Origin of the sequence: Roseovarius sp. A-2 (genome assembly GCF_002072155.1) — a bacterium.
Taxonomy (GTDB): domain Bacteria; phylum Pseudomonadota; class Alphaproteobacteria; order Rhodobacterales; family Rhodobacteraceae; genus Roseovarius.
Genome location: NZ_BDIY01000002.1, coordinates 112,994 through 168,263 on the forward strand (window position 1 = coordinate 112,994; position 55,270 = coordinate 168,263).

The window sequence follows — 55,270 nt, forward strand, 5'->3', positions numbered from 1 at the left end:
GCGGCGGGGTCGCTCATCCGGACGACCGCATCGGCGAGATCGCGCAGCTCCTCCGCGTCAACCGCGCCGGGGCGCAGCCCGGCTTCGACATCCGGATGCGGCTTGTAGAGGATCACCGCGCCGGGGTTTCCGGCGCGCGCCTTTTGCAGCAGGGCGAGGTTGGTGTGGATCGCGCCCGCGCCCAGCCGGATCGAGGCATCGTCCTCGACCTGACCGGGCACCAGGATGCGATGGCCCGGCGGCAGGTCGGGGGCGGCGGCCCCCAGGTTGTATTTGCTTAGCCCGTGCCGGGTGAGCGCCGTGATCAGCGCCTCGGCGCGGCGCTGCTGATCGGGGCGCAGGCTGGCGCGCGTGGCGATCAGGCGTTCCAGGCGGCTTGCGCGGCTGGGATCGTAGTAAATCCCCAGATCGTCGAGCACCAGCGACAGGGGCGGCACCAGATCGGCCCCGAGCCCGCGTGAGCGCAGGAAGCCGTCCTCGACCCGCACCGCACCTTCGGGCCCCGCCTGCGACGCCCAGGCCATGGCCGGGCGGCGGGCCTTTGCTTTTGGCGCAAAGTCGAGCCTTTGGTAGCGCCCGAAAAACCGCTGCATCGGTGCGCGTTTCCACAGGCGCATGCCATGTGCGGACCAGCCGTGACGATCCTCGCGCCAGGCACGGGTCTCGGCGGCGAGCGCCTCGATTGCGGTCTCGGCCTCGCAGAGCCGGTCGCGATGCGGATCGTACCAGGTGGGATAGAGCAGTATCGCGCCCGCGAAAAGCTGCGCCTTGCTCAGCGGGCGGCCCCGGCGGGGCAGGGCCTGCGGGTGGCGATCCTCGGTCAGGCCCCAGCCGGCATAGAACGGCTGGCCGAAGACCTGCGGGCGATGGCCCGCATAGATCGCCTCGAACCCCAGTTGCGAGGTGACGCAATAGACTGCGATGGCCCCCTCCATCAGCGCCCAGGGGCTGACCGGATCTGAAAACAGCCGGATGCGGCCGTTCTCGTCGGCGGCTGAGAAATAGCCCGCGCGATGGCCCTGCGCCGTCTCGGGATGAGTCTTGATCAGGATCGGCGCGCCGGGGTTCTCCTCCTGCGCCCAGTAGAGCATTTCGCGAAACGTGTTGGCATCCGCCCCGCCATGGGTGACCGAGGCATCATTCCGGGTTTGGTCGATCACCAGCACATAACCGGGATCGGGGCAGGGGGTCTCTGGATCGAAGCCGGTATATTTCGACAGATGCGCCTCTTGCAGCCGCGCGATACAGCCGCGCGCGCGGTCCATCAGCGCGGTGTCGTCGAGCGGATGCGTGGCCAGCAGATGCTCCAGATCCGAGGGTGCGCCCGCGTCGAAATATATGCCGCGCCGGTCGATCACCAGACCGAGCGGCGGGCTGCCCGCGCGCCCGGGAAAGAGCGAGCGCAGGAAGGCGTCTTCGACCCGGACGAGCCCCGCGCCGGTGCGCGCCGCCATCGCTTCGCCACGCGTGGCATAGGGGCTGCGGCCCCAGACTGCGATCAGATCGTCCGCCGTCGGACGGCCAAGGCGCAGATCGAGCCCCGCCAGAGACAGGATGCGCCGCAGCCGCGCCTGCCGCAGAAACCCGGCGTTGAAATAGAAAACCCGCCGGGGGGGATCACCCTCCCCGGCGGGATCACGCGCCTGCATTGGCGTCAAAAGTCCCCGGACAGGGTGCTCGATGCGGTCGAGATCGAGCCGACCGCGCCCAGTGTGCCGGTGAGCGCCGCAATGACCTTGGACCATTGCGTGAAGGGGGCCTCGGTCACGTAGAGCGTGTCATCGTCGCGGATCGCGAAATCGCGCGCGAGGAACATGCCGTTGGGCTGGGTGAGGTCGAGTACGTAGACCAGTCGCTGCGCGCCCAGCAGATCGTCGCGGCCAAGCACCTGATTGGCGATGTCGGCGGGTTCGTTGCGCAGCACGAAAACGCCGGTCGGATCGGCGGCGGAGGTGGTCAGGCCGCCGACCTGTGCGAGCCCTTCGAGCGCGCTGAGGGTCTGGGTCTCGAAGGTCACGCGCGCCTGTGTGCCGGTGGCCCCGAGCGCGGTATAGGCGCGGGTGTCGGATTCCACGAGGATCCGGTCGCCGCCGCGCAGCGCGATGTCGAATTGCGGGTTCTTGAACAGGTCCTGGAACCAGACCTTGGCGCGGTGATCGCCGCGAATGACGGTGATCTGCGCCACTTCCGGCTCGATCGCTATGCCGCCCGCCGCCGCGATCATCGCCGAAAGCGTGCGCGTGGGCGCCTCGATCGGGTAGACGCCCTGCCCGGTGACCGCGCCGCTGATCGACACGGTCGAGCCGTCGCCCGCCACGCGGCGCACCTCGACCTGCGGGTCCGGGGTTTGCTGGTCGAGCTTTTCGGTGATCACCCGGCGCACGCCCTCGGGCGTATTGCCCGCGGCCTTGATGCGACCCGCGTAAGGCACGAAGATGAAGCCCGAGCCATCGACCTGAACCTCTTCGAGGATGGTCTGGTTGGTGGCCTCTCCGGCCAGCAGCCCGTCATCGACGTTCTCCCAGATGGTCAGGCCGAGCGTGTCGCCGGGGCTGATGATGTCGGATCCGAGAAGCCCGGCATTCTTGAAGTCTTCGGTAAAACCAAGCGCGGGTTGCACAGAGGTCACGCGCGTGACCCGGTCATTGACCGCTACGACAAAGGCATCGCCCTGTCGCTGCACTGAACCTGCGTAGATTTCGCTCTTGTTGGGGCCCACGCGGGGCAGGGCGCATCCGGCCAAGATCGACACGATCGCCAGAAGCGCGACGGGCTTCGCCCATCGGGTTTGTCGGGATATCACTGCTCGGTCTCCTCGACCTGTTTTTGTTCTGCCTCGGGTCTTTTTTTGTCAAGTTACCGGAGTTACATTCGAAAATCCAGCTTTTCCGTGCCGTTGCGTCACGGAACGAGGCGCAACTGTTGCCTTGGAGCCGCGGTGCCCCGGCTCAGCGCGTCATAGGGATCATCGGGCGACAGCATCATGTCGACCACCTGCCGCAGCACCTGACGACGCCCGCGCGCCGAATAGAACCCGCCCGCGATCTGGCTGGTTTCCAGCAGGAAGCGGCGGTAGTCGGCATAGGCGCGCCGGTCGGGCCGCTCGGCCCCGGCGAAGAAATCGCGCAGCGGCTTGGTCGAGACGAATTGCGGTTTGGCATAGACGGCCTGCCCGAAGGTGCGCAGCGGAATGCCGCGCCAGAGCACCTGTTGCGCGGCAGTGGAATTGACGGTGACCGCCGTGCGCGCCTCGTCGAGCAACCGCGCCAGCTTGCCGCCGCGCAGGTAATGCACCCGGCCTCGCAGCTCGTGTGTCGCGACCAGTCGCCGCAGCGTGGCGCGAATGGGCGCGCGCCCGTCCTCAAGCGGATGCGCCTTGATCACCAGGTGATGATGCGGCGGCGCGCCCTTGGCAAAGCCGTCGATCACCGTCTCCAGAAACTCGGTCATCGACGAGAACGGCGAATGCGCCTGAAACGAGGCGTCATGTTCCAGCTGCAAGAGCACCACGTGATAGGGAAAGCCGCCGGTGCGGATGCGTCGCGTGGCGATGCGCCGGTCGATGGCCTGCGCGGGCATCAGCAGCAGCCGCTTGAGATAGAGCGCGAATTCCTGCCCCACGCCGAGTGCGCGATGCGGGCGAAAGCCGCGATAGCCACGGTTCAGGAACAGCACCAACCCGTGATAGAGCGCGCCGTAAAAGATGTGCTGGCGCATGTCGCCCCAGCTTGCCGGGGGCATGGCGGTATCCATGTCGGATTGCGCCAGCGCCGCGCGCATCTCGGGGACGCTCATCTCCATCAGGCGGGAATTGCCGTTGGTGCCGCCGCGCTCGTAGGTCACCCAATAGGGGCGCATGTAGCCTTCCTCGAAAACATGCACCGTGAGCCCCGCCGCACGCGCGATCTCGACCGCCTGGGCATGGATCGGGCGGGTGTCGCCATAGAGCACGATATCGGTGATCACCTTGTCCCGGAGCAGCGCGCGAAACCGGTCGGGCCAATCCTCTGCCGGACCGCGATAGGGGATGTAATGAGCCGCGTCGCGCCAGAATGTGCTGTCGCCCGCGTTGAAGCCCACCCGCCAGACCTGTGCCCCCGTCCTGCGCAGCATCTCGCCCAGCCGGGAAAAGAACGGCCCATGTGGCCCTTGCAGGAACAGGAAGGCGCGATGCTCGCCGGTCGGCCCTGACATGGTCTACTCTTTCCTCACGTCGCTTTTGCATCCTGATAGCGTGAAATTCTGGCGAAAATAAGCCCCGTGTGTCGGGGTGGCTTGTCTTGGCCGCTGCGCGGGTCTAGGTCCGGGGCAGATCAAGGGAGTGCCGCACATGTTCACAGGGATCATCACCGATACCGGCCGCGTTCGGGCCGTCGAGCAACGCGGCGACATGCGCGCCCGCATCGGCACGGCCTATGACACCGCCCGGATCGAGATCGGGGCCTCGATCGCCTGCGACGGGGTGTGCCTGACGGTGGTCGGGCTGGGGCCGGACTGGTTCGATGTGGATATCTCCGCCGAGACGGTCTCGAAGACCAACCTGTCGACCTGGGCGGAGGGCAAGCGCGTCAATCTCGAACGCGCGCTGAAGGTGGGCGACGAGTTGGGCGGCCATATCGTGTCGGGCCATGTCGACGGTCTGGCCGAGGTGGTGGGCCTGCGCGACGAGGGCGACAGTACCCGTGTCACCCTGCGCGCGCCCGACGATCTGGCGCGGTTCATCGCGCCCAAGGGTTCGGTCGCGCTGAATGGCACCTCGCTCACCGTCAACGAGGTGACGGGACACGAGTTCGGGATCAACTTCATCCCCCACACCAAGCAGGTGACGACTTGGGGCGACGTTGGTATGGGCGACATGGTCAATCTCGAGATCGACACGCTGGCGCGCTACGTGGCGCGACTGGCCCAAGCGGGCTGAGACGCGCCACGGTGCCCGGCAGGCTCAGCCTAGCCGGGCCTTGACCTGCGGGCCGACCGCGCCGAAATCCATCTGACCGGCATGGCGCTCTTTCAGCTTGCCCATGATCTTGCCCATGTCACGGATCGAGCTGGCCCCGACATCGGCGATCGCCTTTTCGACGGCGGCGGCAACCTCATCCTCGTTCAACTGACGTGGCAGAAATTCCTCGATCACCTCGATTTCCGCGCGCTCGCGCTCGGCAAGGTCGAGACGGCCACCCTCTTCGTAGGCGCGCACGCTCTCGTTGCGCTGCTTGGTCATCTTGGCGAGGATGGCCATGATCTCGGCATCGCCCACGGTGGTCGCGCCATCGGCGCTGCGCCCGGCGATTTCCTGATCCTTGATCGCGGCGTTGATCAGGCGCAGGGTGGCCAGACGGCTGGCATCCTTGTCTCGCATCGCTTGCTTGAGGGCCTGATTGACCCGGTCGCGCAATTCCATTCGTTCCATCCCCATGGTCTCTACACAAGATGCCAAGGCTACTCAAAAGCCACGGCCATGGCAATCGTCAGACGGCTGCGGGGACAGGTGATCCGGCCCTTGACGCTACCCGGGCACAGCCGTAGGTATGCGCCAATTTGCTCAGACCGGAGATCTGCCCCGATGGCCCATGCGACACGCCCCCGCCCGACTGCCTGCCTGGCGCTTGCAGATGGCTCGCTGTTCTACGGTCAGGGCTTTGGCGCGGTGGGCGAGACGGTGGCGGAACTGTGTTTCAACACCGCGATGACCGGCTATCAGGAAATCATGACCGACCCGAGCTATGCCGGGCAGGTCGTGACCTTCACCTTCCCGCATATCGGCAATACCGGCGTGAACACCGAAGACGACGAGACCGTCGATCCGGTGGCCGCAGGCATGGTCGTCAAATGGGACCCGACCGATCCGTCGAACTGGCGCGCGCAGGAGCATCTGGCCGCCTGGCTCGCGCGGCGCGGGCGGATCGCCATCGGCGGGGTCGATACCCGCCGCCTGACCCGTGCGATCCGGCAGCAGGGCGCGCCGCATGTGGCGCTGGCGCATGATCCCGAGGGGAATTTCGACGCCGGGGCGCTGGTTGCCAAGGCGCGCGGCTTTGCCGGGCTGGAGGGCATGGATCTCGCGCGCGAGGTAACCTGCGCGCAGTCTTATCGCTGGGACGAGATGCGGTGGGCCTGGCCCGAGGGCTATACCCGTCAGACAGATGCGCGCCACAAGGTCGTGGCGGTGGATTACGGGGCCAAGCGCAATATCCTGCGCTGTCTGGCAAGTGCGGGCTGCGAGGTGACGGTGCTGCCCGCGACGGCCACTGCCGAGGATGTGCTGGCGCATTCGCCCGACGGTGTGTTTCTCTCGAATGGCCCGGGCGATCCGGCGGCGACCGGGGAATATGCGGTGCCGATGATCCGGGGCGTGCTTGATCGTGGTCTGCCACTCTTTGGCATCTGCCTCGGGCACCAGATGCTGGCGTTGGCGCTGGGGGGGCGCACCGTCAAGATGAACCACGGCCACCATGGTGCCAACCATCCGGTCAAGGATCTGGAAACCGGCAAGGTCGAGATCACCTCGATGAACCACGGCTTTGCGGTCGATGGCCAGAGCCTGCCCGACGGCGTGGCCGAGACCCATGTCTCGCTGTTCGACGGCTCCAATTGCGGCATCCGGATCAAGGACCGCCCGGTGTTTTCGGTGCAACACCACCCCGAGGCGAGCCCTGGGCCGCAGGACAGCTTTTATCTGTTCGAGCGGTTTGCGGCGTCGATGCGCGGCTGAGCCGAGAATCACGCCCTGTTAACGACTCGTTAAAACATTTTTAACCTTGCGTTCGCTAGCCTCCCTTCAACCTAGAAGGGAGGGACTCCTCATGGGGATTTCTGAACTGCGCCAGCTTGGGGCAGGGGCGGGCCTGTCGCGCAAGACGGGTGCGCTGGGGCGCGAGTTGATGCGCACCGGGCGTGTCAGCCGGTCGGATCTGGCGCTGGCCGAACTGATGCGGCGGCATTGCAACACGTCACTTGACAGCATTCTGCGCGCCGAAGGGCTGGCCAGCGACGACGATCTGCTGGCTGCCCATGCGCGAACGCTGGCGGCACGGCGGATCAGCCCCGAGGCGCTGGCCGACGCCACCGCCATCGAGACCGGGCTCGATCCGCGCCACTTGCTGAAACACGGGGTGATGGCGCTGCGCGACGGGAATGGCGCGGCGCGGATCGTCGCCGACGGCGCGGGCAGCCTTGCCGAGGTGCGCGGGTTTCTGCCCGGGTCCCTTGCGCAGGCGCGTGCGGTGATGGCACCGCGCGCCGCGATTCAGGCGCGCGTGGCCGAGGATCATCGCACGGTGCTGCGCGATCTGGCGATGGCGCGGGTGGCGGAGAGCGAAAGCTGCCGCACATGGGGCGGGCAGGCGGGGCAACGCCTGTGGCTGAGCCTTGCGGCGGTGGCGCTCGTCGTGGTGCTTTGCCTTGCCTTTCCGGTGTTTATCTTTGGGTTGGTCGCGGCCTGGGCCATGCTGACGCTGCTGGTGGCGGTAGGCTTGAAGACCGCCGCCTTCGTGACGCATCTGACGGGGGCGCGGCACGACCCGCCAAAGCGCGCAGGCGCGACCCCGCCCTTGCCGCGCGTCTCGGTCCTCGTGCCGCTCTTTCGTGAGACCGAGATCGCCCATGCGCTCATTGCCCGTCTCAGCCGGCTGACCTATCCCAAATGCCTGCTCGACGTGATTCTCGTGCTGGAGGAAGAGGACCACCTGACGCAGGAAACGCTTGCGGGCATCGATCTGCCGCCTTGGGTGCGCCCGGTGGTGGTGCCCGACGGCCAGCCGCGCACCAAGCCGCGCGCGATGAATTACGCGCTCGATTTCTGTCAGGGCGAGATCATCGGCATTTTCGACGCCGAGGATGCGCCCGACCCCGATCAGATCACCAAGGTCGCCCGCCGCTTTCAGCAGGTCCCGCGCGAGGTCGCCTGTCTTCAAGGCGTTCTCGACTATTACAACCCGGCGCAAAACTGGCTGGCGCGCTGTTTCACCATCGAATACGCCACCTGGTTCCGCACCATCCTGCCGGGCATGGCACGGCTTGGATTCGCGATCCCGCTCGGCGGCACCTCGCTCTATTTCCGGCGCGACGTGCTGGAGGAACTGGGCGGTTGGGACGCGCATAACGTGACCGAGGATGCCGACCTGGGGTTTCGTCTGGCGCGGCATGGCTACCGCACCGAGATGATCGAGACGGTCACCGAGGAGGAGGCCAATTGTCGCCTTTGGCCCTGGATCAAGCAGCGCTCGCGCTGGCTCAAGGGCTACATGACCACCTATCTGGTGCATATGCGCGCGCCGCGACATCTGTATGCGCAGCTTGGGGCGTGGAAATTCTGGGGGTTTCAGGCGCATTTCGTCTGCGCCGTGTCACAGGTGCTGCTCGTGCCTGTGCTGTGGTCGTTCTGGCTGGTGCTCTTCGGTCTGCCGCATCCGCTCGACCCGGTGCTGCCGCGCCCGCTCTTGACCCTGATCGGAAGCGTGTTTCTCGCGGTTGAGGTGCTCAATATCTGCATTCATGCGACATCTGTCGCGGGCCCCAGGCACCGCCACCTGATCGCCTGGGTGCCGACCATGCATTTCTATGGCCCGCTCGGCGCGCTGGCCGCCTACAAGGCGCTGTATGAGCTTGTTTTTAAACCGTTCTTCTGGGACAAGACGGCGCATGGCCTGTCGGTCGCGGCGCGCGGGCGGCAGCTGTCAGACGGACGACTGGACCTCGCCGGAATCAAGCTTGAGCCGGGTCACGAACGCCTTTGAGATGTGATCGCGCAGGGCCTGTGCCGCCGCCTCGCCGTCATGCGCCTCGATCGCGGTGACGATGGCGCCATGTTCCCGGAGCGCATCCTCGTCGCGGCCCACGGCGGCCAGCGATGTGGTCGCGAGCAGCGCCATGGAGCGATGCACCAGATCAAGCTGCTTGACCAGAAAGCGGTTATGCGAAGACAGGTGTATCTGCTTGTGAAAGCGCCGATTGGCGCGCGCCATGTCAGAGGGTTTGCCGAGTAACGCGCGATCATGCTCGACCATGTCGCGTAGCACGCGGACCTCTTCGGGCGTGGCGTGTCGCGCAGCCAATGATGCGGCCAGTCCTTCCAGTTCGGCGCGCACCACGTAAAGCTCTGCCAACTGGTTGTAATCGAGCGAGGCGACGATCAGGCTGCGCCCGTCGCGCGTCAGCATCGACTGCGTTTCCAACCGTTGCAGCGCCTCGCGGATCGGGGTGCGCGACACGCCGAAGCGCTCGGCCAGATCGCTTTCGACCAACCGGGCGCCCGGTTTGAATACGCCGATGTCGATCGCCTCCAGGATCAGGGAATAGGCATCGGTACTGGGCGGTTTCATGGGCGGTTCCGTTTCATTCCTGCGGTGAGACAGGACCTTACGCGGATTGCGCGCGGGATCAAGCCTTGGCCGATTGCACCCTTCGCCGCGCCCGTCTATGATCGCGCCATGCCGAAACAGGATTTCGCCCATGTCGAGACATGGGTTTTCGACCTCGACGACACGCTCTACCCGCCCTCGGCCCGGCTGTTCGACCAGATCGAGGCGCGGATGACGCAGTTCGTGATGGAGACACTGCGCGTGAGCCATGCCGAGGCCGACCGGCTGCGCCATGCCTATTGGCGCGACTACGGCACTACGCTGGCGGGGCTTATGCGGCTGCATGATCTCGATCCCGGCCCCTATCTGCACGCGGTGCACGACATCTCGCTCGATCGTCTGGAGCCCGATGCCGGTCTCGGCGCGGCCATTCGCGCGCTGCCGGGGCGGCGCATCGTCTACACCAATGGCTCCGCGCCCTATGCCGAGCGGGTGATCGACCGGCGCGGATTGTCAGGCGCGTTCGATGCGGTCTACGGCGTCGAACATGCGGAATATCGCCCCAAGCCCGAGGCGGAAGCGTTCGAGACGGTGCTGCGGCGCGACGGCAGCGCGGCGACGCGTGCGGCGATGTTTGAGGACGATCCGCGCAACCTCTCGGCGCCGCATGCCATGGGGATGCGCACCGTGCATGTGGCACCGAGCCGCATCGAGGCCGCGCATATCCACCACCATACCGATGATCTTGGCGGCTTTCTGGCGCGGCTTGTCTGAGAGATGCGGCGCTGCGGCGAAACGCCCCTTTGCGGTGCGGGCGCGCGGTCATAGCTACGTGAATGAAACAGTCACCTTTCCATAAAGAGGCCGCTCATGACCCTGACAGAGACCACCACTGCGCATGACGTGCAACACGCCCATCACGACGCGGACGCGGCTGCCGTTGGCCCGATCCTGCTGAGCCTTGCGGTTTTCATCGCCGGGTGGGGAACGAGCATTGCGCTCTGGGGCATTCCGGGTCTTTATATTCCCGCGCTGGCGCTGGTCCCGGTGATGTGGGTGGTGCTGCTGATCATTTCGCGCGGCTGAGGTCGGCCGCGCGCCGGGGGAGGCGGACATGCCGCAGGCAGAGTATGACATCGTGGTTTCGGGCGGGGGCGTGGCCGGGCTTGCTGCGGCTTGCGTCTTTGGCAGCGCGGGGTTTTCCGTGCTCTGCGTCGATCCCGCGCCGCCGATCACGGCGCGCGACGCCGAGGGCTCGGATCTGCGCACCACGGCATTTCTGCAACCGGCGCAGGCGCTCTTGGACCGGGCCGGGCTCTGGGCCCGGCTTGAACCTCATGCCGCCGATCTACAGGTGATGCGGATCGTCGATGCAGGCGGAGAGGTGCCGGAGCCTCGTGTGATGCGCGAGTTCGACGCCTCGGACATTTCCGACAGGCCGTTCGGCTGGAACCTGCCCAACTGGCTGTTGCGGCGCGAGATGGTGGCGCATCTGGAAAACCTGCCTTCGGTCACTTTCCGCCCCGGCACCGGCACGACCACGCTTTTCACGCGGGAAAGCGAGGCGCGCGTCGGGTTGAGCGATGGCAGCCGGGTGCGCTGTCGGCTGGTGATCGCCGCTGACGGTCGCAACTCGCCCATCCGCGAGGCGGCGGGCGTCGAGGTCAAGACCACGCGCTACGGGCAGAAGGCGCTGGCCTTCGCGGTGACCCATCCGATCCCGCATGAGAATGTCTCGACTGAAATCCACCGCTCAGGCGGGCCGTTCACGCTGGTGCCGTTGCCCGATCACGACGGGCGACCCTCGTCCGCCATCGTGTGGATGGAGGAAGGGCCGGAGGTGGCGCGGCTGGCCGCCCTGCCAGTGGCGGCGTTCGAGGCCGAGATGAATACCCGCTCCTGTCACCTCTTCGGGCCGCTGACGCTGGCCTCGCGCCGCACGGTCTGGCCGATCATCAGCCAGGTCGCAGAGCGCATGTCTGCCGAGCGTGTGGCGCTGGTGGCCGAGGCCGCGCATGTGGTGCCACCCATCGGGGCGCAGGGGCTGAACATGTCGCTTGGCGATATGCGGGTGCTGCTGGAACTGTCCGAGGCGACGCCGGAGCGTCTGGGCGACCGTGCGATGCTCGAGACCTATCATCGCCGTCGGCATCTGGAGGTGCGCGCGCGGGTCACGGGCATCGACCTGCTCAACCGCGCCTCGATGATGCGCGCGCAACCCTTGCGCGACGCGCGGGCGACGGCGCTCGACGCGATCTATTCAATGGCCCCGGTGCGTAAGACGCTGATGCAGATGGGGCTCGGCGCGCGCGGTTGACGTGGCGCGCGTCAGCGCGACGCAGGGCCGAAAAGCGCCCCGGCAACCACCGCCGCCGCCGCGTCCCAGCCGGGCAGGGCAGCGGCGGCCCGCCGCGCCCCGGCGGCATGGCGGTCACGCAGTGCCGCATCGCCCAGCATCTGCCGCAGCGCCCCGCCGAACGCCGTGGCCTCCACGGGCGGCACCAGCAACCCGGCCTCTGGCGGCACCGTATCGGGCACTGCCCCCGCGCGCGTGCTGACGATCGGCAGGCCGTGCCCCATCGCCTCGGCAAATACGATTCCGTAGCCCTCGTAGCGGGTGGCCAGCGCAAAGATAGTTGCGCCCGCATAGAGCGTGTCGAGCCTGTCCTGCGGCACCTCGCCCGCGATATGGACGCGGTCCACCAGACCCAGATCCGCCCGCAGATCGGTCAGTGCGCGCGCCGTGTCGGGCTCATGCACGCGGCCCACGATCTCGGCCCGCCAGTCAAGGTCGGCGATCTGTGCAAGCGCGCGCAACAGCACGTCATGACCTTTGCGACGTGCAAGAATCCCGACCGAGAGGATAAGCGGCGGCGTCTCGGGCTTTGGCTCCGCGTGACCGGAGGGGGTGGCCCCCGGTTGCGCTACGCTGATCCGCTCCGACGCCACGCCATAGTCGGACCCGAGCAGCCGCGCGATATGCGGGCTGGGGACCACGATATGACGGGCGAGCGCCAGATTGGCGGTTTCGCGCGCGGCCATTGTGCGCGCCTGCGCGGCCTCCAGCCCCGGTTCCAGCGCCAGCGGATGATGCACCAGCGCCACTAGTGGCGCGCGGACCTGCGCAAGCCGCGCGCTGTCGAGCGCGCCATAGGCCAGCCCGTCGACCAGCGCGGGGCACTCCGCAGGCAGCGCCGCGAGGCGGTCCAGCGCATCGGCCATGTCGGCACCGGTGGGATGGGGAAAGCTCGCGCCAAGCGGCATAGGCTGCACGTCGATCCCGCGCGCGTGCAGCGCCTCGGCCAGCCGCCGGGCATAGAGATAGCCGCCCGTCACCGTCGTGATATCGCCGGGCACCGCGAAGGCCATGGCGCGCGGCGCAGTCATGCGGGATCTCGCGCGGCACAGAGGCGCGGCGCCAGAGCCGGTGCCAGATCGGCATTCACCGCGAGGAAAGAGCCCGAGCCGAGCACGCTCTGCCCCGGACGGAGCGGCAGGACCTGCCCGCCCGCCTCGGTGACCAGCAGCATCCCCGCCGCCACGTCCCAGGGTCCGAGATTGCGCTCCCAATAGGCGTCGAGCCGTCCGGCGGCGACATAGGCCAGATCGAGCGCCGCCGCCCCCCAGCGTCGGATCCCGGCGCAGTCGGGCATTAGCGCCTCGACCTCGCGCATGCAGTCGGGCAGGGCGGTCACGCGCCCGCCCGCTGGTACGCCGGTGGCCAGCAAGGCATGCCGCAGCTCTATCCCCTCGGAGACGTGGATCGCGGTGCCGTTCAACCAGGCTCTCTGACCCACCTCGGCGCTGAAGGTCTCGTGTTTGACGGGATCGTGGATCACCCCCGCGATCACCCGGTCGCCCTGTGCCAGGGCAATGGACACCGCCCAATGCGGCAGCCCGTGCAGGAAATTCGTGGTGCCGTCGAGCGGATCGACGATCCAGTGCAGACCGCCCAGATCGCCCGATGCGCCGGTTTCCTCGCCCAGCCAGCCGATCCCGGGGTGAGCGCTCTGCAACCGGTCGCGGATCAGCCTTTCCGCCGTCAAATCCGCGTCGGAGACGAAATCGCCCGCGGTCTTTTCCCGGCGTGACAGCGATGCGACCGTCGCAAAACGGTCGCGCAGGAGCGCGCCCGCCTCTTGCGCCACGCGGGTCATCAGGCGCAGGTCGTCGCCGCCCGGATCAACCGTCATGGCGCACCCGGTGGCAGAGCGTACCCGGAGCCTCGAGGATCGTGCCATAGTCGCGCGGCAGGTCCACGAACGCGCTTTCCCCCGAAATCAGCGTATCGAGCACCGGATCGTCGAGCAGGTGCAGCGCCATCCCGAGCCGTCTGCGGTGGCTCCAGCGGGCGGCGCGCTGCGCCGGGATGCGCCCGACCTGCGACGCGATCAGGCGCAGGCGCCTTTGATGGAACGCCCCGCCCAGGTTGACCGTTGTGGCGCGCGCGCCATACCAGCTTGCCTCGATCACCGTGGCCTCCTGCCCGGCAAGGGCCAACGCGGTCGCGAGCCCTGCATCGCTCGCCGAGGCATGGATCACCACGTCCGCCTCACCGGGGGCGTCGCCGGGCAGGGCAAAGTCGCAACGCAGGGCGTGGGCCAGTGCGGCACGCTCGGGCGCCAGGTCGATCAGGCAGGTCTCGGTGCCGGGGATGCGCGCCGCCAGATAGCCCGCGAGTGCGCCCACCGTGCCTGCGCCCACCACCGCCACCCGGTCGCCGGGCTGCACCTGCGCATCCCACAGGATGTTGAGCGCGGTTTCCATGTTGGCCGCCAGAACAGCGCGCGCCGGTGGCACGGTTTCGGGGACCGGCACGGCCATCGCGGCGGGGCAGGCGAAACGCGCCTGATGCGGATGCAGGGCAAAGACAACCTGTCCCGCCTGCGGACCTTGGGCGATACGGCCCACGGCGCTGTAGCCGTATTTGACCGGAAACGGAAAATCGCCCTCCTGCAGCGGTGCGCGCATGGTCCGGTATTCGCTTTCGGGGATCTGCCCCTCATAGACCAGCCGCTCGGTGCCCCGGCTGATGCCGCTGTAAAGCGTGTCGATCACGCAGCCATCCAGCCCCGGCTGGACACGGGACGCCCTGATCTCGGCGCGGCGCGGCGCGGTGATCCAGAGTGCGCGGCTCTCCTCCACAGGGCGCATCAGCCGTGCAGTGCTGCGGGTTGCGGCGCGGCATGCGGCCAGGCGCAGGCTAGCGCGCGCGCGCCTACCAGACAGTCGAACACCACGTCAGAGCCCAGCCCGTAGACCTGCGTCTCGGGGCGGCGCGCCTGCGCCAGCCGTGCCACGGGCCGCGTCGTCAGCCCCTGCGGCCCGGCCCCGATCAGTAGCGGTGCGACGGCGACATGCAGCCGGGTCAGCAGATCGGCCTCGAGAAAGCGGGCGATGGTGATGGCACCGCCCTCGACCAGCAGATGGCTGAGGCCCTTGTCGCGTAGCGCCGCGATGATCTGCCCCGGCGCGATCCAGGTGTCGCGCGGCAGGCGGATCACCTCGACGCCCTCGGGGCGCGGCACATCGACCGTCTGGATCACGATCCGGCGCGCGCCATCCTCGGCGAAAAGCCGCGCATCGTTGGGCAGGCGGCCCGACGGGTCGATCACCACGCGCGCCGGATTGTCGCCCGGCACCAGCCGCACGGTCAGGCGCGGATTGTCGTGCAGCGCGGTCTTGACGCCGACGATCACCGCATCGACCAGTGCGCGCATCCGGTGCAGATGCGCCAGCCCGTCGGGCCCCGAAACATCCGCCGCATCGCCCGAGACGGTGGCCACGCGCCCGTCAAGCGACTGGCCGATCTGCGCGGCCACATGGCCGCTGCCGGGGGCCGCGATCATCGCCCCGTAAAGCTCAATCGCCGCACGCTCGCCCGCGCTCCACTCGCCGCAGCACAGGCAGGACCGGCCTGCGCGGGTTGCGAGAATCCTCTCCCAGACCTTGGGGGTTACATCGGCATTGTGCATTCCGTACTCCGTTCGATGACGCCCTGCGCCCTGTGCGTGGCCCGGTCCGGGCCTGCCAACTCTACCCGAGATAGAGGTGGTTGTGCAAAAGTCATCCCCTAGCGGCCGGTGGCAGGGCCAGCAGGTCGAGATGGCCGATTTCCGCCCGTCCCTGCGCCAGCATGTCGTGCCGCGCCATGCGCCAGCCTGCGGCATCGGCACACCCGATCTCTTGCGCCGCCCCGGCGATGCCGTCCAGAAGCGCCGTCTGGAGTTGGGTCTCCTGCGGACCGAGGCGCCAGGGGCTCGGCGCGAGCTGGACCTCGAAGCCCTGCGCGCGCAACATCGCCGCCGCGCGTGGCGCGGCCTCGGGGCCAAGTGCCGGGCCAAAGCCCTTGTCGCCGCGCTGATGCGTGTTGAACCGCGCGCGGATCCGGGCATCACGCGGATCCTCGGGCTGCCAGCGCATCACCCCGTCATAGCTCAGCGCCGCGTAAAAACCGGTGCCATGCCGGGCCAGGCGCTCCGCCAGTCGCGCCAGCCATGCCTCCGAGACCAGATCGAGCAGCGCCGAGGCGGCGACCATGCGCACGCCCTTGAGGGGTAGCCCGCCCACCTCGGCCAAATCGCCGCACAACAGCGCCGCCTGCGGATGGCGCGCCCCGGCATGAGACAGCAGCGCCGGGTCATTGTCGAGAAACCGCCAGTCGCAACCCGCCGCCCCCGCCGCCGCAAAGGCGCGCGCCGTGGCCCCGGTGCCGCATCCCAGATCGAGCACGGCTCCGCCCCCGGCCAGCTCGACCGCGCGGGTCAGGAGGCTCGCGTCGCGCGCCCGCAAATCCGCCGGTTCGCGCAAATCCAGCCAATGGGCGTCGAACCCCATCTCAGAGATCGGCCTCGTACCAGCCGCGCGCGACATGGCTTTCATGCAGCGTCACGCGTATCTTGCGCAGCCGCCCGCCATCGCCAAGCCCGTCGGACGTGGCGACGTTGCGCAACGCGCTCCAGATATGGTGGCAGAGAAATTCGGTGGTGGTGAACTTGCCCGCGAATTCCGGCTTGTCGTCGAGATTGCCGTAGCGCAGCGGGGCCAGAGCCGCCGAGAGCGCCTCGGTCGCCAACCCGATATCGACGACAAGCCCGTGATCATCCAGGTCTTCGGTGAAAAACGCGGCATCCACGACGAACGTGGCCCCGTGGACGCCCTGCGCCGGGCCAAAGACCGGCGAGGGCAGGGAATGTGCGATCATGATGTGATCACGGACTTCGACGGCAAACATGGGCGTTTCCTTCAATGACTGTCGCAAGATAGCTATCATGGCCCGCCAGAGGGTCAAGCCGCGCGACAGGACCCGCGGTTCCCGGCACATGCACGAAGAATTCATTGGACCAGGGCGGGCAAGACCTTACTTGATGGTGACCGAACGTGATCAGGCCGGTCAGACCGGCACATCTGGAGAGACAGTTGAGCAGACTCACGACCGATCAGGACCATCGAAGCACCGACCTGTCCGAAGGCCGGGCCATAGCCGCGCGACGGCGGCTGGTGCTTGGCCTGAACGCCACGACCGTGCTCGGGCTCTTTGCGGTTATGGTGTCGTTTTTTGCCCCCTCCGGCATCTCATGGTCCGAGGCGGCGCTGCTGATCAGCTTCTCACTCACCCTGCCGTGGCTGTCGATCGGGTTCTGGAACAGCGTGCTGGGCCTGCTGCTCGACCTGCGGTATGGCGCGCGGGCGGCAACGCATGTGACACCTGCGCTGTCGCGGGTGACCGGGGATGAGCCGCTGACCGCGCGGGTGGCCATCGTCATGCCCCTGCGCAACGAGGACCCGGACGCCTCCATCGACCGGCTGCGGCGGCTTGAGGCCGAGATCGCGCAAAGCCAATGGGCCGGGCGCTTTTCCTATCACGTGCTGAGCGACACCGACGCGCCGGGCATCGCGCTCAAGGAAGAGGCGCGCGTTGCCCAATGGCGCGCGGCGCGGCCCAATGCGCGGATCCAGTATCGCCGCCGGACCGAGAATACCGGCTATAAGGCGGGCAACATCGCCGAATTCCTGCACAGTGCCGGCGGCGAAAGCGATTTTTTCCTGCCGCTCGACGCCGATAGCGAGATGGGGGCCGATACGGTCTTTCGCCTGATCCGGGTGATGCAGGCCAGCCCCGGGATCGGGATGTTGCAAAGCCTCGTGACCGGGCTACCCTCGCGCACTCTTTTTACCCGCGCGTTTCAGTTCGGAATGCGCCACGGGATGCGCTCCTTCACCCTCGGCTCGGCCTGGTGGCAGGGCGATTGCGGGCCGAACTGGGGCCATAACGTGCTGATCCGCACAGCACCGTTCCGCAGCCATTGCATGCTGTGCGAATTGCCCGGACGCGGGCCGCTTTCGGGCCCGATCCTGAGCCACGACCAGCTAGAGGCGGTGCTGATCCGGCGTGCGGGCTATGAGGTGCGGGTGATGGCCGAGGAAAGCCAAAGCTTCGAGGAAAACCCGCCGAGCCTGGTGGATTTCATCCGCCGGGAATTGCGCTGGATGAACGGCAACCTGCAATATCTGCGCCTGCTTGGCATGTCGGGGTTGAAACCGGTGAGCCGGATCCAGCTGGTGCTGGCGATCCTGATGTATGTCAGCGCGCCCGCCTGGATGGCGTTCATCCTGATCGGGGCGGCGATGGTGGCCGTACCCGGCCAGTTGAACGCGGTGCCCCCCGCCCACGGGCTTGCGCTCTTTGCCACGATCATCACGCTCAGCCTCAGCCCCAAGATCATGGGGCTGGCGCAGGTGCTGGCCCGGCCAGAGCGCCGCGCCGCCTATGGCGGGGGTGCGAGGGTGGCCATCGGCGGGTTGATCGAGATGGCGTTTTCGATGCTGACCGCGCCGATCGTGGCGCTTGCACTGACACGTTTCGCCATCGGGCTCCTCTTTGGGCAGCGCATCGGTTGGAGCGCGCAGCAACGCAGCCGCGACCGGCTCGAATGGCAGGAGGCTGCCCGCGTGCTCTGGCCGCAGACGCTGATCGGGCTGGCGCTTGGCGGGTGGTTCGCGGTCTTTGCGCCCTGGGCGATGATCTTCGGGGCTCCCATTGTGCTGTCGCTTGCCTGCGCGATCCCGATTGCTGTAGGCTCGGCCATGCCGGGGGCGGGCCGCTGGTCGCGGCGCATCGGCCTTTTCGACATCCCCGAAGACCGCGCGCCCGCGCCACATCACGCTGTGCACGCCAACACCGCCTGACACGGGAGGACCGACCATGACCCGACAGACCCTGACCGCCGCCTGCGCCTTCGTCGCCCTGAGCCTGCCGCACAGCGTGCAAGCCGAACCCGCGACATGGGCGATCGACCCCGAACATGCCGTAGTCGCCTTCACCATCATGCATGCGGGCTATGCCAAGGTGCTGGGCCGATTTTCCGAGATCGAGGGGCAGTTCACCTATGACCCCGAGACGCAAGAACTGGGCGAGGTGAGCGCCACCATCGGCGCGCAAAGCGTCGATACCGACCACGAGAAGCGCGACAATCACGTCCGATCGCCCGATTTCCTCGATGCCGAGGCGAATCCGAAGATCACCTTTCTCGGCACCGGCAGCACGCCCGAAAACGAGACAACCGGCACCGTCACCGGCGATCTGACCATTCGCGGTGTGACCCGGCCCGTGACCCTCAACGTGACGCTCAACAAACGCGCCGATTATCCCTGCTGCCACGGCAAGGAGACGCTCGGCATCTCGGCCGGTGCCGAGATCCTGCGCTCCGAGTTCGGCAGCACCTATGCCTTGCCCGAATTCGTCGGCGACGCGGTGAGCATTATCCTTGAATTCGAGGCGATCCGCGCGGAATGATCGGATTTTCTGTCTTTGGTGCCGGATCCGAAATGTGGAAATTCAGGCATTTTTATAAATAATACCAAGCTATCCGGCGAATAATTTGACAAATACCGATCTTGGGTCGCTATGACCCGCTCGGCGTGCGCCGCCCGAAAACCCGGCGCAGCGCGCGCCATTGACTGATTGCCACACCGCCCAGAATGAGCGCCATCGCCGCCAGCAGGCTCGGAGGCAGCGGCTCGAACAGCACCACCGCGCCCAGAATGACCGACCACACCGGCACCATATAATTGACCAGCCCGAAAAAGCTCGGCCCGGCCTCGCGATTGACCTGAACAAGCAGCAACTGCGCCACGCCGGTGGGCAGGATACCGAGATAAAGCAGGGCAAGAAAGCTCTTGATACTCAGCGAATTTGGCAGCCCTTCCTGAACCAGCGCATAGGGCAGGATGATCACCGCCCCGATCAACAGCACCGTCGCTGACAGTGCCAGCCGGTCCACCTCGGGGCAGAGCCGCGCGGCGATGGTGCCCATGGCATAGCAGCCCGCGACCCCCAGGCAGGCCAGCCTTGCCAGGGATTCCATGTCCTTGCCGGTTGATGCGAATGCGTCAGGGCCAATGAGGACGACCACCCCGACGGTTCCCATGACAAAGCCCGCCAGCTTGCGCAGGCTCATCTGTTCTCCGGGCACCAGGACATGCGCCAGCGGCAGGATCAGGAGCGGTACCGCCGCCATGCAGACCCCGGCAAAGCCCGAGGCCACCGATTGCTGCGCCCAGGACAGCAGGGAAAATGGAACCACATTTGAAAACACCGCCATGAAGGCCGCAAAGGCCCAGATTTTGCGCCCCGTGCGTTGGCGTGGATCGGGCAGGGACCGGCCTTTCAACCGCATCAGTGCAAGCAGGAAAACCGCCCCCAAGGTGATCCGCGTCGCGGCGATGAGCAGCGGCCCGGTGTCGCGCAGCGCCACCGAGATGAACATGAACGACGCCCCCCAGATCAGCCCGAGCGCGCCGATCCGGAGGAAGTTTATGGGTGCGATTTCAATGATTTAAGAAACCTCAATCTACGGCCGATACCCCTGTGACCGGATGCTCCGGTTGACGGGACGGCGCAGCAAGCGCAAAAACCGAAGAGCGGCTTAAACCCGCACAGGCTCCCGGGAGCCCCGTAAACAAGACGTGATCCGGCCCATGCCCTGGGCCGGATCGGGCTTTATGAGCCGAGACTCAGTTCTTTTCGCGATCCACCATCTTGCCCGCGCTGATCCACGGCATCATGCCGCGCAGCTTTTCGCCGATTTCCTCGATCTGATGCGCATCGTTCATCCGGCGGGTGCCCTTGAAGAATGGCTGACCAACGGCATTTTCCGTCATGAAATCACGCACGAACTTGCCGGTTTGGATGTCGTGCAGGATCGCCTTCATCTCTTTCTTGGTCTGCTCATAGGGCAGAACGCGCGGCCCGCTGACATATTCGCCATACTCGGCCGTGTTCGAGATCGAGTAGTTCATGTTGGCAATGCCGCCCTCATAGATCAGGTCGACGATCAGCTTCACCTCGTGAAGGCATTCGAAATACGCCATTTCAGGCGCATAGCCGGCCTCGACCAGCGTCTCGAAGCCCATGCGGATGAGTTCCACCAGACCACCGCAAAGTACCGCCTGCTCGCCGAAAAGGTCGGTTTCGCATTCCTCGCGGAAGTTGGTTTCGATGATGCCAGAGCGCCCGCCGCCGATGGCCGAACAGTAGGAAAGGCCGATTTCCAGCGCCTTGCCGGAGGCATCGTTGTTAACTGCCACGAGGCAAGGCACGCCGCCGCCCTTGACGTACTCGCCGCGCACCGTGTGACCGGGGCCCTTGGGGGCCATCATGATCACGTCGACACCCTCTTTCGGCTCGATCAGGCCGAAATGGATGTTGAGGCCATGCGCAAATGCAATCGCCGCACCGGGCTTGATGTTGTCATGCACATATTTGCGATAGGTCTCGCCCTGCAGCTCATCCGGCATGGTGAACATCAGCAGGTCGCACCAGGCCGCCGCCTCGGCGATGCCCATAACCTTGAGCCCTTCGCCTTCGGCCTTCTTCGCCGAGGCCGAGCCTTCGCGCAGCGCGACGACAAGGTTCTTCGCGCCTGAATCCCGCAGGTTCAGCGCATGGGCATGGCCCTGGCTGCCATAGCCCAGAATGGCGACTTTCTTGTCCTTGATCAGGTTGATGTCGCAGTCACGATCATAATAGACGCGCATGGCGTTCTCCTCTTTGCTTGACTGGCGTCAGGATAGGCCGGTGTGGCAGATTAGGGGATCAAATGCGATTTATTTTCCTCCGTTGCCGTGATAATCATTCATCATAATGCGATATGGATAAAATTTCATGCTCGACGATACGGATCGGCGCATCCTGCGCCACTATCAACACGCTCCCCATCTTGGCCCGGCAGAACTGGCAGAACTTGCGGGCGTGACCCCCGCCACCTGTGCGCGTCGGCTTGACCGGATGTTTACGACCGGCGTGATCCGCGCCAATCGCGCGGTGATCGACTGGCGCGCGCTTGGCTACGAGGTTGAGGTGAGCTTGCGCGTCACCCTCGACAAGACGCAGGTCCGCGCCTTTGACGAGTTTCTGGAGGCTGCGAGAAACGTGCCGGAGGTCATTGAAATACAGACATTTCTTGGCCGTATCGATCTGCGCCTCTCGGTCATCGCGCGCGACATGGCGCATTATCAGGACCTTTACCGCCGTGCCATCCTGACCCTGCCGCATATCGCCGATGTTGAGGCGCTGATGCATGTGGCGCGGATCAAGTCTGACGAGGTGTTGCCGGTATGATCGAGATGGACACCACCGACCGGCTGATCCTGCGCGCGCTGACACAGGACGCCACCCAATCGGCAAGTGCCATTGGTCGCCGTCTTGGCCTGTCGCAGCCCGCCGCGTGGCGACGTATCCGCAAACTGCGCGACAGCGGCGTCATCAAGGCGCAACGCCTTGACCTCGATTACGAAAAACTGGGCTTCGGCGTCACGGTCTTTCTTGGCGTGAAGCTGGCCACCAAGGGCCGGGTCAGCCTGGAGGATTTCGAACGCGCGGTTTCGGCCATCCCCGAGGTGCAGACGGTCGAGCATATCCTTGGGCTTTACGACTACCGGCTGCGCGTCGTGGCGCGTGACATCTCGGATTTCGAGCGGGTGTTGCGTCGCCGGATTATGACCCTGCCGGGGATCGGCAATGTCGAGGCGAACGTGCTTTTGTCGGAGGAACGCCGCCCCGGACCGATCGGCTGAGCCGCGGGGCTGGACATCCCAGCAGGCTCGCGGCACTCTGCAAGCAACCCAATCGGAGACACCCCATGACTGCCCTTCTCGACCATGTCGATCCCGACGGCCTTTTGGAATATTCGGTCGTCTTCACCGACCGTTCACTCAACCATATGAGCCAATCATTCCAAGCGGTTATGCGCGATATTTCATCTATGCTGAAAGATGTTTATGCGGCTGATGCTGTGGCGCTGGTGCCCGGTGGCGGTTCTTACGCGATGGAATCCGTGGCGCGGCAATTCGGGCGCGGCGCGCATGCCCTGATCGTGCGCAACGGCTGGTTCTCGTTCCGTTGGAGCCAGATTTTCGATGCGGGCCAATTCACCTCCGACACCACTGTCTGCATGGCCCGTCAGACCGGCAATGGCGCGACCACGCCCTTTGCCCCAGCCCCCATCGAAGAGGTTGTGGCGAAAATCCGCGAAGCCAAGCCGGATGTGGTCTTTGCGCCGCATGTGGAAACCTCCGCCGGGTTGATCCTGCCCGACGACTACGTGACGGCCATGGCCGAGGCCGCGCATGAGGTGGGCGCGTTGATGGTGCTCGACTGTATCGCGAGCGGATGCGCCTGGGTGGACATGAGGGCCACCGGTGTCGATGTGCTGATTTCCGCGCCGCAGAAGGGCTGGTCGGCCTCGCCCTCGGCCGGTCTGGTGATGCTGTCGGCACGTGCCCTGGAGCGGCTGGGCGAGACTACCTCGGACAGTTTCGCGCTCGATCTCAAGAAATGGCGCGCGATCATGCAAACCTATGAGGACGGCGGCCATGCCTATCACGCCACCATGCCCACCGACGCGCTGCGCGCGTTCCGCGACACGATGATCGAAACGCGCGATTACGGGTTTGAAAAACTGCGGCAGGCGCAGTGGGAACTGGGCGACGGCGTGCGCGCGATGCTCAAGGCGCGCGGCGTAACCTCGGTTGCCGCCGAGGGTTTTGGCGCGCCGGGCGTCGTGGTCAGCTATACCGACGACCCGGATATCCAGAGCGGCAAGAAATTCGCCGCCCAAGGCATGCAGATCGCGGCGGGCGTGCCGTTGCAGGTAGGCGAGCCCGAGGGCTTTCGCACCTTCCGACTGGGGCTGTTCGGCTTGGACAAGCTCTATGACGTCAAGGGCGCGCTTGGGCGCCTCGAAACGGTGCTCGATCGGGTCTTGTAGGCCGCAGCCGCGTCACGGCATGGCGAGATCGACCCAGACCGGCCGGTGACGGCTGGCGGCGGGCGCGCTTTCCTCTGTCAGCGGCCAGTGGACGCCCGCATCGCTGACCCGCAGATCGCGCGACGGCAGGATATAGGAGACGCGCAGCGGCCCGGGGCCGGGGGGTGGCCAGTCGACGGTGTGCAGGCGCGGATCGCCGGACTTGCCTGGGGCGAGGGCGGCGGGGCCGCGGCGCATCGGGCGCGGGTCTTGCAGACGCGGATCGGCGAGCAGGGCGCGGATTGCCCCCCGCCGCCCGTCACTGTCGTTCGGATCGAGATTGGCATCGCCCATCAACACGAACCGCGCCTGCGGTGCTGGGCCGAACGCCCCGTCGAGAAAATGCTGCCAGAAGCGGAGTTCATCGTGATTGCGGCGCCCGTTGGCATCCTCCGGCCCGTCGAACACCGGCGGTGTGGCGTGAAAAACCATCAGGGTGAGCGGTCCGTCGGGCAGCATCAGCGGCACCACCCAATGCCCGGTATAGGACAGGCGTTGCGCTGATCGCGCCTCGGCGGAGGGGAAGGGCGTGCCGTCGTCCCGCACGGGCAGCAGTGCGCCGGGCAGGTCACGCCACAAAAGCGCGCTGAAATCCTGCACGGCGTCACGGTCGATGGGGTAACGCGACAAGAGCGCCATGCCGCCCTGACCGGAAAACGCGCCATACCCTTGGGCGTCGCGCGCGTCGCAGCAGCGCCCGTCGCCATCCATGTCACGCCCCGAATAGAGCCCGCTATTGGGGCGCAGCGCCAGGATATGCGGATAATGCGGCCCGTCCCGCGCCAGCCGGTCGCGCAGGGCGCGCATCGCGTGCAGGTCGCGGTCGTGATCGACCTCCTGCAAGAGCAGGATGTCGGGGGCGAGACGCGCCACCACCTCTGCGATGGTGGCAATCTGCGGATCGGTGTCGCGCAGGATGTCGCGCAGCAGCAGGCCCGGCCCCCGTCGCTCCAACTCGACATTCCAGGTGACGAGGCGCAGGGTCTCGGCGGTTGCGGGCAGGCAGAGGCAGGCAAGCGCGAGGCAGAACGCGATCAGGCGCGTTGCAGCCCCTTGGCCTCGGGGGCGTCGGCGGCATAGGCGCGTCGGCGCTTGTCCTCGATCATGTCGGCGATGCGGCTCATGGCGATGCCGCGCATCAACATGCTGGCGGGAAGAAAGGCCCATGCTGTCAGCGTCCAGATCAGGGTTTGCGGATTTGCGATCGAGATCGGCGCGATCATGTTGGAGGCCGTGTTGACCGCTGCCGGAATCAAGAATGGCAGCAAAGCCCCTAACACAACGTTAAGACCGGCATCCCGGCGCAGGCGATGCAGCACGTCGCCGCCGCCGGTGGGGTCGAAGAGCGGCAGGTTGACCCAGACATTGAACGCCCCGGTGCGCGTCGGCCAACCCAGCAAGCGCACCACCGTGAGAAAGACCAGCATCATCGCCAGCGAGACGGAATAAGCCAGGCCCGCCGTCATGCGTACGGTCGCGACAAGGGCGGCATCGGCATCGGCGGGAATCATCAGCAGGACAAGGCGCACCGGGGAATAGGGGAAATCCACGAGCTCGCCCAGACCCCGCGCCAAGCGGGTCAGCGCCACGGTCCCCACCGAGGGATCGCCCTGGCCGCGCAGGATCAGCGAGAGCGCGATGAGAATAGTGGTAAGCGCGAGGAACCGGATCCGGTTGAAGGGCGGCGCGAAGCGGAATTCGATGATGCTGGGATAGGCTCCGTAATACTCGATGAAGGTCATGAAGCCCGCGATAAAGGAGAGCACGATCACGATTTGCGCCGTGTCTAGTGCCGTGGACGGCACTAGAAGCGCCGGTGTCGCCACCATCAACGCAATCAATATGGCCCGCGCCAGCGCACCAGGGACATGTGAGAACACTGCCCGTTCCCTTCCACCTTGGCCGACCGCGATCCGTCGCCGCGGCCTTGTTCCACCTTTATCCCGCGCTTTATGGCGGGTTGCCTCAATTCCGCCCAATTTTTGCCTACTTTCACTCTCGACCACAAGGATTTGGTGAATCAGACGAAAGATATTGGGCGAATTGAAGGTGTAACTGGTGCAGGATTACATCATAGTTGCGTCAAGAATGCGGCATAAACCCATGTAAAGACAGCATCTTGTGGTCTGGTTGTTTTTGGACACAAGTCGCACGGGAATCCGAAAACGCCGCAGGGCGGGCCTGCGGCGTTGTTTTGTGCCGTTGGGTCAAGCGTCAGACCCAGGGGCGGGTCTCGGCGGCGCGGGCCTCGAAGGCGTCGATGGCGTCGGCCTTGGCGAGCGTCAGGCCTATATCGTCGAGCCCTTCCAGCAGGCAATGCTTCTTGAACGCATCAACCTCGAAGCTGAACACCTGACCCTCGGAGGTCGAGACGGTCTGCGCCTCCAGATCGATCTCGATGCGCGCATTGGCGCCCTTCTCGGCCTCTTTCATCAGCACCTCGACCTGCTCCTGCGGCAGGGCGATGGGCAGGATGCCGTTCTTGAAACAGTTGTTGTAGAAGATGTCGGCATAAGACGGCGCGATGACGCAGCGGATGCCGAAATCCTTGATCGCCCAGGGGGCATGTTCGCGGCTTGACCCGCAGCCGAAATTATCGCCCGCGACCAGAATCTGCGCCTCGCGGTATTGCGGCTTGTTGAGCACGAAATCGGGGATTTCATTGCCGTCATCGTCATAGCGCATCTCGTCGAAGAGATTGACGCCCAGCCCCGACCGCTTGATCGTCTTGAGGAATTGCTTGGGGATGATCATGTCGGTATCGACATTGATCAGCGGCAGGGGCGCGGCGATGCCGCTGAGTTTCTCGAACTTTTCCATCATATCATCTCCCGAACATCCGTAAGCCGACCAGTCACCGCCGCCGCCGCCGCCATGGCGGGGCTCATCAGGTGGGTGCGCCCGCCGCGGCCCTGGCGGCCCTCGAAATTGCGGTTCGATGTGGCCGCACAACGCTCGCCCGGTGACAATTGATCGGGGTTCATGGCAAGGCACATGGAACAGCCCGCAAGGCGCCATTCGAACCCGGCCTCCTTGAAGATATCGGCCAGCCCCTCTTCCTCGGCCTGTGCCCGCACGAGGCCCGAGCCCGGCACGATCATGGCACGCTTCACGGCGATCTTCTTGCCTTTCAGGATCTCGGCGGCGGCGCGCAGATCCTCGATCCGGCCATTGGTGCAGGAGCCGATGAACACCGTGTCGATCTCGACCTCGCTCAGTTTCTGCCCCGGCTTGAGACCCATGTAGTCGAGCGCGCGACGGACGGCATCGACCTTGCCGCCGGCGAAGCTGGAGGGATCGGGGACCTCGGCGTCGATCGGCAGCACGTCCTCGGGGCTGGTGCCCCATGTGACGACGGGGGCGATCTCTTCGCCCTTCAGGGTGACGACCTTGTCCCAATGCGCGTCATCGTCGGAATAGAGCGTTTTCCACCAGTTGAGCGCAGCCTCCCATTGCGCGCCCTTGGGGGCGTGGGGGCGGCCCTGGACGTATTCAAACGTCTTTTCATCGGGCGCGATCAGGCCCGCGCGCGCGCCGCCCTCGATCGCCATGTTGCAGACAGTCATGCGGCCTTCCATCGACAAATCGCGAATGGCCTCGCCGCAATACTCGATCACGTAGCCGGTGCCGCCTGCGGTGCCGGTCGCGCCGATGACCGACAGGGTGATATCCTTGGCGGTCACGCCGGGGGCCAGTTTGCCGGTGATCTCGACCTTCATGTTCTTCGATTTGGTCTGGATCAGGGTCTGGGTGGCCAGCACATGCTCGACCTCCGAGGTGCCGATACCATGTGCCAGCGCGCCGAAGGCGCCATGCGTGGCGGTGTGGCTGTCGCCGCAGACCACGGTCATGCCCGGCAGGGTCCAGCCCTGTTCGGGGCCGACGATATGCACGATGCCCTGTCGGATGTCGTTCACCGGATAATAGTGAATGCCGAAATCCTCGGCGTTCTTGTCGAGCGCCTCGACCTGGATGCGGCTCTCGGGGTTCTCGATCCCCTTCACCCGGTCGGGGGTGGTGGGCACGTTGTGATCGGGCACGGCGATGGTCTTGTCGGGCGCGCGCACGGTGCGGCCCGCCATGCGCAGCCCCTCAAATGCCTGCGGGCTGGTGACCTCGTGCACGAGGTGGCGGTCGATATAAAGAAGGCAGGTGCCGTCCTCGGCCTCATGGGCGAGATGGGCATCCCAGATCTTGTCATAAAGTGTCTTGGGGGACATGCGTCCTCTCCCGTTTTGCTGGTGGCTACTTCAGATATGACGGTTGCGCGCGCGGCTCAGGCCCGCGCGGTTATGCTGCACATCGCCCCGAAAAACCGCCAGGGCAGGCGGGCGCGATCGTCCATGTCGAAAATCCGTGTCATGCATCGCAGATACAGTGCCGCCGCGGCGCTATCAAGAGGCAGCGCCGTGCAAAACAGGGGCATCCTCGCGCCGCTGTTTCTTTTTGGCGGAAATACTCCGGGGGTGTCGCCCATCGGGCGACGGGGGCAGCGCCCCCATGCCCGGCCCGGTCTCAGGGTGCGTCGGCGATTTCGCCGGTCAGCGTGAACAGCCGCTTTGGCCCGCCCGCCGGTTCGATCTTGAGATGGCCGACACCGCGCAGCCCGGCGAATCGGCCGGTGCCGTTGACCAGTTCCCAGAACCCGTCATCATGCAGCACGGGCTTGTCCTCGCCCTTCATGAACACGGCGCGAACGGTGAATTTGATAATTGCGACATCGCCATTTTCGACCGCAAAGCGCAGATAGCCCTGCGGATCACCGGCATGCGGCGGGTTGATGTCGTGCCAGCCGAATTCGGTGACATTGGCCCCGGCAAGCAGTCCGTCGCCTTCCGAGACACCCTCGCGGCGCACCGCAAGCACGAAATGTTTCGATCCGTCGCCCATCTCGAAGCGCATCTGTTCCTGCGGGTCCAGAACCGTGCTGACCGCGACCGGGGCGGCGAGGGCTGGGGCCGCCGTCAGCAGGGCGGTCGCGCAGGCGGCAAGATATTTGGTGAAAGTCATTTGCAGGTCTCCTGAAATATATCCTGGGCCAGCGGGACAATTCGGCTGGCAAGCGGCACGGTCACATGCGGCTGCCATCCGCTCAACGACTGTTTGGTTTCAGGTGGTCACATATACGTGCAAATATCGTGATGTATGCAGGCGTGTAGGTCAATCCGGGGCGAGCATGTAGCCCTCGCCGCGCACGGTCTGCAGGTAGCGCGGCTGCTTTGGGTCGGCCTCGATCTTGCGGCGCAGGCGGGTGATCTGCACATCGACGGCGCGTTCCTGCGCCTGTCCGCCATCACGGCCCAGATCCTCGACCAGCCGCGCGCGGCTGACCGCCTGACGCAGGTTCTCGGCGAAGATCCGCATCAGCTGCACCTCGGTCGCGGTGAGGCGGATGGGCGCGCCCGCGCGGCTGAGTTCGGCCCGTTCGATGTCGTAGCGCACCGGCCCCATCTGCACGATCTTGGGCTGGGTCGGCTCGGGTTCCGGTTCGGGCATGCGGCGCAGAATGGCGTTGATCCGCAGCAGCAACTCCTTGGGCTCGAACGGCTTGGGCAGGTAATCGTCTGCCCCGGCCTCCAGCCCTTCGATACGGTCGGGGGTTTCGCCGCGCGCGGTCAGCAGCAGGATCGGCGTGTCATGGGTTTTGCGGATCGCGCGGGTCAGTTCTACGCCGCTTTCGCCCGGCATCATCACGTCCATCACCAGCAGGTCGAAGTCGAGCCCGCCGAGAAGCCGCCTTGCATGCGCCGCGTCGCGCGCGACGGTTACAAGAAAGCCATGTCGCAACAGGAACTTGCGCAAGAGATCGCGAATGCGCTCGTCATCATCGACGATCAGAAGGTGCGGCGCCGGCTCGCTCATGTGTCACTCTCCCGGATGGCATGGTAGCGGCGGCGCATGTCCGGGTCCATCATCGCCTCGAGGACGCGGCGAAAGCCCGCAACCGATTGCGGACCGGCGGCGCGATAGGCGGCGCGCATGCGCGCGCGCTGCGCATCCGACAGCTTGCGTTCGAGCGCCGCGCCGTCCCCTGTCAGGGTAAGATGGCGCTCGCGCTTGTCGGTGGTGCCGACGCGGCTCTCGACCAGACCGTCCTCAATCAGGGTCCGCAGCACGCGGTTGAGCGATTGCTTGGTGACGCCGAGAATGGCCAGCAGGTTGTTGACCGTGGTGCCGGGGCTGCGGGCGATGAAATGAAGCGCGCGGTGATGCGCCCGGCCATAGGCCATGGTGGCAAGGATGCGGTCAGGGTCGGCGGTGAAGCCGCGATAGGCGAAGAACATCGCCTCGATCCCCTGACGCAGTTGCTCGTCGGTCAGGAAAAGCAGGTTCTCGCCGCCCTGTAATTCGGCCATGACACCGCTCCGTTCACAAATCACGCGCTTTGGCTTCACATTAAGTCAGCTTTATTGACATTCCAAGGGCAAACTGGTAGCGAATCGCAGATTTCGCGCAATTTTATGTCCGACGCGGACGTATTGCGCGCAACAAATGAAAATATGCGCAAAGGAGACGCAAGATGTCTGGCTATGGTGATCGCGATGGCAAGATCTGGATGGATGGCACGTTGGTCGAGTGGCGCGATGCCAATGTACATATCCTGACCCATGCCCTGCATTACGCAAGCTCGGTCTTCGAGGGCGAGCGCTGTTATGACGGCAAGGTGTTCAAAAGCCGCGCCCATTCTGAACGGCTGCTGAAATCGGGCGAGTTGATGGATATGCCGATCCCCTACACAGTGGACGAGATCGAGGCCGCCAAGGCCGCCGTGCTGGAGGCCAACGGCCTGAGCAATGCCTATGTGCGGGTGCTGGCGTTTCGCGGCGCGGGCGAAGACATGGGTGTTGCCGCCGCGCGCAACCCTATCCGGATGGCGGTGACCGCCTGGGAATGGGGCAACTATTACGGCGATGCCAAGATGAAGGGCGCCAAGCTCGATATCGCCAAGTGGAAGCGCCCGAGCCCCGAGACGATCCCGGTCGCGGCCAAGGCGGCGGGGCTTTATATGATCTGCACCATGTCCAAGCATGCCGCCGAGGCCAAGGGGTGCTCGGATGCGATGTTCCTCGATTATCGCGGCTACGTGGCCGAGGCGACGGGCGCCAACATCTTTTTCGTCAAGGATGGCGAGGTGCACACGCCGCTGGCCGACGCGATCCTGAATGGCCTCACGCGGCAGACGGTGATCGGCATGCTCAAGGACCGTCAGGTCAAGGTGCATGAGCGCCACATCATGCCTGAGGAGCTGGAAGGCTTCGAGCAGTGCTGGCTGACCGGCTCGGCGGCCGAGGTCACGCCGGTCGGGCAGATCGGCGATTACAGTTTCGAGGTGGGCGCGATGACGCGCGACATGTCGGCGGCCTACGAGGCGCTCGTGCGCGCCTGATCGGGGCCCTGGCCGACTGAAAGCGAAGAACCGTCCGGCATCCCGCCGGGCGGTTTTTTGCGTTTTTGAGGGGGTGATTCGGCGCGTTCGCACCGCTCTCCGCAATCAGGTCCGAAGTGGTCCCGATGCGGCGCTCCCCTTAAACGTGTCGAAAATAGGGCGTTGGCGTGGCGGCACCGTGATCCGCTTTCGCATGTCGGGCGCATCGCGGCTTTGGGACGGCATGGCGTTGCCAGTTAAGCAACAGTGGTGTCAATATTTTGCTCTGCCAGCGAGCCGGAGGACGCAGACCGGCCTCCATTGGGCACCCAATGTCACGAATACGTGAATTTTGTTTCCTTGGGCGCAACAGTTCCGCTGCGTGGTGATTTGCGTGCCGCGGGCGTTGGCAACAATCCGGCATCAGATTGCGGCGGAAAAATGGCAAAACCGGGGCTGTCGCCGCCGCGTGGCGGAGAATAAATTGCGGCGGATTTGCGGCGACATGCCTGCGTGCGACCGCCCTTTTGGTTGAGGTTCCCATCTCCGTAAATCTACTTAAAGTTGTGCATTTCGAGCATGCTTGACTTGCACTTCCCGGCACGCCATCTTCGCCTAAGTCACTAGGTTGGCGTAAAAAAATTTCTGCGTTGGGATGTGGGGGCATCAATTCGGCGCGGCTGTTTGGCAACCCGATGACGCTACGTCATATGCGCTTCGATGCGGAATGCGTGTGCATCCGTGTCGCCCGATTGCAGCGCGTTTTTCGCCTTAATTCGGGCAGATTTAGGACATGCATGCCGAAAACTTCGGTGCGCAGGGACGTGAGGCGTTTCGGCCCGTGGCGTGAAGGTTCGGGGACGTAACGAGTACGGCGAAATGAGTATTGCTGGGGAGTGCTGCCATGCCTTCGGATATGTTTTGGGCGCATCCGAGCCCGGAAGGTCGCGAACGTGTTCAAAATATTCCGGTCCCGTCCTCGGGTCCTGTGCTCTACGCCGACCGGTTCAAACGCGCGCTCGACATCGTGATCGTGCTGCTTGCTGCGCCTGTCGCGGTCATCGTTGTCGGGCTGCTTGGTCTGATCATCATGGCTGACGGCATGTCGCCCTTCTTCATGCAGGACCGTGTCGGACGCCACGGGCGGCTGTTCCGCATGCTCAAGCTGCGCAGCATGGTCGCGGATGCCGAGACGCGCCTGCAGGCGCATCTTGAGACCTGCCCCAAGGCGCGGATCGAATGGCAGGTGAACCAGAAACTGCGCCGCGATCCGCGGATCACCCGGATCGGGCGGATCATCCGCAAGACCTCGCTCGACGAATTGCCGCAACTGTGGAACGTGCTGGTGGGCGACATGTCCATTGTCGGGCCGCGCCCGATGATGCCGTCGCAACAATCCCTCTACCCGGGTATCGCCTATTATGCGATGCGCCCGGGGATCACCGGATACTGGCAGATTTCAGTGCGCAACGAGAGCAGCTTTGCCGAACGGGCGCAATTCGACGCGCGCTACTTCCGCGATCTGTCATTACTGACCGATCTGCGGGTCATGCTGCGGACCTTCGGTGTGGTGATGCGGGGCACCGGCTGCTGAGCGGGCGGCGTGTCTGCGCAACAATCCCCAACAGCGCGGGGCATTGATGCACCACAACCCGCAAATCGCCCGACATGCCGTTGAATTCATTGTCGATGCGAGGTGAGCGGGGGTAAGGTCGCGGCAACGGCCCTACCGCAGGTGCGCCGCGTTTCAAGGCGCGCGCGGGGGTCTGTTCAAGGAACGAAGGATCACGGGGGACAGGGCCTGTCATGCCCAATGCCTTGGCCTTTCTGATGCTGGCGGCCTGGCCGCTTGTCACGCTGGTGATGTTTCGCCGCTGGCCTATCGAGCGTGCGCTGATCTGGTCGCTTCTTGGCGCCTACATGATGCTGCCGCCGCCGCCTGCGGCCTTCGATTTTCCGCTTATGCCGCCGTTGACCAAGGAATCGCTGCCGTCGCTGGCAACCTTCGTGATCTGCCTTGCGGTCTGCGGGCGGCGCGCGCCGCTTTTGCCCGAGGGCTGGCTGGCGCGGGCGTTGGTGCTGGTGTTCGTGTTCTGCCCCGTGGCCACCGTCCTGACCAATACCGAGCAGGTGGTCTTTGGGGCCATCGGCCTGCCCGGGCTGGGGCTTAAGGACATGGTGGCGCTGGTGCTGCTGCAATTCATCCTGCTGTTGCCATTCCTGATGGCGCGGCAATACTTGGCAACGCCCGAAGGGCTGCGCGAAATGGTCCTTGCGATCATGATCGGGGGGCTGATCTATTCGGCGCCAATGCTGCTTGAGGTGCGCCTGTCGCCGCAGCTCAATACCTGGGTCTACGGTTATTTTCAGCACAGTTTCGGGCAGATGATGCGCGGCGATGGGTTCCGTCCCATCGTCTTCATGTATCACGGGCTCTGGGTGGCGTTCTTTACCGTGATGGCGATGATCTGTGCCGTCGCCCTCGCGCGCGAGGGCGACGCGCGGCGGCGGGTCCTGATGCTGGCAGCGGCGGGCTATCTGGGGGTCGTGCTGATCCTTTGCAAGTCGCTGGGCTCGTTGATTTACGGAATTTACTTGGCACCGCTGGCACTGTTCCTGCCGACATCGCTGCAGATCCGTATTGCTGCAGGAATGGCCGTGGTGGCGATCGCCTATCCGGTGCTCAAGGGCGCGGGTCTCGTGCCGCTGGACTGGATCCTGGAACAGGCCGGAAAGATCAGCCCGGAACGCGCCAATTCCCTGCAATTCCGTCTCGACAACGAGGACAGGCTGATGGAACGCGCGCTGGAGAAACCGCTCTTCGGCTGGGGCAGTTGGGGGCGTAACCATATCCTTGATCCCGTGTCCGGTACCATCGAGACAGTGGCCGACGGACGCTGGATCATCGTGATCGGGGTGTTCGGATGGGTCGGCTATCTGGCCGAGTTCGGCCTGATCGTCCTGCCGATCCTGACGCTGTGGTTCTACAAGAACAGTCTGGGCGATGTCCCACATCAGCGCCTGGTCGGTCCAGTGACGCTCCTGCTGGCGATCAACCTGATGGACATGCTGCCCAATGCGACGCTGACCCCGCTGACATGGCTATTTGCCGGGGCGGTTCTGGGCATGGCCGAGACCGCGCGCCGCCGAACGCCCGTTCAGAGCAAACGCCGGCGCCTGCGTTGGCGGCCACTCATGTGAGGAGAGACCGCGCATGAGCAAACCCCGCGTTCTGGCCATCGCCGAGGCAGCCAATCCCGAATGGGTGAGCGTGCCGCTGGTCGGCTGGTCGCTGGCCACGGCGCTGTGTGACGTGGCCGACGTGCATATCGTCACGCAGGTGCGCAACCGCGACGCGTTTCTGCGCGCCGGGCTGGTCGAAGACCGCGATTTCACCGCCATCGATTCCGAGGCCCTGGCGCGGCCCATGTGGGCGCTGGGTGAGCGGCTGCGCATGGGGCAGGGCAAGGGCTGGACCACGCTTCAGGCGATCAATGCCATCAGCTATCCGTGGTTCGAGCATCTGATCTGGCGACGTTTTGGGGCGGAGATCCGGGCCGGTGCCTATGACATCGTGCACCGCATCACGCCGCTCAGCCCGACGATTTCCTCGTCCCTGGCGGGGAAATGCGCGCGGGCGGGGGTGCCGTTCATCCTCGGGCCGCTCAATGGCGGGGTGCCCTGGCCCAAGGGGTTCGACGCAGAGCGGCGGCAAGAGCGCGAATTCCTGAGCTACCTGCGCGGGGCCTACAAGGCACTGCCGGGGCGCAAGGCGACCCTGCGCCATGCCTCCGCGATCCTGGCCGGGTCGCGGCATACGCTGGGTGAAATGCCGGGATGGGCGCAGGACAAGGCCGTCTACCTGCCCGAGAATGCGATTGATCCGGCGCGGTTCGCGGGCGGTGCCGCGCCTGCGCCGGACGGCCCGGTGCGCGCCGGGTTCGTCGGGCGGCTGGTGCCCTACAAGGGGCCGGACATGCTGATCGAGACGGCGGCACCGCTCCTGCACGCGGGGCGGCTGCATCTTGATATCGTGGGCGACGGGCCGATGATGGCGGGGCTGTGTGCGCAGGCCGAGAGGCTGGGCGTGGCCGGGGCCGTCACGTTTCATGGCTGGCTGGAACACGCCCGCGTGCAGGATGTTCTGGGCGGCTGCCACCTCTTCGCCTTCCCCTCGGTCCGCGAATTCGGTGGCGGCGTGGTGCTGGAGGCGATGGCTCTGGGCGTGCCGCCGCTGATCGTCGATTACGCCGGGCCGGGCGAGTTGGTGGACAAGGCACGCGGAACCAAGGTGCCGCTGGGCACCCGGGCCGAGATCATCGCCGGTTTTGCCGCAGCCCTTGACCGGCTGACGCAGGACCGCGCGGCGCTGGCCGCGACCGGGCAGGCGGGGCGCGACTGGGTGATGGAGCATGCCACATGGGCCGCCAAGGCGCGGCAGGTGCGCGCGGTTTATGACGCGGTGCTGACGGGCGAGCGATTGCCGCAGGTCTTTCCGTCGTGAGTTCGGCAATACCCTACCGCGCCGCTGAACGGCTCCTCGGCCTGTGCGGTGTCCGGGGCGGCAGGGCGCATCTTCAGTTGTGCGCTGGTGTGGTGGCAGATCTGGCGGATCGGTTTCTGGGGATCGTGATCATCGACCGGATGCCGGGCATGGGGGCCGCGCGGGTGGGGGTCGCGCAGGGGCTTGACCCGGGTTAGGCGGCACGGTGGGGGGCACTGGCGCTCTGGGACGACCCGGCACTCAACGTTGCGGTGTTCGAGATGGATCGCGAGATCCTGCCGCCGCGCGGCCGCCACCTCACAGCGCCATGCGCGCCGTCAGCCGCGCCTCGACCAGCGCCAAAACTCGCGCGATGCCCGCCTCGGACCCATTCCCGTCCAGGCCAGCCGCTGCCTCGGCCAGGAACATGTCTTGCGCCGCCCGCGCCACACCGCCCAGAAATTGCGCCACATAGGCCAGCGTGGCATGGTCCGGCACCTCTTCCAGCAGGCTGCGGACATGATCCAGATCGTCGCGATAGGCCAGCCGGTCGGGCGTGATCTGCTCGTCGTTCAGCGCATAAGGTCCGGCAGGGCAACGCTCCCGGGGCAGGTGGCGCAGCATTTCCTGCTGAAAGACCCCGAGGCTCTCGATCGGTTTGGCGAGAAAACCGTCAGCCCCCGCGTCAAGCGCCGGGTCGCGCATGACCGCATCGCCGCTGGTGGCGAGAATCACGCCGACACGCGGCACCGCCTGCGCCAGCGCCGCGATCAGGTCGATCCCCGACCCGTCCGGCAGCCCCGGATCGACGATCACCACCGAGGGGCGATAGACTGACAGGTGCCGCCGCGCCGAGGTAAGGCAATCGGCCCGCCGGATCCGCGCGCCGCTGCGCAGGCACATCAGGCGCAGCGCCTCAGAGGCATAGCGGCTGTCCTCGACCGCGAGCACGGTCATGCCCAGAAGCGGGCGCTGGGAACTGGGGGCGCGTGGCTGCGCGAGGCTGTCGAGATCGGTCATAGGGATGATCCTTCTTGCAGGGGATGCGCCCAGCATGGCCCGGTTTTGGTGAACGTGGGGTTAATGCGCGGCTTGCGTCCCTCTGTCGCTTGTCAGGGGCGGGCAACATCCCCATAAACGCCCCAGATCAGACGAAAGGATCACGCCATGATCGGACGCCTCAATCACGTGGCCATCGCCGTGCCGGACCTCACTGCTGCGGCCGAGCAGTATCGCAGCGCGCTGGGTGCCAAGGTCGGCGCGCCCCAGGACGAGCCCGATCACGGCGTCACGGTCGTGTTCATCGAACTGCCCAACACCAAGATCGAGCTGCTGTATCCGTTGGGCGAGGACAGCCCGATCAACGGTTTTCTGGAAAAGAACCCCTCGGGTGGCATTCACCATGTCTGCTACGAGGTCGATGACATCCTCGCCGCCCGCGATCACCTGAAATCCACCGGTGCGCGGGTTCTGGGCAGTGGCGAGCCCAAGATCGGCGCGCATGGCAAGCCGGTGCTGTTCCTGCATCCCAAGGATTTCAACGGCTGCCTCGTGGAACTGGAGCAGGTCTGATGGGGGTGACCTCGGCTCTCGTGCTGCTTGCGGTGATCTGGTTCATGACCTTTTTCATCGTCCTGCCGATCCGCATCCAGACGCAGGGCGATCTGGGCAAGATCGTGCCCGGTACCCATGCCGGATCGCCCGAGCATCACCACCTGAAGAAAAAGGCCTGGATCACCACCGGTATCGCCTTCGTGCTGTGGATCATTATCGGCGGCACGATCCTGTCGGGAGTCATCACGCTTGAGGATATCGACATGTTCAACCGGATCGGGCCGGGCTCCGCGTCTGAATAGCGTGGTAAATGTGGGTGAAGGTCGCGGCACCCATGATCGGGATCAGCAGGTTCACCAGCGGTAGCGACAGCGGCAGCGCCATCAGCACCCCGGCCAGCCAGATCGTCATCCGGTGGCGGCGGCGCAGCGCCTTGGCCTGGGTCCGCCCGACCCGGCGGATCGCCACCAGCGTGAAATATTCCATCCCCAGCAGATAGCCATTGAGCGCCCAGAAGATGAGCGGCGCGAAGGGCGTGAAGATCACATAGAGGATCAGTGCCAGCGTGTTGGCCCCTATGATCACGCCCAGAAAATTGATCGTGTCGCGCAGCGCCTCGCCGAAGGGGACGCTCAGCGCGGGCGGCAGGGTGGGATAATGTCTGTCCTCCACCGCCTGCGCCACGGTGTCGAGAAACATCGAGGTGATCGCCGAGGCGACGGGCACCATCAGAAACACCGAGAGCACGAACATCAGCAACAGCGACGCGCCGCCCAGCAGATCGCCCAGCCATGTCACCTCGCCGATGATTGGCAGCGTGGTGCTGTCGCCGACGGCGGATTGCACCAGCCACAACACCCCGGCATAGGCGACGATCAAGAGCGCCAGCGTCAGGCCCACGCCAAGCAACAGAACCTTGCGGAAACGCGGATCGCCGATCTGGCCCATGGCCTTGAAGAAGCTCGAAAAAATCATTCCGAAATCCACTCGGTGAGCGTGTCGAGATCGGGGCGCGGGCGTTCGGGCGGGGTGCTCGTCTCGGTGCCGATATGGATGAACCCGGCGATTCGCTCATGCGGCGCGAGCCCGAGGGCGGTGGTGACAAAGCCCCGGTCATGGCTCGTCCATCCGCTGAGCCAATTCGCGCCCCAGCCGGCGGCGAGCGCGGCGTTCAGCAGTCCGAGGCAAACGCAGCCCGCCGAATAAGTCTGCTCGAGCGCGGGGATCTTGTCCGAGGCTTTCGGGCTCTCGGTAACGGCGACAGCCAGATGCGCGTCGGCAAACTGCGCCTGTCCCTTGGCGATATCCTCGGGCGATTTGCCCAGGTGCGCGCCCACCTCAGGCACCAGTGCGGCCAGCCGCAGGAGCGCGGCGCGCTCCAGCACGATCAGCCGCCAAGGCTCCAGCTTGCCGTGATCGGGCACCCGCAATGCGGCCCGCAAGAGCGGGCGCAGCGCGGCCCGGTCGGGTACCGGCAGGCCAAGTGTCTTGGCAGGGCGTGACCGGCGGGTTTGCAGAAAGTCGAGCGCGGCGGGGTTGGGCGTTGGCATGAGCGGCCTTTCAGATCGGTTCGGCCCACATGTCGGCAAGCGCACCGCCGGGGTCAAGGCGAAATCCGGCGAAAAACGCTTGGCGCCCGGCAGGCGGGGCGCTATCGGTGGCGCATGGCCCATCCCGACCTCAGCCATCTTTCCCGTCCGGGCACGCAGATTACCATCCGCGTGACCCCAAAGGCCTCGCGCGACCGTATCCTGGCCGAGGGCGATACGCTGCGGGTCTACGTCACCACCGTGCCCGAGGACGGCAAAGCCAACGCCGCCGTGCAGAAACTGCTGGCCAAGGCGCTTGGAATTGCGAAATCCCGGCTGACCCTCATCCGGGGCCACACTGCACGCGACAAGGTCTTTCAGGTGGACTGATACGCCTCACGTTTTTGGCACTGGCAACTCGGCGCGGGCGCGCCTAACGTCGTTGCCATGAACGCCGATATCGCCCTGCTCGACAGCCGCTATTCCTGGACGCGGCTTGCCATTTCGCTGGCCATCGCCACGGTCGGCAATGTCGGCATGTGGTCGATCATCGTGGTGATGCCCGCGATCCAGGCCGAATTCGGGGTTGATCGGGCGGCGGCTTCCTTGCCCTACACGCTGACGATGGTAGGCTTTGCCGTCGGCAACATGGCGATCGGGCGGGTGGTGGACCGGTTCGGCGTGACCACGGCACTGATCGGCGCGGCGATGCTGATCGCGACGGCCACGGCGGCGGCGTCGCTCAGCCCTTCGGTGCTGGTGCTCTCGGGGCTGCAACTGCTGATCGGCTTTGGCACGGCGGCCAGTTTCGGGCCGCTCATCGCCGATATCTCGCAGTGGTTCCTGAAACGGCGCGGCATCGCCGTGGCGATCACGGCGAGCGGCAATTACCTCTCGGGCGCGATCTGGCCGGTGATCCTGGCGGGGATTCTCTCGGGGCAGGGCTGGCGGGCGGTCTATCTGGTGCTCGCCGTGGTAACGCTGGCCACGGTCATTCCGCTCGCGCTCTTCCTGCGCCGCCGCGTGCCGCTGGCGGCGCGGGCGCATGCCGACAGCCTGTCGGCGGCACGCGCGGGCACGACGGGGCTCTCGCCGCGCATGCTCGCGATCCTGCTGGGGATTGCGGGGGTGGGGTGCTGCGTGGCGATGTCGATGCCGCAGGTCCATATCGTGAGCTACTGCGTCGATCTGGGCTATGGCCCCGCCGTCGGCTCGCAGATGCTGTCGCTGATGCTTCTTGGCGGGGTCGCCTCGCGGCTCGTGTCGGGGCTCATGGCGGACCGGCTGGGCGGGGTACGCACGCTGCTCATCGGCTCGGCACTGCAAGGGCTGGCGCTGATGCTCTACCTGCCCTCGGACGGGCTGACCTCGCTCTATATCGTCAGCCTTGTCTTCGGCCTTGCACAGGGCGGCATCGTGCCCAGCTATGCGGTGATCGTGCGCGAATACATGCCCAGTGCAGAGGCCGGTCGCCGCGTCGGCTTCGTTCTGATGACCACCATCGTCGGCATGGCGTTGGGCGGCTGGATGTCAGGCTGGATCTACGATGTGACCGGCAGCTATCACGTGGCCTTCCTGAACGGGATCGCGTGGAACGGCCTCAATATCGGGATCATGGTGCTGATCCTTCTGCGCACCAGACCCCGGAGCGCGGTGCCTGCCTGAGCGGCGTTATATGAGTATTTTTGCCATAAAGAAGCCGATGCCGTTTCTTTATGGTCCAAATACTCAAATCAGGTCACTCTTCGTGGACGATCTTTATATGCCGCTCGCCGCGTGCCTCGGCCAAGGCAATCTGTTTCTGGCGCTCGCGAAACCGCGCCTTGTCCGCCTCCGATGTTTGCTGCGCGCAGAGGTGGCAGGCGACACCCTCTTCATAGTCGGGGTGGCGCATGTCCTCGGGCAGGATCGGGCGACGGCAGGCATGGCACAGACGGTGCGGCCCTGTTCGTAACCCGTGGCCCACCGAGACGCGGCCATCAAACACGAAACACTCACCCCGCCATGTGCTTTGATCCTCGGGCACCTCTTCGAGATATTTCAGGATACCACCCTTGAGGTGATAGACCTCCTCCACCCCTTGGCCCAGCAGGTAATTGGTTGATTTCTCGCAGCGGATGCCGCCGGTGCAGAACATTGCGATCCGCTTGTTATGGAAACGGTGCTTGTTTGTCTCCCACCACGCGGGGAAATCGCGAAAGGTCGGCGTTTGCGGATCGACCGCGCCCTCAAACGTGCCGATCGCCACTTCGTAATCGTTGCGGGTGTCGATCACCGCCACGTCGGGGCTCTCGATCAGGGCGTTCCACTCAATGGGCTCGACATAATGCCCCACCCTGGCACGCGGGTCGACATCGGGCTTGCCCATGGTGACGATCTCTTTCTTGAGCCGCACCTTCATCCGGCGAAACGGCTGCTCGGCGCTTTCGCTGTCCTTCCATTCCAGATCCGCGCAGCCGGGCAGGGCGCGGATATGCGCGAGAACCTTTGCGATACCCGCCTGCGGCCCGGCAATCGTGCCGTTGATCCCCTCGCGCGCCAGCAGCAGCGAACCGCTGATGCGCTCGACCTCGCACAGCGCCTGAAGCGGACCCTGAATTGTGGCGGGGTCGTCGAAGCGGGTGAAATGATAAAGTGCGGCAATCCTGTACATGGCGCGCGATTTACGCCTCTCTCGCTTGCCTCGCAAGAGGACATCGCGCCGCCATTGACGCGCGCCATCCGCGCCCCTACCCCTATGGGGCAAAAGGAGACCTGCCCATGACATCCGCCCTGATCGTGATCGACATGCAGTATGATTTCTGCCCCGGCGGCGCGCTCGCCGTACCCGAGGGCGACAGCATCGTGCCCGGCATCAACGCGCTGATGCCGCAGTTTCCGGCGGTGATCCTGACGCAGGACTGGCACCCGGCGGGGCATTCGTCCTTCGCCTCTTCGCATGACGGCAAGGCCCCCTTTGATATGGTGGACATGCCCTACGGGCCGCAGGTGCTCTGGCCTGATCATTGCGTTCAGGGCAGCCAAGGTGCCGCGTTTCACGAGGGGCTGGATACCCACCGCGCCGATCTGATCATCCGCAAGGGGTATAACCCCGCGATCGACAGCTATTCGGCGTTCTTCGAGAATGACCACGCCACGCCCACAGGGCTGCATGGCTATCTGCGGACGCGTGGCATCGACGACCTGATCATGGTGGGGCTGGCCACCGATTTCTGCGTCAATTTCTCGGCGGTGGATGCGGCAAGGCTGGGCTACCGCGTGACGGTGCGGCAGGACCTGGTGCGCGGCATCGACCTTGACGGCTCGCTTGCCACGGCGCTTGCGGGCATGCGGGAGGCAGGCGTGGTGCTTGAGTGAGCGACCTTGCCGCCGATATCCGCGCCTGTCGGCTTTGCGCCGAGCGGTTCGCCGCCACCCAGACCGCCCACGAACCACGCCCGGTGGTGTGGTTTCAGCCTTCTGCAAGGATTCTGATCGCCGGGCAGGCGCCGGGGATGCGGGTGCACAAGTCAGGCAAGCCGTTCGACGATCCCTCGGGCGAGCGGCTGCGCGAGTGGCTGGGGCTGAGCGGGCCCGAGTTCTACGACACATCGCGCGTGGCCATCGTGCCGATGGCATTCTGCTTTCCTGGCTATGACGCCAAGGGGTCGGACCTGCCGCCGCCGCGCATCTGTGGCCGCACCTGGCATGACCGTGTCATGCAAGTCCTTGAAAAGGTAGAGTTGACGGTGCTGGTAGGGGCCTATGCGCATAAATACCACCTGGGCGTAAAATGCGGCGTGACCAAAACCGTGCAGGCCTGGCGCGACCATGCACCGCGGCTTTTCGCCTTGCCGCATCCCTCGTGGCGCAATACCGCTTGGCTGAGGAAAAATCCGTGGTTCGAGGCCGAGGTGCTGCCCGAATTACGTGCGCAAGTTCAAAAGGTTATTCATGACTGACCCGACTCGTATTGACGATGCGCATGCCGCGATGGAGGCGGCCCCCGAGGATGCGGGCACCCGCCTGCGGTTCTACGAGACACTGGCGGCGAGCGAGCTTTACCTGCTGCTCAAATCCGAGCCTGAGGGCGAGGTGCTCGATCCGGAAGTATTTGAATTGCCAGAAAATTCCTTTGTCCTTGTGTTCGACCGCGAAGACCGGCTGGCGCTTTTCGCGGGTCGCCCGGTGCCCTATGCCGGGCTGAGCGGGCGCAGCATCGCGGCCATGCTGATGGGGCAGGGGGTGGGGCTTGGCCTCAATCTCGACGTGGCACCGTCGGCGATCCTGCTGCCGCCCGAGGCGGTGGACTGGCTGGCCGAGACGCTCTCGGAGGGGCCCTCCGAGGCGGAGGCACGGGCGCAGGAGTTCAGCGCGCCCAAGGGGTTGCCCGAGGCGATGCTGACCGCGCTCGACGCACGACTGGCGAGCATGACGGGGCAGGCACGCATGGCCTATCTGGTGGGCGTGACCTATGAGAGCGGCGCGCGCGGGCATATGCTGGGCTTTGTCGGGGCCGCCGCGGAGGCGCAAGGCGCATTGGCGCGGGCGGTGTCGGAGGTGCTGATCTTCTCGGGTCTGGAGGCGGCGTCGCTCGACGTGGCGTTCTTTGACGCCTCCGACCCGGCGGCGGCGCGGCTGGCGCGCTGCGGGCTGCGGTTCGACCTGCCGGAGCCGCCTGAAGCGGCGCCGCGGGCCGCCCCCGGCTCGGATCCGGACCGGCCGCCGAAGTTGCGGTAGTTGCGCCATGCGGGGCGTCATCCCCGCGCAGGCGGCGATCTTGCGGGATGGCAGAGATCCTCGGGTCAAGCCCGAGGATGACGGGGGCGTGCGCGCTTCAGTAGCCGCTTTCGCGGTCCACGAGATGCAGGAATGGCTCGCCGCTTTCGCCCCGGCGGATATTCTCGGCGATCACCTCCGCCGCCGTCTCGGGGCGCGTTTCCGAGGCGATGTGCGGGGTGACGGTGATCTTGGGATGGGCCCAGAACTGGTGCTCTGCGGGCAGCGGCTCGACCCGGAAGACATCGAGCGTGGCATGGGCGACATGGCCCCGGTCCAGCGCGGCAATGAGCGCGTCATCGTCGATCAGCGGTCCGCGCCCGGGGTTCACGATCACCGCGCCCTCCGGCAAGAGCGCGAGCGTGTCGGCGTTCAGCAGGTTCTCGGTCTCGTCGGTCAGCGGCAGTAGCAGCACGAGGATATCGGCGGCCTTGAGCGCCGCGTGCAGCCCGACATCGCCCGACAGGCAGCTGACGCCGGGGATGTCCTTTGGCCTGCGGCTCCAGCCGGTGACGGCAAAGCCGAGGCGCACCAGCATCCGCGCGCAGGCCTCGCCCAGGGCCCCCAGACCCAGCACGGTGACGCGCCGGTGGCTGGCCAGCGGCGGCGCATCCGCGCGCCATTCGCCGTCTTGCCCGAGGATATGCCGGTCCATGCCCAGATGGTGGCGCAGCACATGGCCGGTGACCCATTCGACCATGCCCTGCGTAAGCCCGTGATCGACCATCCGCGCCAATGGAATGCGCAGGGTCGGGTTGTCGACGATATTCTCGACCCCGGCCCATAGATTTAGCACCGCCTTGGTGCGGCTATAGGGCGTGAAATCCTGTACCGTGCTGTTGGGCGAATAGACGATGTAATCCACCTCCTCGGGGGCGAGATCGGGAGAGAGATTCGCCGCGACCCCGCGATCCGAGAGCGCCTTTTTCAGCGGGGCTTCATAGATGCGCCAATGGTCGGGGCGCGCGGCAAAGAGGACGTTGACGGTCATGGATCACCTTGGTCTGTGGACGTTTGCGCTCTGCACAAGGCCGAAGCCGATCATCAGGACCAACATGGCCGAGCCGCCATAGCTGACCAGCGGCAGCGGCACGCCCACCACCGGCATCAGCCCTGTCACCATCGCCATGTTGACCGCGAAGAACAGAAAGAACGTCATCGCCATACCAAGGATCAGCAGCGAAGAAAACCGGTCCTTGTTGGCCAGCGCTGCGGCGATGCAGAAGATCAGGATCAGCGCATAAAGTCCGAGGATCGAGACCGCACCGATAAAGCCGAATTCCTCGGCCAGGGTGACGAAGATGAAATCGGTGTGCTTCTCGGGCAGGAAGTTGAGCCGCGATTGGGTGCCCTGCATGAAGCCGCGTCCGGTCCAGCCACCCGAGCCGAGGGCGATCTTGGACTGGGTGATGTGATAGCCCGCGCCGAGCGGATCGGTCTCGGGGTTGAGGAAGGTGTCGATGCGCCGGAACTGGTAGTTTTCCAGCATTTGCCAGTCGGTGCCGCGGCTCTGGAATACGGTGAAGATCAACCCCACCGCCGCGAGGATCACGGTCGCGAAATAAGCCCAGTGCACGCCTGCGACGAACATTATGACACCGCCCGCCGCCAGCAGCAGGATTGAGGTGCCAAGGTCGGGCTGGCGCAGTACCAGCGCCACCGGCGTGAGGATCAGCACGACCGGTATCAGCACCCAAATGGGCCGCGAGACGCGCGACATCGGCAGCCAGTCGTAATAGGCCGCCAGTACCATCACCAGCGCGATCTTCATCAGTTCCGAGGGTTGCAGCCGCATCATCCCGAGATCGAGCCAGCGTTGCGCACCCTTGCCCTCGATCCCGATCAGCGCCACCGCGATCAGCAGCGCCAGCGAGATCAGATAGGCCACCAGCGAGACGTTGCGCCAGAACCAGATCGGGATCAGCGCCACCACCAGCATCACCATGAGCCCGAGGGCAAAGCGCTTCATCTGCGGTTCCGCCCATGTCGAGAGCGAGCCGCCCGCGACCGAGTAGAGCATCAGGAATCCGATCGAGGCCACCGCCATCAGCAGGATCACCAGCGGCCAGCTGAGATAGAGGATCTTGCGTGGCCCGCTCGGCGTGGTCTTGACCGTATGTTCGAGATAGCTCATGCGCGGTCCTTCTCGCCGGCCTCGGGGCGCAGACGTTCGCGGCGCAATTCTTCCTGCTGGGTACGGATGCGGGGGCGGTCGGCCTTGGGATAGGCCTCGAGCGGCGGATCGCCGCCATAAAGCGCCTGCAACGTGATGTCGCGGGCAATCGGAGCCGCCGCCGTCGAGCCGCCGCCGCCATGTTCGACGACCACCGCCACGGCATATTTCGGCGCGTCGTGCGGGGCGTAGTTCACGAACAGCGCGTGGTCGCGCTGTTCGCGCGGCAGGGCGTTGTTCCTCAGGACCCCGGTCGCGCGTTCCCCCGAGGAGATGTTACGCACCTGGCTGGTGCCGGTCTTGCCGGCCATGCGCACCGCATCGTCGACGATGCGGCTGCGATAGGCGGTGCCGCGATTGCTGTTGGTGACCGCATACATCGCACGGCGCACCTCGCGCAGGTGGTTCTCGTTGAGGCCGAGATCCTCGCCATGGCCTGATGGCTGCTCGACGCCGTCGATGGATTTCACCAGCCGGGGTGTGACCTGCCGAGAGGTCGCCAGCCGCGCCGTCATCACCGCCAGTTGCATCGGCGAGGCCAGCACGAAGCCCTGACCGATCGAGGCATTGACGCTGTCGCCCACCACCCAGGGCTGACCGCGATTGGCCAGCTTCCATTGCCGCGTCGGGGTCAACCCCTGCGCCACCGAGGTCATCGGCAAGTCGAACTGCACGCCAAGCCCGAGGCGGTTGGCCATTGCGGAAATCTTCTCGATTCCGGTGCGCAGGGCCAGTTCGTAATAATAGACGTCGCAGCTTTCGCGCAGCGAGCGATGGAAATCGACATTGCCATGCCCGCCGCGTTTCCAGCAGTGAAAGCGGCGCCCGCTGACCTCCTTGTGGCCCGGGCAATAGACGGTCTCGTTGAGGTCGATCTGTCCGTCCTCGAGCGCGGCGAGCGCGGTTACCATCTTGAAGGTGGAGCCGGGCGGGTAAATGCCCTGCACCGCCTTGTTGGGGAGGGGGCGATAGGGGTTCTCCAGCAGCGCCCGGTAATTGGCGACAGATATCCCGCGCACGAAAAGATTGGGGTCGTAGCTGGGCGAGGACGCGCTGACCAGCAGATCACCAGTCTCGCAATCAAGGACCACCGCCGCTGCGCTCTCGCCCTTGAGCCGGGCATGGGTGTAGCCCTGCAATTCGTTGTCGAGGGTGATCTGGATATCGGCCCCGGGCTGGCCTTCCTGGCGGTCAAGCTCGCGCATGATGCGGCCGGCGGCGTTCACCTCGACCCGCCGGGTGCCGGCAGTGCCGCGCAGCATATCCTCGCGCTTGGCCTCCAGCCCGATCTTGCCGATCTGGAAACGGGGCAGGCGCAACAGTGCCTCTGGGGCCTCGATCCTTTCGAGATCCTTGTCGCTGACCGCGCCCACATAGCCCACGACGTGGGCGTAATCGTCCCGCAGCGGGTAGCGCCGCGAGAGGCCCACCTCAGGTATGACGCCGGGCAGGGCGGGGGCGTTGACGGCGACCCGGCTGATTGCCTCCCAACTGACCCGGTCGGCCAGTGTCACGGGGGTGTCGCCGCGCAACTCGCGCAGGTCGCGCCGCGCTTTTTCAAGCTCGCCCGCGTCCAGATCCACGAGGCGGGCCAGCCGCGCGATCACCGCGTCGATGTCGCTCGCCTGTTCGCGTATCATGGTGATCCGGTAGCTGGGGATGTTCTCGGCGATGACCTGGCCGGTGCGGTCGAAGATACGGCCGCGCGCAGGTGGCAGAAGCTGGATGTTGATCCGGTTCTCATCGGCCAGCAGGCGAAACTGATCGGCCTGTTCCAGTTGCAGATGACGCATGCGCAGGGCGAGCGCGGTCATCGCCCCGATCTGCAGTCCGCCCACGATCAGCCCGCGCCGGGTGATCCGGCGCTGGCTCTCGGCGGTATCGCGGGTCGGCCGTCTCATGCGCGGCCTGCCGCGGGATCGAAATCACCCGGCGCACGCTTGCGCACGCCAAGCAGGCCATGTGACAGCAGCGCCACCAGCGGATAGACCAGCAGCGTGGCAAGCAACTGCATCAGGGTCAGCCCGAGCGGGGCCTGATCCACCATCAGCACAGTCAGAATGATCCGGTAGGCCAGCGTCATCACGACAAGCGTGCTGCTGACGGCGGCCCATTCGGCGGCAAAGGTCAGGTCGCGCAGCGACGTGGCGCGGTTGCGCAGCGTCTCGAGTCCGAGCACGGTGATCGCCGCCCATAGCCCCGGCGGGCGCTGCAACAGCAAATCCATCCCGAGCGCGACGAGCGCCACCAGTAGCAACGGCACGTAGTCGGGGCGCCGCACCGCCCAGCCGAAGGTCAGCGCCAGAAACAGGTTCGGACCTGCCCAGCCCGACGGCATCATGTCAAGCGGCAGCAGATGCAGGAAGATCAGCAAAAGGCTCAGCGCCAGATAGAGCGCGCGCATCAGCCAGATCCGGGGCAGCAGCGCATCAGCCATTGCTCGCCTCCGCCGCGATGGCCGGATCGAGCGGTGTCGTGCCGGGCAGGGGGAATGGCGCGATCAGTTCGCCAGGCGTTTCGATCTCTTCGGTCGCATAGCTGCGCAGCACGCGCAGGAATTCCAGCCGCTCGTAGTCGGCGGCGATGCGCACCCGCATGCGCCCGCCCGGATCCTCGGCCAGTTGCCCGACCAGCAGACCGGCGGGAAAGACCCCGCCATCGCCCGAGGTCAGCACCCGGTCGCCGGGGCGCACCTGATCCGGGGTTTCGATGAAATCCACCAGCGGCGCGACCGAGTTGTCGCCGATGATCAGCGCGCGCTGCCCCGAGGGCTGGAGCGTCACCGGGATGCGGCTTGACGTATCGGTGAGCAGGATCACCCGTGCGGTATTCCGCCCCACGCCCGAGATCCGACCGACAAGGCCCAGCCCGTCCATCGCCGCCCAGCCATCCATGATCCCGTCGCGGGTTCCGACGTTGATCAGCACCGATTGCCGGAACGGAGAGCCGCTATCGGCCATCACCACGCCGGTAACATAGGTCAGGCGCGGATCAAGCTGCACATTGTTGAGATCGAGCAGCCGGGCGTTTTCCTGTTCCAGCTGGAGCGCCGCCTCCTTCCACGCCTTCATCTGCTGCAATTCGCGACGCAGGTCCTGATTTTGCTGATACATGCGCTGATAGCTCTGGAAATCGCGCAGGATGTTAACCGCGCCTGTCACCGGGGCCATCGCCCAGTCGAAGGAGGGCACGACCCGGTCCACCACCTGCGCGCGGAAACGCTCCACGCGCGGGCTGTCGATGCGCCACAGCAGGAACAGACCGAGCAGGCACAAAAGCACCACACTCAGAAGCAGACGCTTCAGCCGACCGCTATAGTCTTCGCTCTGTCCGCGATCCTTGGCCACGGGAACCCCCTTTTGCTCTAAAAGGTGGGCGGGTTAACTGTCGTAGTCAATCGCGTGGCGCAGCTGTTTCTCGAATTCGAGCGCCTTGCCCGTTCCGAGGGCCACGCAATTGAGACTGTCATCGGCGATGGACACCGCCAGCCCGGTCTGTTCGCGCAGCGCCAGATCGAGATCGCCCAGAAGCGCCCCGCCACCCGTCAGCATCACGCCACGGTCGACGATATCGGCGGCAAGGTCGGGCGGCGTCGCCTCCAGCGCGGTCATCACCGCCTCGCAGATTTGCTGTACCGGTTCCGCCAGCGCCTCGGCCACCTGCGCCTGGCTGATTTCGGTCTCTTTCGGCACCCCGTTGAGCAGGTCGCGCCCGCGCACCTGAATGGAGGTGCCGCGCCCGTCATCGGGCATCCGCGCGGTGCCGATCGAGGTCTTGATGCGTTCCGCCGTGGCCTCGCCTACCAGCAGGTTCTGCTGGCGCCGCAGATAGCTGATGATCGCCTCGTCCATCCGGTCGCCACCCACCCGGACCGAGCGGGCATAGACGATATCGCCGAGCGACAGCACCGCCACCTCGGTGGTGCCGCCACCGATATCGACGACCATGTTGCCGGTCGGATCGGTGATCGGCATGCCCGCGCCGATGGCCGCCGCAATCGGTTCGGCAATAAGGCCCGCGCGGCGGGCACCGGCAGACAGCACCGACTGGCGAATCGCACGTTTCTCGACCGGGGTCGCGCCATGCGGCACGCAGACGATGATCTTGGGCTTGGAAAAGGTCGAGCGCTTGTGCACCTTGCGGATGAAATGCTTGATCATCGCCTCGGCGGTGTCAAAGTCGGCGATCACACCCTCGCGCATCGGGCGGATGGCCTCGATGCTGCCCGGCGTGCGGCCCAGCATCAGCTTGGCATCCTCGCCCACAGCAAGCACCTTCTTGACACCGTCCTTGATGTGGTAGGCCACTACCGAGGGTTCTGACAGGACGATGCCGCGCCCCTTGACATAGACCAGCGTATTCGCCGTTCCCAGGTCGATCGCCATGTCCGATGAAAAGAGACTGGGAATTCTGTCGAAGATTGCCATTTACGTAACTGTCCTGTCGCCCCAATGAAGATTTGCCCCGCGACTCGGACGGTCGGGGGCCGGATTTCCTTATAGTTGGCGGCCTGCACGGGCGAAAGGGGCTGTTTCAACCCTGTAAGCACCAAACCGCCACCGCGGGCGTCATTCGTTGAGATGATCAAGCCGCGCGCGCACTGACAACCCGTGCGCCCCGAGGCTTTCGGAGCGGGCCAGCGTCTCGGCGGCTGGGCCGATGGCGCGCAGCGCCTCTGGTGTCATCCTGGCCAGCGTGGTGCGTTTGAGGAAATCCATTACCGACAGGCCCGACGAGAACCGCGCCGAGCGTGCCGTGGGCAGCACGTGATTGGGTCCGCCCACGTAGTCGCCGATCGCCTCGGGCGTCCAGGCCCCGAGGAAGATCGCGCCGGCATGTGAAATCTGCTGGCTCAGCGCGTCCGGCTCGGTCACGCAAAGCTCCAGATGCTCGGGCGCGATGCGGTTGCTGAGGGCGGCGGCGGTGGCGAGGTCGGGCACCGTGATAATCGCGCCATAATCGCGCCAGCTTGCGCCCGCGATGGCGCGCCGCTCCAACGTTTGAAGATGGCGTTCGATGGCCGCGCCCACGTCGCATGCAAGGTCCGTATCGTCGGTAATCAGGATCGCCTGCGCGCTTTCGTCATGTTCGGCCTGGCTCAGCATGTCGAGCGCGATCCAGTCGGCATTCTGCCCCCTGTCGGCAATCACCAGGATCTCCGACGGGCCCGCGATCATGTCGATCCCCACCTTGCCGAACACCCGCCGTTTTGCGGCGGCGACAAAGGCATTGCCCGGCCCGGTGATCTTGTCCACCGGCGCGATACTCTCGGTGCCATAGGCCAGCGCCGCCACCGCCTGCGCGCCGCCTATGCGGTAGATCTCGTCCACGCCCGCGATCTGCGCGGCCAGCAACACCAGGGGATTGGCCTTTCCATCCGGGGTCGGCACCACGATGGCCAACCGCTCCACCCCCGCCACCTTGGCCGGGATCGCGTTCATCAAAACCGACGACGGGTAGGACGCGAGGCCACCGGGCACATAAAGCCCCGCCGCGCCGACAGGGGTCCACCGCCAGCCGAGCACGGCACCACTTTCTTCGGTCCAGCTCGCATCCTCGGGCAGTTGCCGTTGGTGATAGTCCCGGATGCGGGCGGCCGCGAGTTCCAGTGCCTCGCGCTCGGCCTGCGGCACCTGTGCGACCAGTGCCGCCAGCTCTGCGGGCGAAAAGCGCAAGGTCTGCGGCGACAGCTCCAGCCGGTCGAACCTCGCGGTCAGCTCGATCACGGCGGCATCGCCGCGCGTGCGCACATCCGCGATGATGGCGGCAACGGTGTCGTCCACATCGGGGCTGTCCTCGCGCTTGGCGCTCAGCAGCGCCGCGAACCGCGCCTCGAAATCGGGTGCTGTGGCGTCGAGCGTGATGGGCATGGCAGATCCTTTCGACGGTGCGGATAACGGGCGGGCGAATGTATCTCAGGCCCCGGGTTTCTTTATGGCAAAAATACTCAAAATCCGAGGGTTGCAACCGGGTGTCAGCTATCGTGGCGGGGCACTTTGCCGGACGGCGCGCGATAGGGCCGCGTTACGTCCTTGAGCGTGACCTCGAGCGCCTCGATCCCGAGCCGGATTGCGCCGTCACCGGCCAGCGTCAGCAGCACATGACCTGCCCCGTCGCCGGCTGGCTCGAAGCTGATCGACAGCAGCGACAGGATCGTGTCAGGATCGCTCCGGTCGATGCCCTGGCTCGCGACGCGCAGCACGTTCTCGACTACGAGCACCGATTGCACGCGTTCGGGCGCGTGGCGCTCGCGGCCCTTGTCCTCCCAGCGAAAGCGGTTGAGCAGCAGGCCAAAGCGCCGCTCGCCCGCGCGCCATGTCATTTCGGTGATTGGAAAGACCGCATCCTGCGCGAGCGAAGAAATCACCTGCAGATCATCGACATCGAACGCACCCAGATTGAGCGGCGTCTCGCGCCCGTCTTCGAATTTGGCGTCTTCGGTCATTGGTCGCTGATCCTTTCGATCTTCGCCCCGACATTGCCGAGCTTCTCCTCGACGCTCTCATACCCGCGATCGAGATGATAGACCCGGTTGACCACCGTCTCGCCCCCGGCCGCCAATCCCGCGAGGATCAGCGAAACGCTGGCGCGCAGGTCGGTCGCCATTACGGGCGCACCCTTGAGATGCTCGACGCCGGTGACCGTCGCGGTGCCGCCCTGCACGTCGATCCGCGCGCCCATGCGCATCAGTTCCGGCGCATGCATGAAGCGGTTTTCGAAAATCCGCTCTTCAAGGACCGAGGTGCCTTCGGCGGTGCACATCAGCGCCATCATCTGCGCCTGCAAGTCGGTCGGAAAGCCGGGGAACGGTTCGGTGATCACGTCAACAGCCCGCACGCGGGCGTTCCTGCGGCTGACCTTGAGACCGTTTTCGGTTTCCTCGACAGTGACACCCGCAGCATCGAGCCGCTCGCAGAACGCCTCTACCAATTCGATCCGCCCGCCGAGGCATTCCACCTCGCCGCCGCAGATTGCAGGCGCCAGCATATAGGTGCCCAGCTCGATCCGGTCGGGCACCACCGGATGCGTCGCCCCGCCCAGACGTTCGACCCCCTGAATGGTGATCGTCGAGGTGCCCTCGCCCTCGATCTGCGCGCCCATGCGGCGCAGGCACTGTGCCAGATCCACGATCTCGGGCTCGCGCGCGGCGTTCTTCAGCACGGTTGTCCCCTTGGCCAGCGTCGCCGCCATCAGCGCGTTTTCGGTGGCCCCGACCGAGACGATAGGAAATTCGAACGTGCCGCCCCTGAGACCACCGGGGGCCTTGGCATGGACATAACCCTCGCGCAGATCGAGGTCCGCCCCCATGGCCTCCAGCGCCTTGAGATGCAGATCGACGGGGCGCGCGCCGATGGCACAGCCACCGGGCAGCGACACGACCGCATGCCCGTCGCGTGCCAGCATCGGACCAAGCACCAGGATCGAGGCGCGCATCTTTCGCACGATGTCATAATCGGCCACGTGATTGTTGAGGTTGTGCGACGACAGCGCCAACACCTTGCCGCCCTGCATCTGCGTGACCTCCGCCCCGAGCGATTGCAACAGCGTACTCATCGTCTTGATATCCGACAGGCGCGGCGCGTTGGTCAGGGTCAGCGGCTCTTCGCTGAGCAGTGTTGCGGGCATCAGCGTGAGGCAGGCATTCTTGGCCCCCGCGATCGGGATCTGCCCCTTGAGAGGGCCGTTGCCCGTGACGACGATCGAATCCATCTGCTCTACCCTTTGTCCTTGTCACCGGTTTCCGGTTTACCTGCCTCATCCGCACCGCGCCCGCGCATCTGCGCCTTACGCCGCGCGAGATTGGCCTTCAACGCCGATTTGAGCCTGTCCTCGCGGCTCTGCCCCTTTTTCGCGGGCTTGTCCGGTGTGGTTTTCCTGTTCATGCGGTCTCTCTTACAGGAGCGGTGAAAAACCGTCCAGTTACCCCTTGCGCGAGGGGGCGTTAGCGTCTAATCAGCGCGCCACGTGCTGCTGTAGCTCAGTGGTAGAGCGCACCCTTGGTAAGGGTGAGGTCGGGAGTTCAATCCTCCCCAGCAGCACCATTTCGCTTTTTGACCCCGAAAGCTCCCCTAAGTATTTGAATGGGAAAGAGAATTTCGGAGTTTCATACACCCCATTTTGACTGTATCGAAGAGGCTCCGCAAAGGCCAATCTAAGCACTGCTTGGCGCATAGCGAAGTCACCATTTTTCCAGATATTCCAAGGGCATGATAGGAATTTCAGAGAGAGTTCAATACAGTCCTCCAGCCGTCCCTTTGGTGGGACTGATTTAGCTATTTTTTCGTTGAGAACCAATTTATCGCGTTCAAGCTTCTCGATCCGTGATTCATAGGCGCTCACGGTACTGGACAAAGGAAACGGCTAGCCAACGCGCAGGAACTGTTCCGCAGCAAACGGGTAGAAGGGCTACTTTCGATGTATGGCGAGGCCTTGCCGACAATGAAATTCACATCATGGCTTTTAGCGTAGAATTCGTTTCTCCCATCAACTCTTAAGGCTGATCTGAAACGGTCTGAACAAAGACGCAACTTCCGCCCTGTGAGCTTCAAGCGCTTGAAGTTCTTCGGCAAGTTGATCCGAATGCGCCACTTCACGCAGCGTCCCGAACGTGAACAACGTCGGAATCGCAGCTCTAACAGGATCAAATTCCCGCAGGGCCATTTCATGTATACCTTCGAAACTGCTTTCTTCAGAAAGGAGACGAGACTTGGCAGTCTGAAGAAGGTTTTGAAGGCGAAGTGACGGGGCTGGATGAGTTTCCCCAAGGGCTGACAGAGGTGGTCCTGAAACGCATCAAACAGCCAAACCATAGCATAGGAGGCAAAGATGGTCATCCGCAGGGGCAACGGCTGGATCGAGATCACGGATACCTTCAATATTTTCCATGTCCCGCATCTGTACCGCGCAACTTGCAAAAAAGGCTGACTCATAGGCATCGAGCTCAAGGCATCGAAGGATTTTCTTCTGTTCGTTCGTGAGAGAGGGCCGCGCTTGAGCAGACCGATATGTTCGATCAGCTATAGCAAAAAGCGCCGCCCCGTAGGGCGGCTCCTTCGAATGGTCAGAACGTCATAAACTTGTCTTCAGTCGGTCTCATCGGATGGAAAGCTCTCACCAACTATACCTTCGATCATCGAAATTTCTTCATCAGTCAGCTTGTCGAATGGTGATCGGCTCCGCCGCTTTTTCGACAAGCTCCCCCCGTTTTGCCTTATGAACATGATTAGGTCGTCAGCCAGCTTGTCTGGCATTTCAACGGCGTTCATGATCTCGCGCATCGCTACGTCATGCCGTTTGAGGTAATCGATTTCCTCAGGCAAATCTTTTTCAACTGTGCGCTGGACGCACTCATAAAGAAATTCAGCTTCCGCCGTGCAATCATAATAACGGTACAAATCGGCAGTGTCGTTCAGGACTTCGACGTTGCCGCTGGGCAACGCGCGCCAATCGATGTGGTCCATCAGCAAGCCGGAATGGCTCTGTAACACTGCGCGGTAATCTTCAATCCGGTCGAACATCACTGAAGACACAGGGAAAACGATGCCTTTTGGAGCAAAGCCGCGCTCGGCAAGAACGTGATGAATCAGGCAACGGTGTAGGCGGCCATTTCCATCTGTCAGTGGGTGAATATAGACAAAACCAAACGCGATACAGGCAGCCTGCAAGATCGGATCGACATCCTCAGCATCGGTTATGCGTAGCTTGTTGTTGCATTCGTTCAGAGCCGTCATGAGCTCTGGAACGTCCTGATGGCGTGCGCCAATAAATTCGGGCAAAGGCACATGGTCATGATCGCGCT

58 protein-coding genes and 1 tRNA gene (2 of these 59 cut by a window edge) are annotated in these 55,270 nt (G+C 65.1%); 24 read left to right on the top strand and 35 right to left on the bottom strand.

Annotation, left to right across the window (positions count from 1 at the left end):
* The 3 genes from BHD06_RS03860 to BHD06_RS03870 all read right to left on the bottom strand — a co-directional run.
* A protein-coding gene (locus BHD06_RS03860) for a capsular polysaccharide biosynthesis protein (protein WP_080455680.1) crosses the window boundary here: on the bottom strand, positions 1–1,649 show its 5' portion. 358 nt of this gene lie to the left of the window's left edge; 1,649 of the gene's 2,007 nt are visible here — the first part of the coding sequence; its start codon is at positions 1,647–1,649; its stop codon lies off the left edge, out of view.
* Positions 1,650–1,654: 5 nt separating this feature from the next.
* The gene (locus BHD06_RS03865) at positions 1,655–2,803 is read right to left on the bottom strand and encodes a polysaccharide biosynthesis/export family protein (protein ID WP_176214272.1); all 1,149 of its coding nucleotides are present in this window, start codon (positions 2,801–2,803) and stop codon (positions 1,655–1,657) included.
* 98 nt (positions 2,804–2,901) lie between these two features.
* Positions 2,902–4,194: a capsule biosynthesis protein gene (locus BHD06_RS03870; protein ID WP_080455681.1), complete on the bottom strand. Its 1,293-nt coding sequence runs from the start codon at positions 4,192–4,194 to the stop codon at positions 2,902–2,904.
* A gap of 136 nt (positions 4,195–4,330) precedes the next feature.
* On the opposite strand from BHD06_RS03870, the gene BHD06_RS03875 reads away from it, so the two are divergent.
* Entirely contained in the window at positions 4,331–4,918 is a 588-nt protein-coding gene (locus tag BHD06_RS03875) for a riboflavin synthase (protein ID WP_080455682.1), read from the top strand.
* Between the two features lie 24 nt (positions 4,919–4,942).
* Here BHD06_RS03875 and BHD06_RS03880 read toward each other — a convergent pair whose 3' ends face one another.
* A complete protein-coding gene (locus BHD06_RS03880; protein ID WP_080455683.1) occupies positions 4,943–5,401 on the bottom strand; it encodes a GatB/YqeY domain-containing protein in 459 nt (152 codons plus the stop codon).
* A 162-nt stretch (positions 5,402–5,563) separates the two neighbouring features.
* Between BHD06_RS03880 and carA the strand changes: the two genes are divergently transcribed.
* The gene (carA, locus tag BHD06_RS03885) at positions 5,564–6,712 is read left to right on the top strand and encodes a glutamine-hydrolyzing carbamoyl-phosphate synthase small subunit (protein ID WP_080455684.1); all 1,149 of its coding nucleotides are present in this window, start codon (positions 5,564–5,566) and stop codon (positions 6,710–6,712) included.
* Between the two features lie 91 nt (positions 6,713–6,803).
* Positions 6,804–8,735, top strand: a complete 1,932-nt coding sequence (locus BHD06_RS03890; RefSeq protein ID WP_080455685.1) for a glycosyltransferase family 2 protein — start codon at positions 6,804–6,806, stop codon at positions 8,733–8,735.
* On the opposite strand, the gene BHD06_RS03895 is transcribed toward BHD06_RS03890, so the two are convergent.
* On the bottom strand, positions 8,676–9,320 hold the full coding sequence (locus BHD06_RS03895; protein ID WP_080455686.1) for a GntR family transcriptional regulator: 645 nt from the start codon (positions 9,318–9,320) through the stop codon (positions 8,676–8,678). The two genes, BHD06_RS03890 and BHD06_RS03895, sit on opposite strands and share 60 nt — an antisense overlap.
* Positions 9,321–9,428: 108 nt before the next feature.
* Between BHD06_RS03895 and BHD06_RS03900 the strand changes: the two genes are divergently transcribed.
* The 3 genes from BHD06_RS03900 to BHD06_RS03910 all read left to right on the top strand — a co-directional run bounded on the left by BHD06_RS03900 (position 9,429) and on the right by BHD06_RS03910 (position 11,616).
* Complete coding sequence (locus tag BHD06_RS03900; RefSeq protein WP_080455687.1) at positions 9,429–10,073, top strand: pyrimidine 5'-nucleotidase; 645 nt, start codon at positions 9,429–9,431, stop codon at positions 10,071–10,073.
* Positions 10,074–10,169: 96 nt separating this feature from the next.
* Positions 10,170–10,385, top strand: coding sequence for a hypothetical protein (locus BHD06_RS03905; protein WP_080455688.1), 216 nt, complete (start codon positions 10,170–10,172; stop codon positions 10,383–10,385).
* Between the two features lie 28 nt (positions 10,386–10,413).
* On the top strand, positions 10,414–11,616 hold the full coding sequence (locus tag BHD06_RS03910; RefSeq protein WP_080455689.1) for a UbiH/UbiF family hydroxylase: 1,203 nt from the start codon (positions 10,414–10,416) through the stop codon (positions 11,614–11,616).
* An 11-nt stretch (positions 11,617–11,627) separates the two neighbouring features.
* Here the strand turns inward: BHD06_RS03910 and BHD06_RS03915 are convergent, their stop codons facing one another.
* The 6 genes from BHD06_RS03915 to BHD06_RS03940 form a co-directional block, all read right to left on the bottom strand.
* Positions 11,628–12,686, bottom strand: coding sequence for a glycosyltransferase family 4 protein (locus BHD06_RS03915; protein ID WP_176214273.1), 1,059 nt, complete (start codon positions 12,684–12,686; stop codon positions 11,628–11,630).
* A complete protein-coding gene (locus tag BHD06_RS03920; RefSeq protein ID WP_080455690.1) occupies positions 12,683–13,492 on the bottom strand; it encodes an inositol monophosphatase family protein in 810 nt (269 codons plus the stop codon). Before BHD06_RS03920 ends, BHD06_RS03915 begins: the two co-directional genes overlap by 4 nt.
* Complete coding sequence (locus tag BHD06_RS03925; protein WP_080455691.1) at positions 13,482–14,453, bottom strand: zinc-binding alcohol dehydrogenase; 972 nt, start codon at positions 14,451–14,453, stop codon at positions 13,482–13,484. The genes BHD06_RS03920 and BHD06_RS03925 overlap by 11 nt, the downstream gene beginning before the upstream one ends.
* Positions 14,453–15,274 (bottom strand): RibD family protein, encoded by an 822-nt coding sequence (locus tag BHD06_RS03930; protein WP_080455692.1) that lies wholly within the window; start codon positions 15,272–15,274, stop codon positions 14,453–14,455. Before BHD06_RS03930 ends, BHD06_RS03925 begins: the two co-directional genes overlap by 1 nt.
* Before the next feature lie 91 nt (positions 15,275–15,365).
* Complete coding sequence (locus BHD06_RS03935) at positions 15,366–16,181, bottom strand: methyltransferase domain-containing protein (RefSeq protein ID WP_254892304.1); 816 nt, start codon at positions 16,179–16,181, stop codon at positions 15,366–15,368.
* A complete protein-coding gene (locus tag BHD06_RS03940) occupies positions 16,138–16,533 on the bottom strand; it encodes a 6-carboxytetrahydropterin synthase (RefSeq protein ID WP_080455693.1) in 396 nt (131 codons plus the stop codon). Before BHD06_RS03940 ends, BHD06_RS03935 begins: the two co-directional genes overlap by 44 nt.
* Before the next feature lie 146 nt (positions 16,534–16,679).
* On the opposite strand from BHD06_RS03940, the gene mdoH reads away from it, so the two are divergent.
* Positions 16,680–18,488: a glucans biosynthesis glucosyltransferase MdoH gene (gene mdoH / locus BHD06_RS03945; RefSeq protein WP_254892305.1), complete on the top strand. Its 1,809-nt coding sequence runs from the start codon at positions 16,680–16,682 to the stop codon at positions 18,486–18,488.
* Positions 18,489–18,504: 16 nt separating this feature from the next.
* Positions 18,505–19,095, top strand: a complete 591-nt coding sequence (locus BHD06_RS03950; RefSeq protein ID WP_080455695.1) for a YceI family protein — start codon at positions 18,505–18,507, stop codon at positions 19,093–19,095.
* 109 nt (positions 19,096–19,204) lie between these two features.
* Here BHD06_RS03950 and BHD06_RS03955 read toward each other — a convergent pair whose 3' ends face one another.
* Positions 19,205–20,137, bottom strand: coding sequence for a DMT family transporter (locus tag BHD06_RS03955; protein WP_080455696.1), 933 nt, complete (start codon positions 20,135–20,137; stop codon positions 19,205–19,207).
* A gap of 178 nt (positions 20,138–20,315) precedes the next feature.
* Positions 20,316–21,338 carry a ketol-acid reductoisomerase gene (gene ilvC / locus BHD06_RS03960; RefSeq protein WP_080455697.1) on the bottom strand — a complete coding sequence of 341 codons (1,023 nt, stop codon included), beginning with the start codon at positions 21,336–21,338 and terminating at the stop codon, positions 20,316–20,318.
* Between the two features lie 127 nt (positions 21,339–21,465).
* Between ilvC and BHD06_RS03965 the strand changes: the two genes are divergently transcribed.
* The 3 genes from BHD06_RS03965 to BHD06_RS03975 all read left to right on the top strand — a co-directional run bounded on the left by BHD06_RS03965 (position 21,466) and on the right by BHD06_RS03975 (position 23,569).
* Positions 21,466–21,921, top strand: coding sequence for an Lrp/AsnC family transcriptional regulator (locus BHD06_RS03965; protein ID WP_080455698.1), 456 nt, complete (start codon positions 21,466–21,468; stop codon positions 21,919–21,921).
* Complete coding sequence (locus BHD06_RS03970) at positions 21,918–22,376, top strand: Lrp/AsnC family transcriptional regulator (RefSeq protein ID WP_080455699.1); 459 nt, start codon at positions 21,918–21,920, stop codon at positions 22,374–22,376. Before BHD06_RS03965 ends, BHD06_RS03970 begins: the two co-directional genes overlap by 4 nt.
* A 65-nt stretch (positions 22,377–22,441) precedes the next feature.
* Positions 22,442–23,569 (top strand): aminotransferase class V-fold PLP-dependent enzyme, encoded by a 1,128-nt coding sequence (locus BHD06_RS03975; RefSeq protein WP_080455700.1) that lies wholly within the window; start codon positions 22,442–22,444, stop codon positions 23,567–23,569.
* A gap of 12 nt (positions 23,570–23,581) precedes the next feature.
* On the opposite strand, the gene BHD06_RS03980 is transcribed toward BHD06_RS03975, so the two are convergent.
* The 7 genes from BHD06_RS03980 to BHD06_RS04010 all read right to left on the bottom strand — a co-directional run bounded on the left by BHD06_RS03980 (position 23,582) and on the right by BHD06_RS04010 (position 29,964).
* Positions 23,582–24,646, bottom strand: coding sequence for an endonuclease/exonuclease/phosphatase family protein (locus tag BHD06_RS03980; RefSeq protein WP_254892321.1), 1,065 nt, complete (start codon positions 24,644–24,646; stop codon positions 23,582–23,584).
* Positions 24,643–25,488: a hypothetical protein gene (locus BHD06_RS03985; protein ID WP_139784627.1), complete on the bottom strand. Its 846-nt coding sequence runs from the start codon at positions 25,486–25,488 to the stop codon at positions 24,643–24,645. Before BHD06_RS03985 ends, BHD06_RS03980 begins: the two co-directional genes overlap by 4 nt.
* 334 nt (positions 25,489–25,822) lie before the next feature.
* A complete protein-coding gene (gene leuD / locus BHD06_RS03990) occupies positions 25,823–26,428 on the bottom strand; it encodes a 3-isopropylmalate dehydratase small subunit (protein ID WP_080455702.1) in 606 nt (201 codons plus the stop codon).
* On the bottom strand, positions 26,428–27,828 hold the full coding sequence (gene leuC, locus BHD06_RS03995; protein WP_080455703.1) for a 3-isopropylmalate dehydratase large subunit: 1,401 nt from the start codon (positions 27,826–27,828) through the stop codon (positions 26,428–26,430). The genes leuD and leuC overlap by 1 nt, the downstream gene beginning before the upstream one ends.
* Positions 27,829–28,123: 295 nt before the next feature.
* Positions 28,124–28,618: a hypothetical protein gene (locus tag BHD06_RS04000; RefSeq protein ID WP_080455704.1), complete on the bottom strand. Its 495-nt coding sequence runs from the start codon at positions 28,616–28,618 to the stop codon at positions 28,124–28,126.
* 150 nt (positions 28,619–28,768) lie between these two features.
* Positions 28,769–29,470, bottom strand: coding sequence for a response regulator (locus BHD06_RS04005; protein ID WP_080455705.1), 702 nt, complete (start codon positions 29,468–29,470; stop codon positions 28,769–28,771).
* Complete coding sequence (locus BHD06_RS04010; protein WP_080455706.1) at positions 29,467–29,964, bottom strand: MarR family winged helix-turn-helix transcriptional regulator; 498 nt, start codon at positions 29,962–29,964, stop codon at positions 29,467–29,469. Before BHD06_RS04010 ends, BHD06_RS04005 begins: the two co-directional genes overlap by 4 nt.
* A 164-nt stretch (positions 29,965–30,128) precedes the next feature.
* Between BHD06_RS04010 and BHD06_RS04015 the strand changes: the two genes are divergently transcribed.
* The 5 genes from BHD06_RS04015 (at position 30,129) to BHD06_RS04035 (ending at position 35,675) form a co-directional block, all read left to right on the top strand.
* Complete coding sequence (locus BHD06_RS04015; RefSeq protein WP_080455707.1) at positions 30,129–30,995, top strand: branched-chain amino acid aminotransferase; 867 nt, start codon at positions 30,129–30,131, stop codon at positions 30,993–30,995.
* An 883-nt stretch (positions 30,996–31,878) separates the two neighbouring features.
* On the top strand, positions 31,879–32,568 hold the full coding sequence (locus BHD06_RS04020) for a sugar transferase (RefSeq protein ID WP_080455708.1): 690 nt from the start codon (positions 31,879–31,881) through the stop codon (positions 32,566–32,568).
* Between the two features lie 212 nt (positions 32,569–32,780).
* The gene (locus BHD06_RS04025) at positions 32,781–34,175 is read left to right on the top strand and encodes a hypothetical protein (protein WP_080455709.1); all 1,395 of its coding nucleotides are present in this window, start codon (positions 32,781–32,783) and stop codon (positions 34,173–34,175) included.
* A 13-nt stretch (positions 34,176–34,188) separates the two neighbouring features.
* Entirely contained in the window at positions 34,189–35,478 is a 1,290-nt protein-coding gene (locus BHD06_RS04030) for a glycosyltransferase family 4 protein (protein ID WP_080455710.1), read from the top strand.
* Positions 35,475–35,675, top strand: coding sequence for a hypothetical protein (locus tag BHD06_RS04035; protein ID WP_254892306.1), 201 nt, complete (start codon positions 35,475–35,477; stop codon positions 35,673–35,675). The genes BHD06_RS04030 and BHD06_RS04035 overlap by 4 nt, the downstream gene beginning before the upstream one ends.
* A gap of 100 nt (positions 35,676–35,775) precedes the next feature.
* Here BHD06_RS04035 and BHD06_RS04040 read toward each other — a convergent pair whose 3' ends face one another.
* The gene (locus tag BHD06_RS04040; protein WP_080455711.1) at positions 35,776–36,477 is read right to left on the bottom strand and encodes a response regulator; all 702 of its coding nucleotides are present in this window, start codon (positions 36,475–36,477) and stop codon (positions 35,776–35,778) included.
* A 147-nt stretch (positions 36,478–36,624) separates the two neighbouring features.
* On the opposite strand from BHD06_RS04040, the gene mce reads away from it, so the two are divergent.
* Positions 36,625–37,029: a methylmalonyl-CoA epimerase gene (mce, locus tag BHD06_RS04045; protein WP_080455712.1), complete on the top strand. Its 405-nt coding sequence runs from the start codon at positions 36,625–36,627 to the stop codon at positions 37,027–37,029.
* Positions 37,029–37,313 (top strand): DUF1467 family protein, encoded by a 285-nt coding sequence (locus BHD06_RS04050; protein ID WP_080455713.1) that lies wholly within the window; start codon positions 37,029–37,031, stop codon positions 37,311–37,313. The genes mce and BHD06_RS04050 overlap by 1 nt, the downstream gene beginning before the upstream one ends.
* Here the strand turns inward: BHD06_RS04050 and BHD06_RS04055 are convergent.
* Both BHD06_RS04055 and BHD06_RS04060 read right to left on the bottom strand, forming a co-directional pair.
* A complete protein-coding gene (locus tag BHD06_RS04055; RefSeq protein WP_080455714.1) occupies positions 37,279–37,986 on the bottom strand; it encodes an EI24 domain-containing protein in 708 nt (235 codons plus the stop codon). The genes BHD06_RS04050 and BHD06_RS04055 overlap by 35 nt on opposite strands.
* A complete protein-coding gene (locus BHD06_RS04060; RefSeq protein ID WP_080455715.1) occupies positions 37,983–38,561 on the bottom strand; it encodes a nitroreductase family protein in 579 nt (192 codons plus the stop codon). The genes BHD06_RS04055 and BHD06_RS04060 overlap by 4 nt, the downstream gene beginning before the upstream one ends.
* Before the next feature lie 114 nt (positions 38,562–38,675).
* Between BHD06_RS04060 and BHD06_RS04065 the strand changes: the two genes are divergently transcribed.
* Positions 38,676–38,930, top strand: coding sequence for a DUF167 domain-containing protein (locus tag BHD06_RS04065; RefSeq protein ID WP_080455716.1), 255 nt, complete (start codon positions 38,676–38,678; stop codon positions 38,928–38,930).
* A gap of 57 nt (positions 38,931–38,987) precedes the next feature.
* Positions 38,988–40,205 (top strand): MFS transporter, encoded by a 1,218-nt coding sequence (locus tag BHD06_RS04070; protein ID WP_080455717.1) that lies wholly within the window; start codon positions 38,988–38,990, stop codon positions 40,203–40,205.
* A 73-nt stretch (positions 40,206–40,278) separates the two neighbouring features.
* Here BHD06_RS04070 and BHD06_RS04075 read toward each other — a convergent pair whose 3' ends face one another.
* Positions 40,279–41,193 carry a rhodanese-related sulfurtransferase gene (locus BHD06_RS04075; RefSeq protein WP_080455718.1) on the bottom strand — a complete coding sequence of 305 codons (915 nt, stop codon included), beginning with the start codon at positions 41,191–41,193 and terminating at the stop codon, positions 40,279–40,281.
* Between the two features lie 107 nt (positions 41,194–41,300).
* Here BHD06_RS04075 and pncA point away from each other — a divergent pair, with 107 nt between their 5' ends.
* The 3 genes from pncA to BHD06_RS04090 are packed head-to-tail and all read left to right on the top strand — an operon-like array spanning position 41,301 to position 43,259.
* The gene (gene pncA / locus BHD06_RS04080; RefSeq protein WP_080455719.1) at positions 41,301–41,897 is read left to right on the top strand and encodes a bifunctional nicotinamidase/pyrazinamidase; all 597 of its coding nucleotides are present in this window, start codon (positions 41,301–41,303) and stop codon (positions 41,895–41,897) included.
* Entirely contained in the window at positions 41,894–42,481 is a 588-nt protein-coding gene (locus tag BHD06_RS04085; RefSeq protein ID WP_080455720.1) for a uracil-DNA glycosylase family protein, read from the top strand. The genes pncA and BHD06_RS04085 overlap by 4 nt, the downstream gene beginning before the upstream one ends.
* A complete protein-coding gene (locus tag BHD06_RS04090) occupies positions 42,474–43,259 on the top strand; it encodes an SseB family protein (protein ID WP_080455721.1) in 786 nt (261 codons plus the stop codon). Before BHD06_RS04085 ends, BHD06_RS04090 begins: the two co-directional genes overlap by 8 nt.
* 97 nt (positions 43,260–43,356) lie before the next feature.
* On the opposite strand, the gene BHD06_RS04095 is transcribed toward BHD06_RS04090, so the two are convergent.
* The 10 genes from BHD06_RS04095 to BHD06_RS23605 form a co-directional block, all read right to left on the bottom strand.
* Positions 43,357–44,289: a glyoxylate/hydroxypyruvate reductase A gene (locus tag BHD06_RS04095; RefSeq protein ID WP_080455722.1), complete on the bottom strand. Its 933-nt coding sequence runs from the start codon at positions 44,287–44,289 to the stop codon at positions 43,357–43,359.
* 3 nt (positions 44,290–44,292) lie between these two features.
* Positions 44,293–45,432, bottom strand: a complete 1,140-nt coding sequence (gene rodA / locus BHD06_RS04100) for a rod shape-determining protein RodA (protein ID WP_080455723.1) — start codon at positions 45,430–45,432, stop codon at positions 44,293–44,295.
* Complete coding sequence (gene mrdA, locus BHD06_RS04105; RefSeq protein WP_080455724.1) at positions 45,429–47,372, bottom strand: penicillin-binding protein 2; 1,944 nt, start codon at positions 47,370–47,372, stop codon at positions 45,429–45,431. The genes rodA and mrdA overlap by 4 nt, the downstream gene beginning before the upstream one ends.
* Positions 47,369–47,908, bottom strand: coding sequence for a rod shape-determining protein MreD (locus BHD06_RS04110; protein ID WP_080455725.1), 540 nt, complete (start codon positions 47,906–47,908; stop codon positions 47,369–47,371). Before BHD06_RS04110 ends, mrdA begins: the two co-directional genes overlap by 4 nt.
* Entirely contained in the window at positions 47,901–48,818 is a 918-nt protein-coding gene (gene mreC / locus BHD06_RS04115) for a rod shape-determining protein MreC (protein ID WP_080455726.1), read from the bottom strand. The genes BHD06_RS04110 and mreC overlap by 8 nt, the downstream gene beginning before the upstream one ends.
* A gap of 33 nt (positions 48,819–48,851) precedes the next feature.
* Positions 48,852–49,898, bottom strand: a complete 1,047-nt coding sequence (locus tag BHD06_RS04120; RefSeq protein ID WP_050663361.1) for a rod shape-determining protein — start codon at positions 49,896–49,898, stop codon at positions 48,852–48,854.
* A 141-nt stretch (positions 49,899–50,039) separates the two neighbouring features.
* On the bottom strand, positions 50,040–51,341 hold the full coding sequence (gene hisD / locus BHD06_RS04125; protein WP_080455727.1) for a histidinol dehydrogenase: 1,302 nt from the start codon (positions 51,339–51,341) through the stop codon (positions 50,040–50,042).
* A gap of 104 nt (positions 51,342–51,445) precedes the next feature.
* Complete coding sequence (locus BHD06_RS04130) at positions 51,446–51,916, bottom strand: DUF2948 family protein (RefSeq protein ID WP_080455728.1); 471 nt, start codon at positions 51,914–51,916, stop codon at positions 51,446–51,448.
* Positions 51,913–53,181: a UDP-N-acetylglucosamine 1-carboxyvinyltransferase gene (murA, locus tag BHD06_RS04135; RefSeq protein WP_080455729.1), complete on the bottom strand. Its 1,269-nt coding sequence runs from the start codon at positions 53,179–53,181 to the stop codon at positions 51,913–51,915. The genes BHD06_RS04130 and murA overlap by 4 nt, the downstream gene beginning before the upstream one ends.
* A gap of 5 nt (positions 53,182–53,186) precedes the next feature.
* Positions 53,187–53,354: a hypothetical protein gene (locus BHD06_RS23605; protein WP_176214274.1), complete on the bottom strand. Its 168-nt coding sequence runs from the start codon at positions 53,352–53,354 to the stop codon at positions 53,187–53,189.
* 84 nt (positions 53,355–53,438) lie between these two features.
* Here BHD06_RS23605 and BHD06_RS04140 point away from each other — a divergent pair.
* A tRNA-Thr gene (locus BHD06_RS04140) sits at positions 53,439–53,513 on the top strand.
* Between the two features lie 1,041 nt (positions 53,514–54,554).
* Here BHD06_RS04140 and BHD06_RS04150 read toward each other — a convergent pair.
* Positions 54,555–55,270, bottom strand: the 3' portion of a protein-coding gene (locus tag BHD06_RS04150; protein WP_254892308.1) for a Fic family protein. The gene runs 664 nt beyond the window's last position; only the last 716 of its 1,380 coding nucleotides appear in the window; its start codon lies off the right edge, out of view; it ends in the stop codon at positions 54,555–54,557.

Bases quoted from the DNA above. Each gene is read 5' to 3' on its own strand.
- BHD06_RS03875 (WP_080455682.1), top strand. From the start codon at position 4,331: ATGTTCACAGGGATCATCACCGATACCGGCCGCGTTCGGGCCGTCGAG.
- BHD06_RS04025 (WP_080455709.1), top strand. From the start codon at position 32,781: ATGCCCAATGCCTTGGCCTTTCTGATGCTGGCGGCCTGGCCGCTTGTC.
- BHD06_RS03880 (WP_080455683.1), bottom strand. From the start codon at position 5,401: ATGGAATTGCGCGACCGGGTCAATCAGGCCCTCAAGCAAGCGATGCGA.
- BHD06_RS04075 (WP_080455718.1), bottom strand. From the start codon at position 41,193: ATGTACAGGATTGCCGCACTTTATCATTTCACCCGCTTCGACGACCCC.
- BHD06_RS04110 (WP_080455725.1), bottom strand. From the start codon at position 47,908: ATGGCTGATGCGCTGCTGCCCCGGATCTGGCTGATGCGCGCGCTCTAT.
- BHD06_RS03970 (WP_080455699.1), top strand. From the start codon at position 21,918: ATGATCGAGATGGACACCACCGACCGGCTGATCCTGCGCGCGCTGACA.
- BHD06_RS04005 (WP_080455705.1), bottom strand. From the start codon at position 29,470: ATGAGCGAGCCGGCGCCGCACCTTCTGATCGTCGATGATGACGAGCGC.
- BHD06_RS04050 (WP_080455713.1), top strand. From the start codon at position 37,029: ATGGGGGTGACCTCGGCTCTCGTGCTGCTTGCGGTGATCTGGTTCATG.
- BHD06_RS04010 (WP_080455706.1), bottom strand. From the start codon at position 29,964: ATGGCCGAATTACAGGGCGGCGAGAACCTGCTTTTCCTGACCGACGAG.
- BHD06_RS04030 (WP_080455710.1), top strand. From the start codon at position 34,189: ATGAGCAAACCCCGCGTTCTGGCCATCGCCGAGGCAGCCAATCCCGAA.
- pncA (WP_080455719.1), top strand. From the start codon at position 41,301: ATGACATCCGCCCTGATCGTGATCGACATGCAGTATGATTTCTGCCCC.
- BHD06_RS04090 (WP_080455721.1), top strand. From the start codon at position 42,474: ATGACTGACCCGACTCGTATTGACGATGCGCATGCCGCGATGGAGGCG.
- BHD06_RS04120 (WP_050663361.1), bottom strand. From the start codon at position 49,898: ATGGCAATCTTCGACAGAATTCCCAGTCTCTTTTCATCGGACATGGCG.
- BHD06_RS04020 (WP_080455708.1), top strand. From the start codon at position 31,879: ATGCCTTCGGATATGTTTTGGGCGCATCCGAGCCCGGAAGGTCGCGAA.
- mce (WP_080455712.1), top strand. From the start codon at position 36,625: ATGATCGGACGCCTCAATCACGTGGCCATCGCCGTGCCGGACCTCACT.
- hisD (WP_080455727.1), bottom strand. From the start codon at position 51,341: ATGCCCATCACGCTCGACGCCACAGCACCCGATTTCGAGGCGCGGTTC.
- BHD06_RS04065 (WP_080455716.1), top strand. From the start codon at position 38,676: ATGGCCCATCCCGACCTCAGCCATCTTTCCCGTCCGGGCACGCAGATT.
- BHD06_RS03965 (WP_080455698.1), top strand. From the start codon at position 21,466: ATGCTCGACGATACGGATCGGCGCATCCTGCGCCACTATCAACACGCT.
- BHD06_RS03900 (WP_080455687.1), top strand. From the start codon at position 9,429: ATGCCGAAACAGGATTTCGCCCATGTCGAGACATGGGTTTTCGACCTC.
- BHD06_RS04055 (WP_080455714.1), bottom strand. From the start codon at position 37,986: ATGATTTTTTCGAGCTTCTTCAAGGCCATGGGCCAGATCGGCGATCCG.
- BHD06_RS04130 (WP_080455728.1), bottom strand. From the start codon at position 51,916: ATGACCGAAGACGCCAAATTCGAAGACGGGCGCGAGACGCCGCTCAAT.
- BHD06_RS03910 (WP_080455689.1), top strand. From the start codon at position 10,414: ATGCCGCAGGCAGAGTATGACATCGTGGTTTCGGGCGGGGGCGTGGCC.
- ilvC (WP_080455697.1), bottom strand. From the start codon at position 21,338: ATGCGCGTCTATTATGATCGTGACTGCGACATCAACCTGATCAAGGAC.
- BHD06_RS03915 (WP_176214273.1), bottom strand. From the start codon at position 12,686: ATGACTGCGCCGCGCGCCATGGCCTTCGCGGTGCCCGGCGATATCACG.
- BHD06_RS03905 (WP_080455688.1), top strand. From the start codon at position 10,170: ATGACCCTGACAGAGACCACCACTGCGCATGACGTGCAACACGCCCAT.
- BHD06_RS04070 (WP_080455717.1), top strand. From the start codon at position 38,988: ATGAACGCCGATATCGCCCTGCTCGACAGCCGCTATTCCTGGACGCGG.
- BHD06_RS04060 (WP_080455715.1), bottom strand. From the start codon at position 38,561: ATGCCAACGCCCAACCCCGCCGCGCTCGACTTTCTGCAAACCCGCCGG.
- BHD06_RS04000 (WP_080455704.1), bottom strand. From the start codon at position 28,618: ATGACTTTCACCAAATATCTTGCCGCCTGCGCGACCGCCCTGCTGACG.
- BHD06_RS03895 (WP_080455686.1), bottom strand. From the start codon at position 9,320: ATGAAACCGCCCAGTACCGATGCCTATTCCCTGATCCTGGAGGCGATC.
- carA (WP_080455684.1), top strand. From the start codon at position 5,564: ATGGCCCATGCGACACGCCCCCGCCCGACTGCCTGCCTGGCGCTTGCA.
- BHD06_RS03920 (WP_080455690.1), bottom strand. From the start codon at position 13,492: ATGACGGTTGATCCGGGCGGCGACGACCTGCGCCTGATGACCCGCGTG.
- leuD (WP_080455702.1), bottom strand. From the start codon at position 26,428: ATGGAAAAGTTCGAGAAACTCAGCGGCATCGCCGCGCCCCTGCCGCTG.
- BHD06_RS03940 (WP_080455693.1), bottom strand. From the start codon at position 16,533: ATGTTTGCCGTCGAAGTCCGTGATCACATCATGATCGCACATTCCCTG.
- BHD06_RS23605 (WP_176214274.1), bottom strand. From the start codon at position 53,354: ATGAACAGGAAAACCACACCGGACAAGCCCGCGAAAAAGGGGCAGAGC.
- BHD06_RS03890 (WP_080455685.1), top strand. From the start codon at position 6,804: ATGGGGATTTCTGAACTGCGCCAGCTTGGGGCAGGGGCGGGCCTGTCG.
- BHD06_RS04040 (WP_080455711.1), bottom strand. From the start codon at position 36,477: ATGACCGATCTCGACAGCCTCGCGCAGCCACGCGCCCCCAGTTCCCAG.
- BHD06_RS04015 (WP_080455707.1), top strand. From the start codon at position 30,129: ATGTCTGGCTATGGTGATCGCGATGGCAAGATCTGGATGGATGGCACG.
- BHD06_RS03950 (WP_080455695.1), top strand. From the start codon at position 18,505: ATGACCCGACAGACCCTGACCGCCGCCTGCGCCTTCGTCGCCCTGAGC.
- leuC (WP_080455703.1), bottom strand. From the start codon at position 27,828: ATGTCCCCCAAGACACTTTATGACAAGATCTGGGATGCCCATCTCGCC.
- BHD06_RS03930 (WP_080455692.1), bottom strand. From the start codon at position 15,274: ATGCACAATGCCGATGTAACCCCCAAGGTCTGGGAGAGGATTCTCGCA.
- BHD06_RS03870 (WP_080455681.1), bottom strand. From the start codon at position 4,194: ATGTCAGGGCCGACCGGCGAGCATCGCGCCTTCCTGTTCCTGCAAGGG.
- rodA (WP_080455723.1), bottom strand. From the start codon at position 45,432: ATGAGCTATCTCGAACATACGGTCAAGACCACGCCGAGCGGGCCACGC.
- mrdA (WP_080455724.1), bottom strand. From the start codon at position 47,372: ATGAGACGGCCGACCCGCGATACCGCCGAGAGCCAGCGCCGGATCACC.
- BHD06_RS04095 (WP_080455722.1), bottom strand. From the start codon at position 44,289: ATGACCGTCAACGTCCTCTTTGCCGCGCGCCCCGACCATTGGCGCATC.
- BHD06_RS03925 (WP_080455691.1), bottom strand. From the start codon at position 14,453: ATGCGCCCTGTGGAGGAGAGCCGCGCACTCTGGATCACCGCGCCGCGC.
- BHD06_RS03935 (WP_254892304.1), bottom strand. From the start codon at position 16,181: ATGAAAGCCATGTCGCGCGCGGCTGGTACGAGGCCGATCTCTGAGATG.
- murA (WP_080455729.1), bottom strand. From the start codon at position 53,181: ATGGATTCGATCGTCGTCACGGGCAACGGCCCTCTCAAGGGGCAGATC.
- BHD06_RS03975 (WP_080455700.1), top strand. From the start codon at position 22,442: ATGACTGCCCTTCTCGACCATGTCGATCCCGACGGCCTTTTGGAATAT.